Here is a 57,445-nt window from a genome sequence, read left to right on the forward strand (position 1 = left end):
GACTTGCGCTTCGCTCGCTTCGGGTGAAGCGCAAAGGGAAACGCCGCCAGGCCTTCGGGCCGGCGGCGTTTTCTTTTTTTGCGGCCCTATGCATTTCACGGCCACGCGCTCATAGAGCGGCGGTTGATGTGACCGGTTGCGCTGCAATGCCACTACTCATCATGGGAGATTACTAGACGACCGGTCTAATCGCTCTGTAACATCCCACCTCATGAATGCAGCGGCAGCCGTTGAAGTGCGGCAACATATCCTCGATACCGCCATGCCCATTCTGCTGGGCAAGGGCTTTTCCGCGGTCGGTCTCAATGAGATCCTCGCGGCCGCGGGTGTGCCCAAAGGGTCGTTCTATCACTATTTCGGCTCGAAGGAAGCGTTCGGCGAAGCCTTGCTCACGTCGTATTTCGCTGCGTATGCGGAGCGCCTCGACGACATGCTGCTGCGTGCGCCGGGCACCGCGGCCGAGAAGCTGATGCGCTACTGGGACGACTGGCGCCTGATCCAGTGCGCCGACGACCCCGTAGGCAAGTGTCTCGCGGTGAAGCTGGGCGCGGAGGTGAGCGACCTTTCCGAGGCCATGCGCGAGGCGCTGCGTCTCGGTACCGACGCGACGATCTCGCGCATTGCCGCGTGTCTCGAGGCAGGGCGCGCGGACGGCTCGCTCGCGGGCGTGAACGACGCCGCGACGATGGCGGTGACGCTCTACGAACTGTGGCTCGGCGCGACGCTGCTCGAAAAGATCCACCGCGACCGCAAGCCGCTCGACGCGGCCATGGCGACCACGCGAATTCTGCTAAACCTGCCTGCGGGCAATCCATTGCACGCGAAGTAGCGGCAGCGCGTGAACGGTGCGCGTGCCGCGCATTGCGCTGAAAAACTAGACGACCGGTCTAATAGCGTATGAAGAGTCCGGTTTCCGAAGGGCGTGCGAGCGCCCGAACCCAACTCAAAAAAGGAACGCCGATGAAGGTACTGATCGTTTTGACCTCGCACGAGGACCTCGGCAACACGGGCAAGAAGACGGGCTTCTGGCTCGAGGAATTCGCCGCGCCGTACTACGCGCTGCGCGATGCCGGCGCCGAGCTCACGCTCGCCTCGCCCAGGGGTGGCCAGCCGCCGCTCGATCCGAAGAGCAGCGATCCCGCCGCGCAGACCGATGCGACGCGGCGTTTCGCATCCGACACCGCGGCGCAAACGGCGCTTGCCAATACGCAACGTCTCGCCGATATCGACGCGGGCGCGTTCGACGCCGTGTTCTACCCGGGCGGCCACGGCCCGCTCTGGGACCTGGCCGAAGATCCGGTTTCGATCGCCCTGATCGAAAAGACGATTGCCGCGGGCAAGCCTGTCGCTGCTGTCTGCCACGCGCCGGGTGTGCTGCGCCACGTGAAGGGGGCGGACGGCAAGCCGCTCGTGGCCGGCAAGTCGGTCACCGGTTTTTCGAACGACGAAGAAGCGGCCGTGCAGTTGACGGACGTCGTGCCGTTCCTCGTCGAAGACATGCTGAAGGCGGCCGGCGGCCAATACTCCAAGGCCGCCGACTGGCAAGCGCATGTCGCAACCGACGGCCTGCTCATCACGGGCCAGAACCCGGCTTCGTCGGAGCCGGTTGCCGAAGCCTTGCTCGCGGCGCTGCGCCGCGCTTGATGCTGCGCGAACGCGCCCGTTATCTGCGAACGCGTTTGCTTCCCTCTATTTTCTTTCGGCAGCGCTGCGAGCTGTCCTCGCCGTGCGTGTCCGGCTGCGCGCCGCCGCAAGGAAATCCCGTTTTTGCCAACCGGCGCAGATGCCGCGCGACGCGCGACCTGCGCCAAGAAAGGAGCTGTAGATGTCAGCATTGTTCGAGCCGTTCAAGCTCAAGGGCGTGTCCCTGCGCAACCGCATCGCCGTGCCGCCGATGTGCCAGTACATGGCCGTCGATGGCGTGATCAACGACTGGCACCACGTCCACTACGCGCAGATCGCGCGCGGCGGCGCGGGCCTCGTGATCGTCGAGGCGACGGCGGTTTCGCCCGAAGGCCGCATCACGCCGGGTTGCACGGGCCTGTGGAACGACGCGCAGATGGAGGCGTTCAAGCCGACCGTCGCCGCAATCAAGGCGGCGGGCGCCGTGCCCGGCATCCAGATTGCACACGCGGGCCGCAAGGCGAGCGCGAATCGCCCGTGGGAAGGCGACGACCACATTGCCGAAGGCAATGCGCGCGGCTGGCAGACCATCGCGCCCTCGGCAACGGCGTTCGGCGCGCATTTGCCGAAGGTGCCGAAGGCGATGACGCTCGACGACATCGCGCGCGTGCGCGAGGACTTCGTGGCCGCGGCGCAGCGCGCGCTCGCAGCCGGCTTCGAATGGCTCGAACTGCACTTTGCTCACGGCTATCTCGGCCAGAGCTTTTTCTCGACGCATTCGAATCACCGCGACGACGCCTACGGCGGCAGCCTCGAAAACCGCAGCCGTTTCCTGCTGGAGACGTTGGCTGCGGTGCGCAAGGTCTGGCCGGAGCATCTGCCGCTGACGGCGCGCTTTGGCGTGATCGAGTACGATGGCCGCGACGAGGAAACGCTCGCCGAGTCGATTGAACTGGCCAAGGGCTTCAAGCGCGAAGGCCTCGACATGCTGGGCGTGAGCGTCGGGTTCTCCACGCCCGCCGCACAGATTCCATGGGCGCCCGCGTTCCTCGCGCCGATCGCACAAAAGGTGCGTCGCGCAACCGGTCTGCCGGTGTCGTCGGCGTGGGGGATCGGCACGCCGGAACTGGCCGAGCGCTCGGTGGCGAAGGAGCAGCTCGACCTCGTGATGGTCGGGCGCGCGCATCTCGCCAATCCGCACTGGCCGTACTTCGCGGCCCAGCAGCTGGGCGTCGAACGCGCCGCCTGGACCTTGCCCGCGCCGTACGCGCACTGGCTCGAGCGCTACAAGGCCGGCTGAAACTTGCCGAAGTTTGCCGATCCGCAAAACCGTTGATGATGAGGAAATTCCGATGACTGTCTATCTAATCGCGAGCATTACACCCAAGCCCGAGCATGTCGCCGAAGTGGAGGCATTGACGCGCGACATGGTCACGCAGACGCGCAAGGAACCGGGCAATCTGCGCTACGACCTGCTGCGCCGCGCGGACGGCGCGCCAGGTTTTTACCTCTACGAGGCTTACGTCGATGAAGCCGCGGTGCAGGCGCATCGCGACAGCGCCCACTATGCTGCTTACCGCGCGAAGATCGGTGCGTGGGTGGCACAGCCGCCCGAGGTACAGACATTGACGGGCGTGGACGTAGCGGACTGACGCCGCATTCGTTTTCGTGACTGGCACGCGCCGGACATCGCCTTGCGGCGCGGTCCGGCGCGTTTTCCTTGAGCCGCCGCGCGCGGCTTACCCCGCCATATCGAGCACGACGCGGCCTTCGATCGCGCCGCGCTCCATGCGTGCGAACACGTCGTTGATGTTCTCCAGCTTGTCGGTGGAGACGGTCGCCTTGACCTTGCCTTCCTGCGCGAACATCAGCGACTCTTCGAGGTCGAGACGCGTGCCGACGATCGAGCCGCGCACCGTCACGCCGCCTAGCACCATGTCGAAGATCGGCAGCGGAAAGTCGCCGGGCGGCAGCCCGTTTAACGACACCGTGCCGCCCCGGCGCACCATGCCGAGCGCCTGCGAAAACGCAATCGGCGAGACCGCGGTAACGAGCACGCCGTGCGCGCCGCCAATTTCCTTCTTCAGATACGCAGCGGGATCGGTGTTTTTCGCGTTGACCGTCACGGTCGCGCCAAGGCGTTTCGCCAGTTCGAGTTTCGTATCGTCGACATCGACGGCGGCGACGTTGAGTCCCATGGCGCGCGCGTATTGCACGGCCATGTGGCCGAGGCCGCCCACGCCGGAAATCACGACCCAGTTGCCAGGGCGCGTGTCGGTGACTTTCAGGCCCTTGTAGACCGTCACGCCGGCGCACAGCACGGGCGCGATTTCGATGAAATCGATATTTTTCGGCAGCAGGCCCACGTAATTCGCGTCGGCCTTTGCATATTGGGCGAAGCCGCCGTTGACCGAATAGCCGGTGTTCTGCTGCTGCTCGCAAAGCGTTTCCCAACCGCCGAGGCAATGTTCGCAATGGCCGCATGCCGAGTAGAGCCACGGAATGCCCACGCGATCGCCTTCCTTCACGTGCGTGACGCCCGCGCCCACACCCACGACATAACCCACGCCCTCGTGACCGGGAATGAACGGCGGCTGCGGCTTCACGGGCCAGTCACCGTGCGCGGCGTGCAGGTCCGTGTGGCACACGCCGCACGCTTCGATTTTCACGAGTAGCTCGCCGGGTCCCGGCGTGGGGACGGCCACTTCCTCCAGCACGAGGGGTTTGCCAAATGCGCGGACTACCGCGGCTTGCATCGTCTTGCTCATCGTCGGGCTCCTGTTGAGGCTGCGTGGCGGCGCGCGGCCGGATGCGTTGCGCATCGCGGTGTCGCCGCACGTCCGCCTGCCTTTCGAGTTTGAAGGAAAGGATTTTCGCGTGCGATGAACTTGCTCAATAGTTGGTAATAAAGCGGGGTGAGAAGTTTTCGAAAGAAACAGCCGTTAATATTGAATAAGGTTTGGTAACGACTCCGTTGCACGAATTCAGTGAGCCCGATGCAGAACGACTCCCTTTACGAGCGCGCCAGCGAGAGCCATTTCGCCGGTGACCTGCCGCGCGCGCGTCAGCTGTACAGGCAATTGCTCGAAACCGATGCAACGCACGCGGGTGCGATGTTTCGGCTCGGCGTGATCGGTTTGCAGGAAGGCGCGCCGGGTGATGCGATCGGCTGGCTGCAGCGCGCGCTCGCCGTCGAGCCCGGTCAGCGGCGCTACCGCGAAGCGTTGGGACAGGCCTACGCCATGGCCGCACGCCATGCCGAAGCGGCGGAGATCTATCGCGGTCTGCTGACGCAGGACGCGTCGTCCGCCGATCTCTGGTGCGGGTTCGGCTCGGCGCTGCAGGCGCAGGGTGCGCTGGCGCAAGCGGCGCAGGCGTGGCGGGCGGCGCTGGAGCGCGATGCGAACCGGGCCGACGCCTGCAACAACCTCGGCAATTGCCTGCGTCTGCTGGGCGATTCCGGCGAGGCGCAGGCCGCATATCGCCGCGCGCTCGCGTTGCAACCGGGCGATGCCAGCGCATTGACGAACCTTGGCACGCTGCTGCAGGAAGCGGGGCGGGACGAGGAGGCGCTCGAAAGCTTGCGCGCCGCCTTGGCGGCCGCACCGGACACGCCAGTCGCGATGATCAATCTCGGCGTGCTGCTGACGCGCCTCGAGCGCCTCGACGAGGCATTGCCCTTGCTCGAACGCGCGGTGGCAATCGAACCACATATGGCGCATGCGGCCTACAACTATGGCGTGGCGCTGCAGGCGCGCGGCCGTCTGCGCGACGCCGAAGCGCAATATCGCCGCGCGCTCGTGCTCGACCCGGTGCATGCGGAAGCGGCCAACAACCTGGGGAATGTCTGCCGCGATCTGGGCGATTACCCGGCTGCACGCGAAGCGTACAAGGCGGCCCTGCGCGCCCGGCCCGATTTCGTCGATGCGTTCAACAACGCCGCCAACCTGATGCGCACGCTCGGCAGCCTGGACGAGGCGCAAGCGTTGTTGCGCCAGGCCCTCGGCCTGGATCCATCGCGCTCGGCCACGCTCAACAATCTCGGCAACGTGCTCAAGGATTGCGGGGACCTGGACGAAGGCATCGAGTGCTTTCGCCGGGCCGTGGCGAGCGACCCCGGCAACCTCATCGCGCACAGTAATCTCCTGTACGCGTTGTCGTTCCAGGCCGAAGATCCGCAGGTGATTCTCGACGAGGCGAGACGCTGGTCCGCGCAGCACGAAGCGCCGCTCGCCGTGCAACGGATGCAGGTGCCTGTCGAAGCCGCGACCGGACGGCGCTTGCGCATCGGTTACGTATCGGGCGATTTTCGTGAGCATTGCCAGGCATTGTTCATGACGCCGCTGTTCGCCCGCCACGACCGCACGCGCTTCGAGATCCACGCGTATTCGAGCGTGGTCAGGCCCGATGCGACGACCGCACGTCTCGCCGCGCACGTCGACAAGTGGCATGACGTGCGCACGTTGAGCGACGCGGCGCTGGCGGAGCAGATCCGTGCGGACGGCATCGATATCCTCGTCGATCTCACGATGCACATGGCCGACGGCCGGCCTCTCCTCTTCGCACGCAAGCCGGCGCCGGTGCAGGTCGCCTGGCTCGCCTATCCCGGCACGACCGGAATCGGCGCGGTGGACTGGCGGCTCACCGATCCCTGGCTCGATCCGCCGGTGCACGACGGCGACTACAGCGAAAAGTCGTGGCGCTTGCCGCACACGTTCTGGTGTTATGACCCGCTTGCTTTGGAGCCCGAAGTGAATGCGCTGCCGGCATCGAGTGCGGGACACGTCACGTTCGGCAGCCTGAACAACCCGTGCAAGCTCACCGATACGACGCTGAACCTGTGGGCCCGCGTATTCGCCCGCCTGCCTGCCGCGCGCCTCGTGCTCATGGCGGCCGAGGGCGAAGCGAGGCGCCGTCTCACACAGCGGCTCGCACAGGCCGGCATCGACCCGGCGCGCGTGCGCTGCCTGCCGTTCAGGCCGCGCGCCGATTATCTGCGCAGCTATCAGGAGATCGACCTTGGGCTCGATACCTTGCCGTATAACGGCCATACCACGTCGCTCGACGCGCTGTGGATGGGCGTGCCCGTCGTCACGCGGATCGGGCCGACGGTGGCGGGGCGCGCGGGCTTGAGCCAGCTGGCGAACCTCGGCCTCGCCGAACTGGCCGCCGATTCCGACGACGCGTTCGTAGAGACGGCGGTGAGTCTCGCGGATGACCTGCCGCGCCTCGCGAATCTGCGCGCGACGCTGCGTGAACGCATGGTGCACTCGCCGCTCATGGACGGCGAACGCTTCGCGCGTGGCGTCGAGGCGGCGTACGAAGGCATGTGGCGCGACGCGGCGCAATAGGCGATCCGGCGCGCAAATACGGGGCAACCGGCGGCGCAGACTCAGCCGAATGGCCATTCAGCGTGCTGTATAAATATACAGTAGAATCCTAGCCTGACAGCCAGGGCCGCGCGCCGATCTCCCGCGCGCGCCGCGCTGCAAGTTGCCGGGCCGCGCCGCGTATTTGCCCCATTTCGCGCGCCGTCCGGCCCCAAGCGTGTGATCCAGCCGGAATGCCAGCGCAAGTGAGCGAAAACCGATCCATCCGAATCCGTGGTGCCCGCCAGCACAACCTCAAGAACCTCGACCTCGACCTGCACACGGGTGAAATGACGGTCGTCACCGGGCCTTCGGGCTCGGGCAAGTCGAGCCTCGTCTTCGACACGCTTTACGCCGAAGGCCAGCGCCGCTACGTCGAAACCTTCAGCGCCTACGCGCGCCAGTTCCTCGACCGCATGGACCGGCCGCAGGTCGATCGCGTGGACGGCGTGCCGCCAGCCATCGCCATCGACCAGACCAACCCCGTGCGCAGTTCGCGTTCCACGGTCGGCACGATGACGGAGCTGAACGACCACCTGAAGCTGCTCTACGCGCGCGCCGCGAATCTGTTCGACCGCGTCACGGCGCAGCCCGTGCGGCACGACACGCCCGAGACGATTTACGCCGAACTGATGGCGCGCACGGCCGCGGGCGACCCGCGTCTCGTGGTGACGTTTCCGGTCGAGTTGCCCGATACGACCACCGAGGAAGAAGTCGCGCAGTGGCTCTCCGCGAGCGGCTATACGCGCGTGCAGGCACAGCGCGAGGTGAAGGCCGCCGAAGGCACGCGCAAGCTGCTCGACGTGGTCGCCGACCGTTTCCGCATGCAGAACGTGGAGAAGAGCCGCGCGATCGAGGCGATCGAGGCCTCGCTCAGGCGCGGCAGCGGGCGCGTGAACATTTACGTGCTCGGGAGCGGCGACGCCGAAGCCGCGGCCGAGCCGCAGATCTGGCGCTTCTCGACGGGGCTGCATTGCCCGGACAGCGATCTGCGCTACGCCGATCCGCAGCCCGCGCTGTTCTCGTTCAACTCGGCCTACGGCGCCTGCGACGCGTGCCGCGGTTTTGGCCGCGTGATCGGCGTGGATTGGGGGCTCGTGATCCCCGACGAGCGCAAGACGCTGCGCGGCGGCGCGATCAAGCCGCTGCAAACGCCGGCGTGGAAGGAATGCCAGGACGACCTGATGCGCTATGCCGCGAAAGCCGGCATTGCGCGCGATACGGCATGGTCGGAGCTGACGCAGGCGCAGCGCGACTGGGTCATCAACGGCGCACCGGACTGGAAGGGCAGCTGGCAGACGCAGTGGTACGGCGTGAAGCGCTTCTTCCAGTACCTGGAGTCGAAGGCCTACAAGATGCACATTCGCGTGCTGCTGTCGAAGTACCGCAGCTACACGCCGTGCGAAACCTGCGGCGGCGCGCGCCTGAAGACCGAGGCCTTGCAATGGCGCCTCGGCACGCGGCAGAACGCGGACGAAGTGCTCGCGCCTTCGGGGCGCTTCCTGCCGCACGGCGTGGACTGGACGCGCGCGCAGCTCGAAGCGCTGCCGGGCCTCACCGTGCACGACGTGATGCTGCTGCCGATCGAGCGCATTCGCCGCTTCTTCGACAATCTTTCGCTATCCTCAGCATTGCTCGACGACGCGCTGAAGCTGCTGCTCGAGGAAGTGCGCACGCGCCTGAAGTACCTTTGCGACGTGGGCCTCGGCTATCTCACGCTCGACCGCCAGAGCCGCACGCTGTCGGGCGGCGAAGTGCAGCGCATCAACCTGACCACGGCGCTCGGCACGTCGCTCACGAAAACGCTGTTCGTGCTCGACGAGCCGAGTATCGGCCTGCATCCGCGCGACCTCAACCGTATCGTCGAAGCGATGCAGCGCTTGCGCGACGCGGGCAATACGCTCGTCGTGGTCGAGCACGACCCTTCTGTGATGCTTGCGGCCGACCGCCTCATCGACATGGGCCCCGGACCCGGCGAACGCGGCGGCACCATCGTCTACGACGGCACGCCGAACGATATCCGCTCCTCGGGCACCCTGACGGGCGAGTACCTGGGCGGCCACCGCGCCGTGGCCGACGCTTCGCACTGGGAGCGGCGCCCGGTCGACGCGTCCACACCGAATCTTCTGCTCGACGGCGCGAGCGAGCACAACCTGCGCGACGTGACCGTGCAGATTCCGCTGCAGCGGCTCGTTTGCGTGACGGGCGTCTCGGGCTCGGGCAAATCCACGCTCGTGCAGGACGTGCTCTATCCCGCGCTCGCGCGGCATCTCGGCAAGGCGACGGAAGCGCCGGGCACGTTCCGCAAGCTGAGCGGCGCGGAGCAGATCAGCGACGCCGTGTTCGTCGACCAGTCGCCGATCGGCAAGACGGCGCGCTCGAATCCGGCCAGCTATGTCGGCGCGTTCGACGAGATCCGCAAGCTGTTCGCCAAGGCGACGCTCGCGAAGCAGCGCGGCTATACGGCGGGCATGTTCAGCTTCAACTCGGGCGAAGGTCGCTGCCCCACGTGCGGCGGCTCGGGCTTCGAGCATATCGAAATGCAGTTCCTGAGCGATGTGTACCTGCGATGCCCCGATTGCGACGGCAGCCGCTATCGCCCTGAAGTGCTGGAGGTGAAGATCGAGCGCGCCGGCCGTGCACTGTCGGTCGCGGACGTGCTCGACCTCACGGTGAGCGAAGCGGTGCAATGTTTCGCTGAGGATGCCGAAGTATTGCGCGTGCTGCAGCCTATCGTCGACGTGGGGCTCGAATACGTGAAGCTCGGCCAGCCGGTGCCGACGCTCTCGGGCGGTGAGGCGCAGCGCCTGAAGCTCGCGGGCTATCTCGCGGAAACCGCGCAGTCGCGCGGCAAGGAGGCGGGCGGCCGCCTCTTCATGTTCGACGAGCCGACCACGGGTCTGCATTTCGACGACATCGCGAAGCTGATGCGCGCCTTCGGCAAGCTGCTCGCTGGCGGTCACTCGCTGCTCGTGATCGAGCACAATCTCGACGTGATCCGCGCCGCCGACTGGCTGATCGATCTCGGCCCCGAAGGCGGCGACGCGGGCGGCGAAGTGGTGTGCGTCGGCACGCCGGAGGACGTGATCGCGTGTCCGCGCTCGCATACGGGCGCGGCGCTCGAACGCTACGAAGCCGCGCTTGGCAGCGGCGCCGAACTGCTCGCAGAAGAAGAGGGCGTGGCGCTGCAAACCGCGTTGCGTGCCGCGCAGGCGCGCCGCGACGTGCAGGGCGAGGATGTGGTGCGCATCGTGAACGCGCGCGAGCACAATCTCAAGGCGCTCGACGTCGATATTCCGCACGGCCGCTTCAACGTCATCACGGGCGTGTCGGGCTCGGGCAAGTCCACGCTCGCGTTCGACATCCTCTTTCACGAAGGCCAGCGGCGCTACCTCGAATCGCTCAACGCGTATGCGCGTTCGATCGTGCAGCCCGCGGGCCGCCCCGAAGTCGATGCCGTGTACGGCATTCCGCCGACCGTCGCGATCGAGCAGCGCCTTTCGCGCGGCGGCCGCAAGAGTACGGTCGCCACGACCTCCGAGGTGTGGCACTTCCTGCGTCTGCTTTACGTGAAGCTCGGCGTGCAGCACTGCGTGCATGACGGCACGCCCGTTACATCGCAGAGCGTCGATGCGATCGTCGCGCAACTGCTGCGCGAACATCGCGGCCAGCATGTCGGTTTGCTCGCGCCGCTCGTCGTCAATCGCAAGGGCGTCTATACCGATCTCGCGAAGTGGGCGAAGGCGCGCGGCAATACGCATCTGCGCGTGGATGGCGAATTCGTGCCCGTCGCGCCGTGGCCCAAGCTCGACCGCTTCCGCGAGCATACGATCGAGCTGCCCGTGGGCGACCTCGTGATCGAGCCCGAAAACGAGGCCCAATTGCGCACGATGCTCGGCGCGACGCTCGAAGCGGGCAAGGGCATCGTGCACTTGCTCGCGCCGCTCGACGGCCTCGATCACGTGATTGGCAATGGCGGTTCGACGGCGGGCATCGGCGAGGTGAAGGTGCTGTCCACGCGGCGCGCCTGCCCGGTGTGCGGCACGAGCTATCCGGAACTCGATCCGCGCATGTTCTCGTACAACAGCAAGCACGGCTGGTGCACGACCTGCGTGGGCACGGGCCTCGCGCTCACGCGCGAGCAGCGCGCCGCCTACGACGACACGATCGTTGCCGAAGACGGCCGTGGCCGCGAGCAAACCTTGCCTTCGGAAGAGCAGGAGCCCGACGGCATGGTCGACGAGCCGTGCCACGATTGCGGCGGCACGCGCCTGAATCCGGCGGCACGCGCCGTGACGTTCGACGCGCATGCCATCGTCGAGGTCGCGCAGTGGACCGTGGCGGACACGCGCCGCTGGATCGATACACTGAAGCTCAACGGCCGCGACGCGCAGATCGCGCGCGACGTGGTGAGCGAGATCCGCAGCCGGCTCCAGTTCCTGGAGGAGGTGGGGCTCGGCTATCTGAGCCTCGATCGCGCCGCGCCGAGCCTCTCGGGTGGCGAGGCGCAGCGCATTCGTCTTGCGGCGCAACTGGGCAGCAACTTGCAGGGCGTGTGCTACGTGCTCGACGAACCGACCATCGGCCTGCATCCGCGCGACAACCAGATCCTGCTGGACGCGCTGCGCAGCCTCGGCGAGAAGGGCAACACGCTCGTCGTGGTCGAGCACGACGAAGACACCATCCGGCGCGCCGATCACATCATCGACATCGGTCCGAGCGCGGGCAAGCGCGGCGGCCGCGTGGTCGCGCAGGGCAGTGTCGCCGACCTCGCGGCGCAGGCCGATTCGCTCACGGGCCGCTATCTCGCGCAGCCGATCCAGCACCCGCTGCAGCCGCGCCGCGAAGTGCGTCCGGCGCGCGCGGGACGCGAGGCGGTGCCGGGCCACTGGCTCACCGTGCACGGCGGCAAGCTGCACAACCTGCGCAACGTCACCGCGCAGATTCCGCTCGGGCGCCTCGTGGCGATTACGGGCGTGAGCGGCTCCGGCAAGTCCACGCTCGCGCGCGACGTGCTGCTTTCCAATCTGCTCGACGCCGTGGGGCGTTCGGTGCTGTCTTCGCCTGCCGAGCGCCGCGCGCGCAAGGCCGTGAAGGAGAAAGCGCCGGGCGCGGCCGAACGCCGTTCGAGCGTGCTCGCGCGCACGAGCGCGAAGCCGAAGCTCGAGGTTTCGCATACGTGGCAGGGCTGCGATTCGATTAGCGGATGGGAAAGCATCGACCGCGTGCTCGAAGTCGACCAGACGCCGATCGGCAAAACGCCGCGCTCGTGTCCCGCGACCTATATCGGCGTGTGGGATGCGATCCGCCGCCTTTTCGCCGATACGCTCGAGGCGCGTGCCCGCGGCTATAGCGCGTCGCGTTTCTCCTTCAATACCGGCGACGGACGCTGTCCCGCGTGCGAAGGCCAGGGCGTGCGCACCATCGGCATGAGCTTCCTGCCCGACGTGAAGGTGCCGTGCGACGTGTGCCACGGCCAGCGCTTCAATCCTGAGACGCTGGCTGTCACGTGGCGCGGCCGGAACATCGGCGAAGTGCTGACGATGGAAATCGACGAGGCGGTGGCGTTCTTCGGCTCGATCACGAGTATTTCGCACCCGCTGCAGCTCATGAAGGACGTGGGTCTAGGCTACCTCACGCTCGGCCAGCCTTCGCCCACGCTCTCGGGCGGCGAGGCGCAGCGCATCAAGCTCGTGACCGAGCTCTCGAAGGTGCGCGACGACATCACGCGCCGCGGCCAGAAGGCGCCGCACACGCTCTATGTGCTCGACGAGCCTACGGTGGGCCTGCACATGGCCGACGTCGCGCGCCTCATCAGCGTGCTGCACCGGCTTGCGGATGCGGGGCATAGCGTCGTCGTGATCGAGCACGACCTCGACGTGATCGCCGAAGCCGACTGGATCATCGATCTCGGGCCCGAAGGCGGCGTGGGCGGCGGCACGATCGTCGCCGCAGCCGATCCCGAAGCGCTCGCGAAAGTGCGGGCGAGCCATACCGGTGCGGCGCTCGCACCCGTGCTGGCGCGCGGCCTGGGCGAGGTGAACGTTGCCGAAAGCAAACCTGCACCAGAGCGGCGCGCAACCGGCGCGGCGGCCTCGCGCTAAAGCAGCGGAGCGGGCCGCAGAGGCCCGCTCCGCCTTGAAACCGCTTGATCTGTGCCGCGCGCGCAAGGTATCATGGGTTCCGCTTGCAGCAAACGTTCGCTCACCTGTAGCGGCGTCACCTGAGAGCGGAGCAGCGGACTGCAGATCCCCTCCGAACCGGTCGCGGGCTCCACACCCAGACCCCCTCATCAGTGCAGCAAGGCTTCGCAGTTCGTTCGCGAAGCCTTTGTCTTTTCAGGGAAGACGATTCTCTGCCGATCGTTGTATCGGTGCCTTGCCCTTGACGAAGCGAGAGGAATTAATCGATGTTCGACCTCGATGGAGAGGCGCGCGAACGGCTCATCGTGTGGATTCGGCGCCGCATGGAAGAGTACGGCATTACGTTCGAAGAGCTTGAAGCGTCTATTGCCGAAAGCGAAAAACTACCCAAGTACCGCGACGCATACGGGAATACGTGGAATGGCGAGGGCGATATGCCGTCCTGGCTGTTGCGCTATAAGCACGCGGGACAGGATATCGAGCATTTTCGCTGCTAGCCATGACGGTGCGCGAATGCGCGCCGGTGCTGCCGTACGATTGCCAGACCGTTCGCAGCACAAGCCGCAAAGCCCGCGCATTGGCGCGGCGCCCAGTTTTATTCAGCATGGTTTTAAAATGCCCTTCGGCGCGAGCCGGGTTTAATTGCGCCTCCTGAAATGCCGTGCCGGTTTAGGTGCGCATTGATTTATGCATTGTCCTTGTCGGCATTTGCGCGTGCGTAATTAGTCAGCTTTTTTGAAAACACCGGTTGGCCACGCGATCAAGCTGCGCGACAATCTCGCCCATTGCGTTCTTGCTGCGGCAGGGAGGTTGTGATGGCGATACTTGTGCTGGGCCTCGCGATTTTCATTGGTGTCCATTCGATCCGCATCGTGGCAGGGCCGTGGCGCGCCGCGCAGATCGAGCGCGTGGGTCCGCGTGCCTGGCGAGGCGCGTTCGCGTTGCTCTCCATTCTGGGCTTCGTCCTGATCGTCTATGGCTACGGACTTTCACGCCGCTATCCCGTGCCGATCTGGCTGCCGCCGTTCTGGACGGCGCATGTCACGGCGCTCTTCACCGCCATCGCCTTCATCATGATCGTCGCGGCCTATGTGCCGGGCAATCACTTCAAGCGTGCGCTCGGCCAGCCGTTCGTGAGCGGCGTCGCGCTTTGGGCGTTCGCGCATCTGCTCGCGAACGGCACGCTCAACGACATCGTTCTCTTCGGGGTTTTCCTCGTCTGGGCGTTGTTCGAGTTGCGGGGCGAGAACCGGCGCGATCGCGAAGCCGGGGTGGTCTATCCGGCAGGACAGGTTTCGCGCGACGCGATCGTCGTCGTGGTCGGGCTCGTGGTCTGGGCCGTGTTCGCCTTCTGGCTGCATGGCGTGCTGATCGGCGTGCGGCCGCTCGGCTGAGCGTGCAGCAGGCCGCAAGCGCGCGGCAAAAAAAGAAGCCTGCGCATGGCAGGCTTCACAAGGTACAGCTCGGAGTTCCGCGATCAGATCGCAGCGGCACGATCATAGGGCCAATTCATGAAAGCCACGTGAAAGTCCGCGCGATCCGGCTCGCGTATCCGCTATTGCATTAAAGATCGAAGAACACCGTTTCCTGTTCGCCCTGCATGCGGATGTCGAACGTGTAGACGATGCTGCCGGCCTGCTCGCTACGGCGCGCGATGAGCGTGCCGCGGCGCGCGGCGGGCACGGCTGAGAGCACAGGGTCCGCGGCGTTGGCGGCGGCTTCGTCTTCGAAGTAGATGCGCGTGAAGGTGTGCGTGAGCATCCCGCGCATCATCACGATCACGTTCAGATGCGGCGCTTCGCCTGCGTTCTCGACGCCCGGCTTAACGGTGTGCACGATGAAGCGCTGCTGCGCATCCGTACCTGTGCCCACGCGTGCAAAACCGCGGAAGCCGTCCTTGGCGATTTGCTCGCGCGAAGCCGGATAGCGGCCGTTTGCGTCGACCTGCGAAAACTCGAGCATCGCGTCGAACACGGCGTTGCCGTCGCCGTCGATCACGCGGCCGATCAGCGTGATGTGCTCGCCCGGCGTTTCAGGCCCGGCCACGTTGGCCGTGAAGAGGCTCTTGAAGTCGAAATCATATTGCTGCGGACACAGGCCGTAGGCGAAGTACGGGCCGACCGTTTGCGAAGGCGTTTCCTTGAGTGCCATGGTTCAACGCTCCGTAGGGGTTTGGTTAGGGCCGCGCAGCACGATGTCGAATTCGTAGCCGAGTGCGTAGCCTTCTTCGGTGGTGTCGAGCGAGAAGCGCGAAATCAAGCGCTCGCGTGCGTCTTCGGGCGTGCCCTGGTAGATCGGGTCGAACGCGAGCAGCGGGTCGCCGGGGAAATACATCTGCGTGACGAGACGCGAGCCGAAGTAGTCGCCGAACAACGAGAAGTGGATGTGATTCGGACGCCACGCGTTCGGGTGATTGCCCCAGGGATACGCGCCCGGCTTGATCGTGAGGAAACGATAGCGGCCGTCGTTATCGGTGATCGCGCGGCCGGCGCCGAGGAAGTTGGGATCGAGCGGCGCGTCGTGCTGGTCCTGCTTGTGCACATAGCGGCCGGCGGCGTTGGCCTGCCAGATTTCGACGAGCGTGTTGCGCACCGGCTTGCCGCCTTCGTCGAGCACGCGGCCCGTCACGATGATGCGCTCGCCGAGCGGCGCGCCATTCCTGGCCGCATTGCGCGTGAGGTCGTGATCGAGCGCGCCGAGGTCGTCGGTGCCGTACACGGGCGCGTGCTGGTTGCGCAGCTTTTCCTTCAGGGGGATGAGCGGGAGCGTGGGGCCGCGTTTGACCGACGAACGGTACGGCGGATAAACGTACGCGGGGTGCGAGTCGAAGTCGCGCGGCGACAGGATGGACTCGTCCATGGGGTGTCTCCTGGGTGGATTATTGGAGGAAGGGCTCGTTTGCTGCAGCGATTTGCCGCTGCGGGCCGATGGAGTCACTTTATCCAAAGCGAAAAGTTATGCAAAATGATGTTTTTTCGCATCTCGTATAACGAATCGTTATGCAAAACCGGCTCGCGGACGGACGCGTCAAATTCCGCCATCTACAGTGTTTCCTTGCCGTGGCGCAGATGGGCAGCGTGCAGCAGGCCGCCGAAAGTCTGTCGGTCACGCAGCCCGCCGTGTCGAAGACGATCGCCGAGCTGGAGCTGGTGCTGGGCGTGAAGCTGTTCGAACGCGGGCGGCACGGTGCGGTGCCTACGCGCGAGGGGCAGCTTTTCATGCCGCACGCAAGCGCCTGCGTGAGCGCGCTGCGCCAGGGCGTGGCGTTGCTCGCGCGAGACGAAGGCGCGGTGGCCGCAACGCTCGATATCGGCGTGCTGCCTACGGTGGCGACGGCGTTGCTGCCCAGCGCGTTGCGCCACTTCGGCGAGGAATGGCCGCGCGTGAGCGTGCGTCTGGTTACGGGATCCAACACCGAACTGCTCGAGCGGCTGAAGACAGGGGCGATCAGCTTTGCGGTGGGCCGTCTCGCCGACCCCGAGCGCATGGTGGGCCTGAGCTTCGAGCAGTTGTACAACGAGCCGCTCGCCGTGGTGGTGCGCGCGGGGCATCCACTCGCGCAGGGGGCGGGGCTGCCGGCCCAGCTCGCATCGTTCCCGCTGGTGCTGCCGCCGTTCGGCACGTTGATCCGCCAGGCGGCAGACAGTCTGTTCGCCGCCTGGGGCGCGCCGCCGCTGTCGGCGTTCGTCGAGTTGCTTTCGGTTTCGGTGGGGCGCGCGCTCGCGCTCCAGAATGACGCGGTGTGGTTCGTGCCCGACGGTGCCGTCGAGTACGACCTCCGGCGCGGGACGCTGGTGCGGCTGCCGTTGCCTTCCGCGGGCGGCGAAGAGCCGGTGGGGGTGATTCAGCGTACCGATACCCAGCCCACACCTGCCGGTCGCGCACTGATCGAAGCCGTGCGGCGCGCGGCGCGCGAGCGCGAAGTGCGGCTGGATGGCTCGGCTGCGCCCCGGACGCGGCGAGCGCGCGCCGCCAACCCTTCTGGCGGCAAGCGCTCGCCCGGCGCCAAGGGTTAAAGCTTCACGGCTCCCGAGGGCCCAAAGCTGCGCGCCAGATTCAGTTGGCCGCGAGCTACGCCCTGGGGCGTGACTTCGACGTTGCCGGCGTTTCCGGCGCGATGCCGGGCAGGCGCGCGCTCGTGGCCATCCACAGCACTTCGGCGTCTTCCTCGCTCGTCGAAATGGCCGCGTGACCCGTGCGGCTGTCGAAGTAGAGGCTGTCGCCCGCGTCCAGACAGGTGGGCGCATACAGCTCCGAATACAGGCACACGCTGCCGCTGATCACGTAGAGAAACTCTTCGCCTTCGTGGCGGCCCCAGTCGTCGAACGCGTCGAGCGAATGCGCCGTGATACGGATGCGAAACGGCAGCATTGCCTTGTGCGCGAGATCGGTGGCGAGCAACTCCATTTGATAGCCGCGATAGGCGTGACGCTGGCCCGTGCCGCTGCGCGTGAGCGCGCGGCGGCCGCCCGCATTGAGCCTGGGCGGGGTGCCGAACAGTTCGGCCAGGTCGATTCGGAGCCCGCCGACGATCTTTTGCAGCACGTCGAAGGTGGGCGACATGAGCCCGTTTTCGACTTTCGACAGGGTCGAGCGCGAGACGCCGCACAGGCGGCTGGCCGTATCGAGCGTCAGGTCCTGGGCGACGCGTGCGGCGCGCACGCGGCGGCCGAGGTCGGTGGTCGCCGTGCTGGCGGATGGGGTGAGCGTGGAGTCCATGGGCTACGTTCGAAGACTGACGAAAAGCCCTGTTGGGCCGCGCGATGTCTTGCCGATCATATCAAACGGTTGCCCGCACGAAACCCAGGCCACGCCTGGCCGGGCTGGGCCGGGCTGGGCCGGGCCGCGACGCCGGCTCGGCGCCATGGGCAGCCTTCATGCGTCGAGACCCTATTTAATTGTGGATTAAAATAATCCGATTTAACGATTTTAAAAATTACTCCATCGATGATTTAACAATATTTAAAGATTTTCTGGGTTTGATATTAGAGCAGTACCTCAAAATGCGTCCATGCGCCGCGGCTCGCACGGGTTTTGATATTTATCATTGTAATCAGATGATTTGGATCAAGTGGAGAGCGCAAGATGCATGACGAACGACTCGAATTATTGCTGGCAATCTCGCGAAGAACGCTCGGGATCGAGAGCTTCGAACTGACCGGGAAGCCGACCGCCGACGTGCACCTCGCGAGCGCAGAGGATATTGGCCGCGCGCTGGAGTCGGCATACGACGCCGGGCTGATCGTCGGCTACCGCATGGGCCGCGCGGAGTGCGAGCAGAACGCCTGAATTCCGCGTAACGCGATTCAGTGGCGGCGCCCTTTAAAGGGGCGCCGTTTTTATTTTGGCTTTTATTGGAACGATAATAAACGTTGCCAGATTCATTGGTGCTGTCGCGCCTGATCAGGCCCGGCGTTTACCCGGCGTGCCGGCGCCTGTTACCAGGCAAGCCTGATGGATCAGACGAGCCGACGCAGCGGCGCGAGCGACCAGTCGTGCGGCACGCCATGCACGGCGAAAAACCATGCGGCAACCCACGACGCGGCGACGACGATCAGGTCGCAGCGACCGCTGCGCCACCAGTTCAGCGAGTGCCGCTGAAAGATCCACGGCACTCCGAGCGGATTGGGCCAGTCGGCGAGCAGATGGATCATGCCTCCGCAAGCGAAGCCGAACGTGGGCGCCGCGAGCGGCAGGTGTCCGAGTGTGCGATACGACCAGACGAGCAACGCGATCCAGCCGATGCCCCAGTGCGTGAACGTGCGATGCGTGATCCAGAGTCGCCGCTTCTTGCTCCACCATGCGACCTCCAGCCAGTCGGGCGCCGATCCGCCCGCTACACCCGCCGCGAACGCGAGCGCGGCGTAGAGATGCCATGCGCTATCGGCGCCCTGATGTGTGACGATTGCGGCGGCGATGACGCCGGCGGCCCAGCCCGTGGCGTGATGTGCGGTGCCTGATGCCATGAAGCGGTGTGTTGCGAAGTCGAAGGGGGCGCAATCTTCGCAGATGTGTCGCCGTTATGACAGGGGGAGATGCGGGCGACATGCGGTCCGTCACGTGGCGCGTGCAGTGCTGGCGCCAGGCGTTCGCGCGTCAGGTCGTGCAGCGCGCCACGTCGAAGCGCAGTTCTTCTTCAGGCGGATCATTCGACGCCGAAGCGCCGTGCGTGACGCGAATGACCGAGCCGTGGCCGTTCGGTGTGAGCGTGACGAAGTACGACGCGTCCGAGCGCGAGCCGACGCTCAGCTCGGTCGTATTGCCGTCACGCGAAGTGTGCGTGCGCGGCAGGCGGCCTTCGAGGCAACTGGCGACCGACGACGCCGAACGCGCCGACGAAGCGTAGATCATCGGCTCGCCGTTCGAAGCGGTGCCGGAGGGCGGTGTCGATCCGCAAGCGGCGATGAGCGCGAGCGGAGTTGCGGCGAGGAGTCGTTGCGTGAGTGTTTTCATAGGCGGCGTGACAATATCGAAAATATCGAAGCAGCGGTTGATGCCAATGAGTATACGCACCTTGATCTGGATCAAGGTCCACGCAGACGTAAAAAGATGCAACAACTCACAAGAAAAAACGCACATGCGCTTGTGGCGCATGTGCGTTTCGCACAGGCAAGGCAGCGTGGCGGGTCGCGCCGGGTTTGCCGAACCCCGCGCGATCAGAAGCGGTGACGCAGACCGACTGTCGCAGCCACCTGGTTGTTCGTCGAAGAAGGCGAGAGCGTATTGATCGCAGCGGCGTTCGCGATGCCCGAGCCGTCGGCGTTATAGCCGAGCGAGCCCGACGCGTGCTGGTAGACGCCGGCGAGATAGACGTCCGTGCGCTTGCTCAACGAGTAGTCGGTGCCAAGCAACACGGTGTGCCACTTCGGGCTGTTGTTGCTGCCATTGCCCGTGACTGTGCCGTCAGTGAACGTGTAGGAGCCGATGAACGCGAGGGCTGGCGTCAGATGGTAAGCGCCGTTGAGCTCATAGTTGTCGACGTGCAGGTTCAGGCCCGAGAGGCCCGGCAGCGGCGCGCTGCCGCCACTCGAGAGACTCTGCATGCCGTCGATCTGCGAGTGCGTCCATACGAAGCCAACCTGTGCCGGGCCGTAGGTGTAGTTCACGCCTGCGCCGAACGAGCGCTGCAGCCGCGCCGAGATGTTCTGGTCGGCCGAAGCTGCGCTGTTCGCGGCGCCGAGGCCGCCGGAGTTGTTCTGTTGCGAGTAGGCGGCTGCGAAGTTCAGCGGGCCGTTGCCGTACGATGCGCCCACGCTCCACGCGCGGCCATTCGCGAAGCCGTTCACGTCGTTGCTGAAGCCGTACAGACCGCCGAACTGGAAGCCCTCGTAGTTCGCGCTGGCGTACTTGACCGAGTTCTTGATCGAATAGCTTTGCGCGAGATTGTCGTTGTCGAACGGGTGGCCCGCGAGATTGTTGCCGAAGCCCGCGCCGGCTTCCGAGAGCGGCGAGAGGTAATCGACCATCGAGTCATACTGCCGGCCGAGCGTGAGCGTGCCGAACTGATCGCTCTTCAGGCCGACCCAGGCCTGGCGGTTGAAGCCGTTATCGCCGTTCTTGTAGCCGCCGTTGTTGAGATTGAAGCCGCTCTCGAGGGTGAAGATCGCCTTCAGGCCGCCGCCCAGGTCTTCGGCGCCGCGAAAGCCGAAGTAGTTGTTCGAGAGCGCGCCGCTGCCCTGAGCCCACAGGCTGTGGCCGTTGACGTTGTTCGCGTAGACGATGCCGGCGTCGAGCGAGCCGTAAAGCGTGACGCTGCTTTGCGCATGGGCGCTTATCGCAAATGCACTGAGGACGCCTGCAGCAATGAGTGCTTTTTTCATGTTTTTCTCCGGTCAGAACTTGGGGAATTTCAGGCCGAATATTCTGGAAATCGATATCGTGCCCGGATGATTCGCCACGAAGTGTAGTCCGAGATTCGGCGTATTTACGCAAATCGAAGCAACAATGCGCCCACTTCATTTCGAGATTGGCATTAGTCGCCGTAAGTGATTGCATATAAAGAGATTTTCTGTTTGATTATTGGGTGCGACAAAATGGTCAGTATGGATAATCCGTTGTGCGCCCGCGACGGTGCGGCAAACCCGCGCAGGGTCTGGCCTAGCGCGAATGCGACGCTTTTTCAAGCATGATTCTTGTCGTTTGGTGAAAGGTACTGTTCCAGATCATGGACTGAACACATGCAAGGCGCGGCGGTACAATTTCTTCAGCCCTCGACCAAGGGTGGTCTTTTTTCATCTGTTTTTACGCGGCTCTCGGGCCGCGTTTTTTTTTGCCCGCGAAAAATCATTTTAAATTGATGCATGCGATGGAGTGGTGCGTTGCGGAAAATGCAATGATTGAAGTTGCCGGCCGATATTCCGCTTCGATGACGGGGTAATCCGAACCGGCTGGATGGAAAGACATGGCGCCCGGCGCGCGCCGCGATCCGGGTAGAATCCTGCCCTTGCCCCGCGACGGGCAAGTCCCGCGCAGAACCCGATGAAAACCCCGCCATGACCGATTCCTCGCTCGCAACCCCTCCCGATTTCCCCGCCGACGACCTCGCAGCCGAAGCCGAGGTGATCCAGGAGGCGCGCCTGTGGCGCAAGGACGGCTGGACCGCGCGCGTGATCAAGAACGAGGACGACGACGGCTGGGCTGTCGAAATGATCAAGGACGGCGAGCCGGAACCTGCACTCGTCGGCCCGTGGACCATGGGCCGCGACAAGAAGAATCCCAAGCCGCTCGATACGTCGGCGTTCAACACGCTCGTGAAGACTGCCTCGGAGGTGCTGCGCCGGCACGAGCAGCAATTGCGCGCGCTGCTGCACAAGCGCGTGAGCGTGCAGACCGCCGAAGGCGATGTGGACGTGACACTCGACATCGTTCCCGACGAGTACGAGCCCTACGCGCTCATCAGCGCGATCGACGCGTTTGGCGAGCCGCTCGCTCAGGCGCGTGTCGCGCCGAACTTCAAGCTTACGAAAGCGCGCGCCGAGGCCTGGGCCGAAGGCGGTTTCGGGCGCATCGAGTAGCGCTCAAAGCCTGCCCGCTTACTCCTGCTTGCAGAAGATCGCAGTCAATAGCGGCCCCGCATGGTGGACGATGGCGTTATTGCCTGCCGCCGTGAGAGCCGCCTGCACCCTGGCCTGGGTGCCGACCACGACAGCCCCGTAGGCGGAAGGGGCGATGGGCGCGCCGTCGCCGGTTTTGAAGAGCGGGTCGTCCTTTTGGAAACCCACGATGGCGAACACGCTGAAGCCATATGCGGTCATGTGCCGGTCGTGCGCGGGCCAGAACGCGTTGATCGAATTGCTTTCGACCTTCATGGGCTTCGGTTCGATCAGGTTTTGCGTGACGAGCCCCGAGATGAAGTCGTGCGCGGACTCGCTGCAGGTCAGCGAGTCGTCGATGGCGGCGGCGCGGGCGTTGCCCGCGAGAAGCATCAGGAAAGCGAGAAAAAGGGCGGCAGAGGTAAAACGTTTCATTACATGAATGGCGAAAGTGCGTGCGCCGGGGCCGGATGGCGATGGGGCTCACAAGCCCGGGCTGGCGCGAAGGGTTGCACTCTACGCGTGTTCGGACAACTTCGCTTGCGGCGCTGCGGGAGCCGACCGGGCGCTCTTGCTTACAAACCACAAGTGAAAAGTGGGGCGAACGTTGGAAGATCTGCAAGTTTTCTGGAAGGCGTATATATTGCGCGGTTATGACAGAAAAAGACAAATCTGGAAAAACGGCCCCGCGAGCGGTGCCGCTACCGCGCACCTGGGACGCTCGCGCGGCGCGCTGGCTCGTCACTCCGCTTGTGTCTACGCGCGTCACCCCGAATCATCTGACCACGCTGCGGCTTCTGATCGGTCTTGCCGGCGGCCTTTATCTGGCGTACGGCGACTTTCTGCACGTCAATATTGGCGCGTTTCTGATCGTACTGTCGAATTTTGTTGATCATACCGACGGCGAACTGGCGCGTATCAGCGGCAAAACCAGCCGGATCGGGCATTTCTACGATCTCGCGGCGGACGCGCTCGTCACTGTTTTGCTGTTCCTCGGCATGGGCTATGGCCTCGGCGTCGTGGCGGCCCACTCCGGCGCCGAATGGCGTGTCCCGCCGGCGGTGCTCGGCGGCATCGCGGGCGTCGCGGTCGCCGTGATTTTTTTCCTGCGCATGCGCATCGAGGAAATGGCCGGCAAGGCGGGTACCCAGCAGGCGTTCGCCGGCGGGTTCGAGACGGAGGACGTGCTGTATCTGCTACCCCTTGTCACGCTGACGGGCATCGTGTCGCCATTCATTATCGCGGCTTCGATCGGGGCGCCGTTGTTCGCCGTCTGGGTGGTGCTCGACTATGTGCGCGCGACGCGCCGCCTGCGCCCCGCCAAGGAAACCCGTCAGGTGTGGAGCAGCAGATGAGCTTGCAAGCAGAACAAGAACAAGTCGTAGTGCCTCACGTTCCCGCGCCAGATCGCGCCGCCCGCGCGACGGCCGGCGAGCCGGACGGCGCGATCGGCCGCGCGCTGCAACCGCTGAATCCCGCACGCCTGCGCGACGACTATCAGCGCCAGGGCTCGTTCCTGTATCTCGCCGATTTTCTGCCTGCCGACGCCACGCAGCAGTTGATCGACGCGGCCAACGCGCTGCTTCCCGAAGTCAACCGCAACTATCTGCCTGGCCACAAGGCGGGCGGCAGCGTGAGCCGTCACACCATCGACCGCCTCGCGCCGTACATCGCCGGGCTCTACCGCTCGCCGCAACTCATTGCGTGGCTCGAAAAGATCACGGGCGACAGCCTGCAGCTATCGCCCGAAGACGACCCGCACGCTTACGCCCTCTATTACTACACACGCGCCGGCGATCATATCGGCTGGCATTACGACACGTCGTATTACGACGGCCGCCGCTACACCGTGTTGCTCGGCGTGATCGACGAGTCGTCCTGCAAGCTCGACTACGAGCTGCACACGAAAGACCCGAACAAGACGGACGAACCGGGCTCGGTGCAGTACCCGCCGGGCGCGCTCATCGTGTTCGACGGCGACAAGCTTCGCCATCGCGTCACGCCGAGCCTCGAAGGCGAAGTGCGCGTGTCGCTCACGCTCGAATACGTGACGGACCCGAACATGCGCCCGTGGCGCCGTTTCATCTCGAACATGAAGGACGCGATTGCGTACTTCGGTTTCCGCCAGGTGTTCCGCAAGGCGTTGGGAGGCAAGGCGTGAGCCGTGCTGCCATCCTGCTGCTGTCGGTCGGCACGGCGCTCTTTATTGCGCTGCTCGCCTGGCAGGGGCTCGGGTCGGTCACGGGCGCGCTCGCGGCCGCCGGCTGGGGGCTTGTCCTCGTCGCGGCGTTCCACGCCGTGCCGCTCGCGCTCGACGCGGGTGCGATCGCCGTGCTCTTCGGCAACGACGCGCGCTTCGGCCAGCGTGATGCACTGCTCGCGCGGTGGAGCGGCGAATCGGTCAACAGCCTGTTGCCCGCGGGCCAGATCGGCGGCCCCGTGGCGATGGTGCGCCAGCTCGGGCAGCGCGGCATGCCGATGCGCGACGCGGCTGCGGCCATCACCGTGAGCACGACGCTGCAAGCCGTCGCGCAGATCGTCTTCGCCGTATTCGGCATCGCGCTTTTTTCGGCGTACGCGGCGAATGGCGCGCCGCGCGATCTCGGCGTCGCCGCGGTGGTCGCGACCGCCGTGCTCGGCGGCCTGATCGCGCTGTTCTACGTCGCGCAGCGCCGCGGTCTGTTCGGCCGCCTGCTGCGTCTCGCATCGCGAGTGTTCGGCAAGCGCGACTGGTCGGCGCTTGCCACGCGTGCCGACGCCATCGACGAAGCCGTGAAGTCGCTTTATGCCCGGCGTGGGCGCGTGGCGGCCAGCTTCGCGCTGAGCCTCGCGGGCTGGCTCGTGGGCACGGTGGAAGTGTGGCTCGCGCTGCGCTTTCTCGGCCATCCCGCAGGCTGGATCGATGCGCTGCTGCTCGAGAGCATCGGCCAGGCGATTCGCGGTGCGGCCTTCGCCATTCCCGGCTCGCTGGGCGTGCAAGAGGGCGGATATCTGCTGCTTGCGCCACTCGTCGGCCTGCCGCCCGAGACGGCGCTCGCGCTCTCGCTTGCCAAGCGCGCGAGAGAAGTCCTGCTCGGCTTGCCGGGCCTTCTGTATCTGCATTTCAGCGAACGTAGCTGGCAACGCCGGCGCGCCTTGCGCGTGCCCGCTGTCGAAGTCGCGGATTGACCTTTTTTCTTCCAAGGAACGTTTGCGCATGCGCGCCATCATTCTCGCGGCAGGCCTTGGCCTGCGCCTTCAGCAACCCGCTGGAGAACAGTTTCCGAAATGTCTGCTGCAGTTCGAGGGCGTGACGCTGCTCGAACGCCATTTGCAATTGCTGGACGAGGCGGGCGTCACGGAAGTCGTGCTCGCGCTCGGTTTCCAGCCTGAGCTGGTCGAGGCCGAACTCAAGCGCATCGGCTGGCCGCACAAGGTCGAGGTCGTGATGAATCCGCGCTTCGACCTGGGCAGCGTGCTCACCGTGCATCGCACGGCCGAGGCGCTCACGCGCGGCGACGACGTGCTGCTCATGGACGCCGACGTGCTCTACGACGAGCGCGTGTTCGCGCCGCTCGTGGCGGGCGAGGCGCCGGCCAACCGCCTGCTGATCGACCGCGACTTCGAAGCCGGCGACGAGCCCGTGAAGCTGTGCCTGCGCAACGGCGTGCCCGTCGAACTGCGCAAGCAGCTGGCGGTCGGTCTGCAATACGACACGATCGGCGAGTCGGTGGGCTTCTTCCGCCTGAACGAAGCGACGGCGCGCCGCTTTGCGCAGATCGTCGAAGGCTACGTCGATACGGGCCGCGCGAACCTGCCGCACGAAGAGGCGCTGCGCGACCTGCTGCTCGAACGCGGCAGCGAGTTCGAGATCGCGGACGTGACCGGCGCGCCGTGGATCGAAATCGACTTCCCCAATGACGTGACGCGTGCCGCGCAGCAGGTGCTGCCGCAACTGCGTCCCGTGGTGAGCCGCGTGAAGCAGACGGCTCTCTGAAGCGCATCCGCGCGGATTGCTCGACGCTGATCGCTTGAATCAGGCCGCGAGGCCTGTCGCCGCTCGAACGTGGCGGCGGGCTTCGCGGCTTTTGCCTGTGCGCGCGCTTTCCGCATGCTTTCGCCTCGTGCCGCACACCCAAGGCGCACCGCTTCATCTGTTGCCGGGTTCCCGTTTTCCGCAACAAGGGCCATAATGGCAGCTTTACGCCATCAGCCGCGCTGATCGTCGTTCCCGCCCATGCCATTAGCCCTCGGCACCTTCATCGTTCCGCTCATTGTCGCGTGCTCGATGTTCATGGAGAACGTGGACGGGACGGTCATCGTCACCTCGCTTCCCGCACTGGCCCGCGATCTCGGCCAGGACCCCATCACACTCAAGCTGGCCGTCACGAGCTACGTGATCGGCCTCGGCGTGTTCATCCCGATCTGCGGCTGGGTGGCCGATCGCTTCGGCTCGCGCAATGTGTTTCGCACGGCGATCGGCGTCTTCATGACGGGGTCGCTGTTGTGCGCGGCTTCGCGCTCGCTCGAGATGTTCGTGGCCGCCCGCTTCGTGCAGGGCATCGGCGGCGCGATGATGGTGCCGGTGGGCCGCATCATCATCTTCCGCTCGCTGCCCAAATCGGAATTCATTCGCGCGGTCAACTATCTCACGGTGCCTGCGCTGCTCGGGCCGGTCGTGGGGCCGCCGCTCGGCGGCTTCATCACCACCTATCTGCACTGGCGGCTGATTTTCTTCATCAACATTCCGATCGGCGTGCTCGGCATCTGGCTCGCGAACCGGCATATCGCGAACATGCACGAGGAGCATCCCGGGCGGCTCGACTGGGTCGGCTTCGTGCTTTCCGCGGGTGGGGCGTCGCTGTTCATGCTCGGCCTGTCGCTCGTGGGCGGCGAGCTCGTCGCCACCGGCACAGCAGTGACGATGTGCGTGATCGGCGCATTGTTGCTGGGCGCCTACTGGTTGTATGCGCAACGTGTCGAGCGGCCCGTGCTCGATCTGAAATTCCTGCGCATCCCCACGTTCAATGCGAGTGTGGCGGGTGGGTCGCTGTTTCGCATCGGGCTTGGCGCCGTGCCATTTTTGTTACCGCTCACGCTGCAGGAAGGGCTCGGCATGACGGCGTTCGCTTCAGGCGCCATCACCTGCGCTTCGGCGTTCGGCTCGATCTTCATGAAGGCGATCGTCTCGCGCGTGCTCGGGCGCTTTGGCTTTCGCCGCACGCTGATGGTCAACGCGGTGCTCGCGGGCACGGCCATCGCGATATGCGGCTCGTTTTCGCCCGGCACGCCGGTGTGGCTTATCTGGGTCATCGTGCTTGCGGGCGGCATCTTTCCTTCGCTGCAATTCACCGGGCTCAATTCGCTCGCGTATGCCGATATTCCGACACGCGACATCGGCCGCGCCACCAGCGTGGCAAGCGTGATCCAGCAGGTGTCGCTCGGCCTCGGCGTGACGATCGCGGGCCTCGTGCTGCAGGTTTCGCATCGGCTGCAAGGACATTCGGCCATCGTCTGGTCCGATTTCTGGCCCGCGTTTCTCGTAGTCGGGCTCTTTTCGGTGGCCTCCATTCCGGTGACGATGCGTTTGCCGGCGAATGCGGGGGAGGAAATTGCGCGCGGCCGGCGCGGCAAGGCCTGATCCAGTCGATGAGGGCGCCCCCTTGCACGGCAGCGGAATCAGCGGATCGCCGGATCGCAATCGTTTTCCTGGCGTGCTATAAGGCCAAGGCAGGTTTCCGGTAGGCCAACGAACCGAATCATGGGGTGAACTCAATGAAGCTGGTTGAAAAAACGAAAATCTCCGCTGCCGCTCTCGCACTGCTTTCGCTATCCGCCTTGTCCACGGGCTTCCTCGAAGCCACGCCGGCCTTTGCGAAGGATACGCAGCAACGCCCTGCGGTCCTCAATGCATCGGCTGTGGCGGTTGCCGACAAGTACGCGGCCGACGCCGCCGAGCAGATCTTCAAGGAGGGCGGCAACGCCGTCGATGCGGCGGTCGCCATCGCCTTCTCGCTCGCCGTGACATACCCCGAAGCCGGCAACATCGGCGGCGGCGGGTTCATGACGCTCTACGTGAACGGCAAGCCGTACTTCCTCGACTATCGCGAGCGCGCGCCGCTCGCCGCCACGCGCACGATGTACCTCGACGACAAGGGCAACGTGATCCCGGGCAAGAGCCTCTACGGCTACGACGCCGTGGGCGTGCCGGGGACGGTCGAGGGCATGTGGGAAGCGCAGAAGCGCTTCGGCAAGCTGCAATGGAAGCAGGTGCTCGCGCCGGCGATCCAGTACGCGCGCGACGGCTTCGTCGTGGACGAGCAACTCGCGAAGCGCCGTGAGGCCGCAGAAAAGGACTTCGCCGGCAAGACCAATTTCGACGATTACTTCGGCAACCTGAAGGAGGGCGTGACGTTCAGGCAGCCCGATCTCGCCAGCGTGCTCACGCGCATTGCGAACCAGGGCGCCAAGGACTTCTACGACGGCAAGACCGCGGACCTGATCGCCGCCTCGATGAAGGGCCACGGCCTCATCACGAAGCGCGACCTGCAGGAGTACAAGGCGGTGTGGCGCCAGCCCGTGGAGGCGAAGTGGAACGGCTACGAGATCATCACCGCGCCACCCCCGAGTTCGGGTGGCGTGGGCCTCGTGCAGCTGCTCAAGATGAAGGCGATGCTGGCGCCGCAATTCAAGGACGTGCCGCTCAATTCGCCGCAGTACATCCACCTGATCGCGGAGATCGAGAAGCGCGTGTTCGCGGATCGCGCGCAATATCTCGGCGACCCCGACTTCTACAAGGTGCCGGTCGCCCAGCTCACCGACGACCCGTACCTCGCAAAACGCGCCGCCGAAGTCGACCCCGACAAGCCTTCCGACACGAAGAGCGTGCAGCCGGGCCTCGGCACCTCGATGCCCGAGAAGGCGGAAACGACGCACTTCTCGGTGGTCGACAAGTGGGGCAATGCCGTTTCGAACACGTACACGATCAATGGCTACTTCGGTTCGGGCGTGGTCGTGCCGGGCGCCGGCATCGTGCTCAACGACGAGATGGACGACTTCGCGGCCAAGCCCGGCGTGCCGAACATGTTCGGCGTGGTGGGCAGCGACGCGAACGCGATTGCGCCGAAGAAGCGGCCGCTTTCGTCGATGACGCCGACTATCCTCACGAAGGACGGCAAGGTGGCGCTCGTGATCGGCACGCCGGGCGGTTCGCGCATCTTCACGTCGGTGTTCCAGGTCATCACCAACAACTACGACTTCGACATGCCGTTGAAGGACTCGGTGGCGGCGATGCGCTTCCACCACCAGCTGCTGCCGCCCAACACGATCTTCTGGGAGCCGTACCAGCCGATCGACGGGGAACTGGCAAAGCAGGTCGAGGCGAAGGGTTACGTGCTGAAGGCGCAGGCCTTCAACGGTGACATTCAGGCGATCCGCATCAACGGCGATACGCCCGACCCGGTTTCCGACCCGCGCGGCCGCGGCGTGTCGCGCCTCATCCAGTAAAACCGCTACGCCGATGCGAAACGATGCGCCGCGCATGAAGGCAAACCCGTTCGCCTCGGCAAGCTGGCATGGGGTGGCAAAAGTTTGCATGACATGAGCGTTTATCCCCAAATTTGGGGATGCCGCTCCTGTATTCATCGCGTACTATGCAACCTCCGGCGGAAGACAGCCCTTTGCCGGCGTGTGTTTTTCTTGGGGCGGCTTTTGCCGCCCCATTTTCTTTTCGGCATTTGCGCTTCACAGCTTCATAGTCGGACCGCATAGTGACTTCGTCGGGCGAGGTTCCCTGGCTCTGACGTTTGCGCCGCCACGCGAGCGAGGCGCGCACCCGCTCCACTACTCATCGCAACCGGGCATGGACCTGACGAGCCGCGAACTCGCGCTGATCGCCGACGTCTTCAAGCTGCTGGCCGACCGCATCTTGCCGGAGGGCGCCTTGCGCCTCGAGGTGGGGAAGCGTCTGCTCGAATTGCTGCGCGCCGACGGCCTGCAAGCGGGCGTAGACCCGTTCGTCTGGTCGGGCGAAGAAAATCTCGATCATCTGCGCATTCGGCGCGGCAAGCGGCGCGAACATTTTTCCGATCGGGAACGGGTGCTGTTCGATCTGGTGCGCCCGGCTTTCATTGCCGCGCTGGCGCGCTCGTGTGCGCAGACGGAACATGTTCAGCCGTCGCCAACAGACACATCCAGCGCGGATAACGAGGCGATCAGCCGCCTGACGCGGCGCGAGCGCGACGTGGTCGCGCTCGTGGTGGAAGGGCTGCTCGACAAGGAGATTGCCGAGCGGCTGGGCATCTCCTATACGACCGTGCGCACCCATCTCGATCGTTCGTTTCAGAAACTCGGTGTCACGAACCGTTCGCGTCTCGCGCGGCTCGTGCAGTCGGCGCAGCGCTGAGGCGCGCTGCGCTTGCCCTTATTGCGGCGCGGCTGCCGAAACGTTCGCGCCCGCGGCGTCGATCAGTCGCCAGCGGCCGAGCACGTGGCGTCCGGGCGCACGAGGTAGAGCGCACCCGGGTGCGTGATTCACATCGGGAACAGGCGTCCCGTTCGATCCCAGCCGCTGCGGGGTGACGTGTCGTCGGGCTGGCGCCCGATCGCCATGGGCGATGCCGCCGTCAAGCCTGCGTCAATGTAAGCAAGGAACGGCACGTTGGGGTAATCTCCACCCTCGGCCGGCGCGCTATTCGCGCCACGTTTGCTTACCTGAACATCCCCCTGCGCGCAGGTTATCTCGAAATGTTGACGCTCCCCACCGCGATTCCACCCGATTTCGGCGCCGGAGCGGTCTTTCTCAGCGTACTCGTGACGCAACTGGGCGTGCCCGTGCCGGCCGCGCCGGTGTTGGTTCTCGCGGGCACGATGGCGGCGAGCGGCGAGACATCGTACGGGAGCCTGCTGGCGGCGGCCGTGATCGCCACGCTGCTCGCCGATTCGCTGTGGTTCGCCGCGGGCCGCAAGCGCGGGCGGCGTCTGCTCAACGGGCTCGTGCGTTTTTCGCTGTCGCTGGACACGACGATCCGCATCGCGCGCAACGTCTTCGAGCGCTACGGCGCGCCCATTCTCGCCGTGGCGAAGTTCGTGCCGGGGCTCGGCCTGATTTCCGCGCCGCTGCTCGGCACGACGACGGTGGCGGTGCACGTCTTCCTGCTGTGGGACACGGTCGGCGCGGCGTTGTGGGCGGCCACCTGGCTGCTCGGCGGCGCGGCGCTGCATGCGGAAATCGTGCAATTCGCGGCGTTCGTGCGCGCGAACGGCATGACGATTTTCGACGTGCTCGCCGTGGCGGGCGGGTTGTTCCTCGCGTGGCGCTGGCTGCGGCGCATGCAGTTCCGCCGCTGGCTGGCGACGCACCGCATTTCGCCGGATCAGCTCGACGAGATGATGAAGTCGAGCGCGCCGCCCATCGTCCTCGACGCGCGGCCGCAAGCCGTGCGCGAGAAGGAGGCCTATCGGATTCCCGGCGCGCGGCCGCTCAATCTCGAATCGAACGAAGCACTGTCGCCCGAGCTGATCGGCCGTCCGATCGTCGTGTACTGCGTGTGCCCGAACGAAGCGACGGCCAAGCGCATCGTCGATCAGTTGCGCAACAAGCACATCTATCACGCGCGCGCGCTCAAGGGCGGCCTCGACGCCTGGGAGCGCCACGGTTATCCGGTCGAACCGCTGTCCAATGAGTTTCACGCGGAGTTTCACGCGGAGTTTCACGCGGCGCACGCCCATGCCGACGAACTCGAAGCGGACGAGGAACCGGAATACACCGTGCGGGCGAGCCTTTCCAAATAGCGGCGGCCGGCGGCGCTGCGCGTCCTGCGCCGTGAGAGCTGCGCGGCAAGCCCGAATCGAAGCGCGTAGACTCGTCCGCTATCGGCATCTCATCGTCAACCGCTTGATCAATGGAGGATCGGAAATGGAATACCGTTTTCTGGGTGCGTCCGGAATGAAGGTGCCGGTGCTGAGCTTCGGCACCGGCACGTTCGGCGGCAAAGGCGAGTTCTTCGAGGCCTGGGGCGCAACCGATGTCGCCGAAGCGCGCAAGCTCATCGACATTTGTCTCGACGCCGGCGTGACGATGTTCGACACGGCCGACATCTATTCGAGCGGCGCGTCGGAGTCGGTGCTGGGCGAAGCGCTCAAGGGGCGCCGCGACAAGGCGATCATCTCGACCAAGGCGACCTTCCGCTTCGACGACGAACCCAACAACGTGGGCTCATCGCGCTTTCACCTGAAGCGTGCGGTCGACGCGGCGCTCAAGCGTCTGCAGACCGACCATATCGATCTGTTCCAGTTGCATGGATTCGATGCGCGCACACCGGCCGAAGAGGTGCTGTCCACGCTCGACGAGCTCGTGCGCGCAGGCAAGATTCTCTACACGGGCGTGTCGAACTTCTCGGGCTGGCACCTGATGAAGTCTCTGGCCGTGGCCGATCGCTACGGCTATCCGCGTTACGTCGCGAACCAGACATACTACTCGCTGATCGGCCGCGACTACGAGTGGGAGCTAATGCCGCTCGGGCTCGACCAGGGCGTGGGCGCGGTGGTGTGGAGCCCGCTGGGCTGGGGGCGTTTGACGGGCAAGATCCGGCGCGGCCAGCCGCTGCCGGAGAAGAGCCGTTTGCACAAGACGGCCGAGCAGGGTCCGCCGGTGCCGGACGAATACCTCTTTCGCGTGCTCGACGCCATCGACGAGATCGCGCAGGAAACCGGCAAGACCGTGCCGCAGATCGCGTTGAACTGGCTGCTGCAGCGGCCGACGGTCGCGACGGTGCTGATCGGCGCGCGCGACGAGGCGCAGCTGCGCCAGAACCTCGGCGCAGTAGGCTGGAACCTCACGCCCGAGCAAGTGGCGAAGCTCGACGCCGCGAGCGCGGTGCGGCCTGTCTACCCCTACTGGCACCAGGAGGGTTTCGCTGAGCGCAACCCGTCACCGGTGTGACGGGTTTGTTCGCCCGGTGAGACTGGATCAAGCCGCTTCGGTCTGGCGCAGGATCTGGGTCGCGCCCAGATGCAGCGCCAGCGCGAAGAACTCGCGCTCCGCGAGATTGAGGGTCTTCGCGGCGGCCATCGCGCGGTAATGGTCTTCCGGGTGCAGGAACAACTTCACTTCGACTTTCGACTGGCGGTTCTGCGCGGACTCCATGGATGCTTCTCCTTCGGTAACCGGGCGCTTGGCCCGTGATGGGTGCGAAGCCCATTACCGGGCGTCCATACGCGCAAGGGCGCGCGCCGTTTGCCGCGACGTGAGGCGGCAGCATGAAAACGGCGATGACGCGGAGTGGGCCTTTCAAGTTCGCCTGCTGCGACGCGTGCGCGACGGCAGGACACGCGCGCTGAACTAGCGAAGCGTGGGACGACGCAATGCGCCGGTAGTGCGGTTGAAGCCGGGACAAGACAGGTGATGCGACAGCGGGGCAACGTGCTGCATAGCGACCAACCTCCGGGATTCTTTTTCTTGTGCGGCAAGGTGCCGCATGTAGTACGGCCGAGAGTGTAGTCCGGTTTTACCCTGGGGTAAACCCCTAATTCAAAAAGAATTATTGCGTAGATTGAGAAAATTGCGTGGCAAGCCCCGAAATGCGCTGCGGACGCACGTCAATTCATGCACAATGCATAAGGAAAGTGTGACGGGGCGGCGTGAACCGCCGCCCCGGCGCTGGCCTGAAGGCCAGCGTGAAGACGCGGGCGCGCCAGCGCCCGGCCGTTATTCCTCGACGCGCTTGCGCAGGCGCGCGCGCGCTTCCCCGAGCGACAGGAACTTGCCGCGTGCTTCGTCGAGCACGGTGACCTCGCCGTGGCCGATGTCATAGACCCAGCCCTGCAGTTCGAGCTGGCCCTGGGCGACGCGCGCCGCCACGGCGGGGTGCGTGCGCAGGTGCGTGAGTTGCAGGCGGACGTTTTCCTCCACGAGCGCCTGAACGACCTGGTCGTCCTCCAGACCGCGGATCTTGACCACGCTGCGTGCGGCTTCCGCGTTGCGCAGCCACGCCTGCACGGTGGGCATGTCGGCCGTCGCTTCCGCGCCCGAGGCGAGTCCCTTCATCGCGCCGCAATCGGTATGGCCGCACAGCACGATCTGCTTCACGTTGAGTTCGAGCACCGCGAACTCCACGACGGCAGAAACGCCGCCGAGCATTTCACCATACGCCGGCACGATATTGCCGATGTTGCGGCAAACGAACAGATCACCGGGCTTGGCCTGCGTGATCATTTCCGGTGAAACGCGCGAGTCGGCGCACGTGATGAAGAGCGTGTGCGGCGCCTGGGTGTGGGCGAGGCTGTGGAACAACTCCTTGTTGCCCGGAAAAACGTGATGAGTGAATTCGTCCACGCCGTCGAGCAGGTGTAACAGATCGCAGCCGCACGAATCGGAGTGACCATCGTGCGGGTGGGTGTTGTCTGGCATGGATGTTTCTCTCTTGATCATGAATCGACACTATCGAATGGCAACAGCAGGAGTTTACGCTGAGCCGACCCCTTGCGGATCGGAAAACTTCGCGTCACGTTGCGCCAGACAGGCGTTTTCCCGGGAGTCGATCGTCGAACCGGCGGGATATGTCGATAAACCGGCCGAAAAGATGGCTAAGTGCGGGAAAGCGGGTTGGTGCGAAGGGCGCTGAGGTGCCGCGCGTTTCCGTTCGAAAAGAGATTTTCTCACGCCGGGCACAATTGGCACATGCGGGGTGTCGCCGATGATGTCGGAGTCGTGAAGAAGGAAGAGGCGCAACCGACCAGTCGGTCGGTGCGTTCACACGCCATGCGTCATTGGCCTGAAGAATGGGCAGCGGTGTCGGGCAACCGCGTGTCGCCGGGGGGTATCGTGGTGTCCGGGAAGTGGATCGCCTCGCGCGAGGACACTGAGCGTCCAGCCAGTCGCGCCAATGGCGACGATGCCGAACAGCACGAGGAACAGCACGAAGAACAGCGCGCCGCTCTCGATCTGTTCTTAAGCGATCCGAATCATATTGCCAGACAGAAGCGCAACGCCGCATCGCGCGCCGGCCGCGGTGCGTGAAAGCGCGTCTTAATGCGTTTCGACCGCGTGTCGCGGCGCAGCGGCGCGCCGCGACGGCATGAAGTACCACACCGCGCAGAGCACTTGCAGACCGACGAGGACGGCCCATACGGTCTGATGCGCGACCGCCGGGTAGTGGCCGTCGAGTGCGGGCCAGTGCGCTAGCGCGGCGCCGATCGCGATCTGCAGAAGAAAGATGCCGATGAAGATGACGAGCGTGAACGTGGTGTTCACACGGCCGATCAGGCGCGGCGGGAAATATTCGGCGAGCACGGCATACGTGAGGATGCCGGTGCCGCCGAACGCGCCGTAAGCCGCCCAAAGCAGGGATGCGGGAAGCGGCACGCGCGCGGCGAGCAGAGCTTGCACGAGCACGAAGACGAGCATCGTGATGCCGGAAAAGAGCTGGACGCTCACGCCGCGCCGCTCGAAGCTGCGTGCGAGCGCGCCAAAGCCGATGTTGCCGACGATGAATGCGCCGCCCAGCACGGAAACGAGCGAGGCCGCACGTGCACCGGCATCGGCGGTGCCGGCCGGCACGACGTCGCGCAGGAACGCGCCGACCCACAACGACTGCATGGCATAGAACACGGCCTGGGTGAGGCCCGAAAACGTCGCGCTCTTCCAGAATGCATGGCTGCACAGGATGTGCGCGGTGCCCTTGAACTGCTCGAGCACGCTCGCCTGGTGGTGGGTGTCGCGCGTGTGCGGACCGCCCGTCCAGATGATGGCGGCCACGAGCACCGTGAGCGCAGCAAGCCCGAGACTCACCGCGCGCCATGGCGCGATCGAGAGCAGCCACGAGAGCGGGGCGCCCACCGCTACGCCGCCGAGGCCGCCTACGGCCATCACCAGCCCGTTCACGAGTGTGAGCTGTGCGACGGGAAAGTGCTGCGCCGTGGCCTTGAACGCGCCGCCGAGGCATACCGACACGCCCACGCCGATCAGCAGCCGGCCCGCCATCATCGCGGCCATGTTGTGTGAGACACCGAAGATCAACGCGCCCGCCGCCGCCACGAGCATGACGCACGCGGTGACGCGGCGCGGACCGTAATGGTCGAGCAGCACGCCGCCCGGAATTTGCGCGCCCGCGAAGCCGAGGAAATAGAGGCTCGTGAGCGTGCCGAGATCGGTCGCCGTGAAGCCCATTTCACGCGAGAGAAACGGCGCGAAGCCGAGATTGACGCCGCGAAACAGGTACGAAATGAAGTAGCCGAGCGCGAATACGGCGAAGACGCGCAGTCTGAGTAAGGTCATGTTGGAGGCGAAAGCGGATTGAATGCCTGGCTGTCGATTATTGGCGATCGCGGGGTGTGAGGCCAGAGAGAGATTTCAAACGGCATTGTGAGTAGAATTTGACGTCATGGTCCGACCGCTTCCCCCTTTGCAGGCGCTGCGCTCCCTCGAGGCCGCCGCACGGCGGCGCAGTTTCAGCCGCGCTGCGGAAGAATTACATTTGACGCACAGCGCCGTGAGCCATCACCTGCGCGCGCTCGAAACGGAACTGGGCGTCGAGCTGTTCCGCCGCGCGGGCAGCCGGATGATCCCCACGGCGGCGGGTGCACAGCTGGCCGAGCGCGTGCGCCGCAGTCTCGACGACCTGCGCGACGCGCTCGACGCCACGCGCCCCGGCGTGAGCGGCGTCACGCGGCTGGAACTGAGCGTGATGTCCGATTTCGCGTCTGTCTGGCTGATTCCGCGTCTTGGCGACTTCTACGACCGCCATCCCATGGTCGATCTCTCGTTGCGCATGCACGCCGACGTGACGCCGCCCGATCCCTATCCCTTCGACATCGGCATCTGGCATCGGCGGGTCGAGGAACCCGGCTTCCAGATCCGCAAGCTGCTGGACGACCAGGTCGTCGCGGTGTGCAGTCCGGCCCTGCTCGCACGCCATGCCGACTTTCGCTTGGAAGATCTCGCGAGCCTGCCGCTCCTGCGTTTTTCGCGCCGTTCGTGGCGCGACTTCTTCGAAGCCGCGGGCGTGGCCGGCGACGAGCCGCAGCGAGGACCGGTGTTCGACGACGCGGGCCTGCTGCTGCAGGCGACGGTGGCCGGTCAGGGGGTGGCGACGGCACGCCTGCAGCTCGCCCGCGGATTCATCGAGCGCGGCGAGCTGGTGCAGTTGGGGCAGGTCCGCATTCCGGCTTCGCTCGATTATTACTTCACATGGCGCGAGGGGCATCCGCGCGAGGCGGCGATCCAGCAGTTCTATCGATGGTTAAAGGCGCAATTGGCCGATTGATGCAGGCCTCGGGTATTGCGCAATGGGTATTCGGGTTAGCCGCCGACCGTATTGTCAACGCTGCTTGTGTGATGCGCGTTGCTGTTTGAATAAAGCGGCTCAATCCCGCTCTGGATTACGCGATTAGTCATTGTATTCATATCGCATGCACCAAAGCGGATCATGGCTGAAGGCGTTGCACCGGACGTTTAAGAACGGCAATGAAATGCCGGTGAATGGACCGTAAAACGGGCTTGTGAAGCTATTCAATTGCCCTCTTGCACGATGGCTTCACGATTTGGACAATCATCTGTATTCGTCTGCGGAAAGCGGCAGAAAGTGTGGCGTGGAATCACGGATTGGGCACGCTTCGTGTCAAGAATGAAATAGTTGCGGTATTGTTACTCCCCATCGCCGCCTGGCGCGTGAATGTTTTGTAGTCAATGGTGTAGTTAACGGCCCATTCCTGGGCCAGCAATAAGACTGACAACAGGAGAAACTGCATGAAGGCTATTCAGATGTTCAAGCTTGCCGCAGCCACGGCACTCGTGGCGGCCTCGTTCCAGGTCTACGCGCAGGACGCGTCGGCCCCGGCGGCCGCAGCCGCCCCGACCAGCGGACCGACGGCCACCGCCCAGCACAATGTCAATCAATCGAAGGCAGCGCTGCGTCAGGCACGCGCAGCGAACCGTGCGCTCGGCCGCAAGGTCCGTGCGGCCCTCGCGCGTGACAAGAACGTGAGCGTCTCCAACATCACCGTGCGCGCGAAAGACGGCGCCGTCACGCTGCAAGGCACCGTGCCCGATTCGTCGCAGATCCAGCGCGCCGGCGATGTCGCCAAGGGCGTTGAAGGCGTGACGTCGGTGCGCAACGCGCTGACCATCCGTCCGGTTGGGACCTGAGCAGCGGCTGGCCGGCGCGCGCCTACCGCCCTTCGAGGTGCGGGCGGCGACGCCGGAGCGGAGGTCTTGCTTCCTGAAGGCCGCACATGCCGTCCCGTTCGTGGGCTGCATGCGCGGCTTTTTTCTTGCCTGGCGAAACTGGGAAGCGTTATGCCGTCAAGCGCATTGCGCTCACGACTCGACGTAATGCATTTCCGGCGATTCGCCCATCAGCAGCGGGCGATTGGCGTCGGCGGCCGCGCGCAGATAATCCCAGAGCGACGTGATGCGCCGCAGCTTGCGCAGGTCCTCGCGGCTGCACAGCCAGAAGCGCCGCGTCACCATGACTTCGTCGGGCAGGATCGGCACGAGACGCGGGTCCGGTTCGGCCATGAAGCAAGGCAGAATCGCGAGCGCGCTGCCCTGCAGCGCAGCATGGTATTGCGCGATCACGCTGGTGCTGCACAGGTTCGCGGTCACGTTCGGCGCCGTGCGTTCGAGGTAGAGCAGCTCGTGGCTGAAAGCCAGATCGGCGACATAGCTGATGAAGGCGTGATTGCGCAAGTCGGCGACCGTGCGTATGCGTGCGTGGCGCTCGAGATACGCCGGCGCGCCGTACAGGCGCAAGCGGTAGTCGCATAGCTTCGTATAGACGTACTGTCCGCGCTCGGGGCGCTCCAGCATGATCGCGAGGTCGGCCTCGCGCTTCGAAAGGCTCACGAAGTGCGGCACCGGCAGGAGGTCGATCGAGATATCGGGATGCTGGCCCGTGAAGCGCGCCAATTGCGGTGCAAGAAAGAAGCAGCCGAAGCCCTCCGTCGAACCCACGCGCACATGGCCCGAGAGGGACTGCGCGCCGATCGCGAACTGCTCGCTCGCCGATTGCACCGTGGTCTCCACGGCATCCGCGTAAGCCAGCAGGCGCTGGCCTTCGGCCGTCAGCACGAAGCCGCCCGAGCGTGATTTGTCGAACAGGACGGTGCCGAGCGCTGCCTCCAGCTCGCGCACCCGGCGCGCAACCGTGGTGTGGTCGACGCCCAGGCGTTTCGCTGCGCCGCTCGCGCGCTGCGTGCGAGCGACTTCGAGGAAGTAGCGCAGATCGTCCCAGTTCAGTGTCTCCATGTTGCTCGTTGTGTTTTTTTGCATATCGGATGGGCTTTTTCATCTCTATGCCGTGGATATTCGAATAACTATACTCGTTCACGAATGCGGCGGAAACAGACACGGCCGCACGACAACAAGGATGGAGACAGACGATGCAAATGCAGTCGTTCCCCGTGCGGGCCCCGGCGCACCCGTATTCAGCAGGACTCTCCTTTACCTCGCCCAGCTCCACTCTCAGCCCGCTCGACATGACTGCACGCGTTGGCAGACAGTGCTCGCGCGCGTGCTGCGACTGAAGTTTTCGCCGACTCCGCAATTTTCGCCATATCCGGCCATGGCCGGCCCGTTCGAATCCATCAGGGAGAGTTCACAATGAACGCAGTGACCCAGGCATCCAACGCGCAAGTTTCGACCGTCCAGCTGCTTATCGACGGCGAGTTCGTCGAATCGAAAACGAAGGAATGGCGCGACATCGTCAATCCGGCCACGCAGGAAGTGCTGGCGCGCGTGCCGTTCGCGACCGTCGAGGAAGTGGACCAGGCCGTGAAGGCCGCGCACGCCGCGTTCGCCACGTGGAAGAACACTTCGCTCGGCACGCGCTTGCGCATCATGCTCAAACTGCAGGCGTTGATTCGGGAGCATATGCCGCGCATCGCGCAAACGCTCACCGCCGAGCAGGGCAAGACGCTGCCGGACGCCGAGGGCGACATCTTCCGCGGCCTCGAAGTGGTCGAGCACGCCTGCTCGATCGGCACGCTGCAGCAAGGCGGTTTCGCCGAGAACGTGGCGGGCGGCGTGGACACCTATACGCTGCAGCAGCCGCTAGGCGTGTGCGCCGGCATCACGCCGTTCAACTTCCCCGCGATGATTCCGCTGTGGATGTTCCCGATGGCGATCGTTTGCGGCAATACGTTCGTGCTCAAGCCTTCGGAGCAGGACCCGCTTTCGACCATGCAGCTCGTGGAACTCGCCATCGAGGCGGGCATTCCGAAAGGCGTGCTCAACGTCGTGCACGGCGGCAAGGAAGTCGTCGATGCGATCTGCACGCACGAACTCGTGAAGGCGATTTCGTTCGTCGGCTCGACAGCCGTGGGCACGCACGTTTATCGTCTGGGCAGCGAGCACGGCAAGCGCGTGCAGTCGATGATGGGCGCGAAGAATCATGCTGTCGTGCTGCCCGACGCGAATCGCGAGCAGGCGCTCAATGCGCTCGTCGGCGCGGCGTTCGGCGCGGCGGGCCAGCGATGCATGGCGACTTCCGTGGCCGTGTTCGTGGGCACCGCGCAGCAATGGGTGGATGAGCTGGTGGAAAAGGCGAAGACGCTCAAGGTCAATGCGGGCCATGAGGCGAAGACCGATGTTGGTCCGGTCGTTTCGCGCGCCGCTAAAACGCGCATTCTCGGCCTGATCGACTCGGGCGTGAAACAGGGCGCCACGCTTGCGCTGGATGGCCGCGACGTGAAGGTGCCGGGCTACGAGAACGGCAACTTCGTCGGCCCCACGGTGTTCACCGACGTGAAGACCGACATGGACATCTATACGCACGAGATCTTCGGGCCGGTGCTCGTCGTGCTCACTGCCGGGACGCTCGATGAAGCGATCGCCATCGTCAACGCGAATCCGTTCGGCAACGGCGTGGGCCTCTTCACGCAGAGCGGCGCGGCGGCGCGCAAGTTCCAGAGCGAGATCGACATTGGCCAGGTCGGCATCAACATTCCGATTCCGGTGCCGGTGCCTTACTTCAGCTTCACGGGTTCGCGCGGTTCGAAGCTCGGCGACCTCGGCCCGTACGGCAAGCAGGTCGTGCAGTTCTACACGCAAACCAAGACGGTTACCGCGCGCTGGTTCGACGATGCGACCGTGAGCGACGGCGTGAACACGACGATCAGCCTGCGCTGATGCACGCCCGACATCAGCACGGAGTACTGAACAACAAGGGAGAAAGGCTCATGAAAATCGGATTTGTCGGGCTGGGCCACATGGGCGCGCCGATGGCGCTCAATCTGCTCAAGGCGGGTCATACGGTGGCGGTGTTCGACTTGAGCGCGAGCGCGATGCAAACGCTTGCCGAGGCCGGCGCGCAGAAGGCCGCATCGGCGAAGGCGGCGGCAAGCGGGGCGGAGTGTGTCATCACGATGCTGCCGGCGGCGGCGCACGTGCGCAGTGTGCTCACCGCGCAAGACGGCGTGCTGGCGGGCATCGCGAAGGGCGTGACGATCATCGATTCGAGCACGATCGACCCCGCGAGCGTCAAGGAGTTCGCGAAGCTGGCCGAGGCGCAGGGGAACGCGTTCGTCGATGCGCCGGTGTCGGGCGGCACGGGCGGCGCGGCGGCGGGCACGCTCACCTTCATGGTGGGCGGCAGCGCTGCGCACTACGAGAGCGTGAAGCCGGTGCTCTCGGGCATGGGCAAGAACATCGTCCATTGCGGCGAGACGGGCACGGGGCAGGTGGCGAAGATCTGCAACAACCTCGTGCTGGGCATCACGATGGCCGGCGTGGCCGAAGCGATGGCGCTGGGCGAGGCGCTCGGCATCGACCCGAAAGTGCTGGGCGGCATCATGAACACGTCCACGGGCCGTTGCTGGAGTTCGGATACGTACAACCCGTATCCGGGCGTGATCGAGACGGCGCCTGCTTCACGCGGCTACACGGGCGGCTTCGGCACGGACCTCATGCTCAAGGATCTGGGGCTCGCGACCGACGCCGCCAAAGGCGTGCATCAGCCCGCGTACATGGGGGCGCTCGCGCAGCAGCTCTATCAGGCGATGAGCAGCCACGGCGACGGCAAGCTCGACTTCTCTGCGATCATCAAGCTGTATCGCGCCGGGAAAGGTTGAGGCGCGTAGTGCCGAGTCGCGAAAGGCGCGCTGTGAAGCGCGCTTTTTTTCGGCCGTATGTTTCAGGCCTTGATACGAGCCTCGACGCGCGCGAAGAGCCGCCTGAACCAGACGCCGAGCAGCGCATCGGAAGGCGCGAGCGCGGTGGAGCAGGCAAGAATGCGATAGACATCGTTGCGCGTGACCTTCGAGGTCTTCGCGGGATCGAGCCAGTCGTCATTGCCGACAAGGCGTTCGAGCGTTTCGAGGCCGATGAGAATGGGCCACAGGCAGGCAAGCCGCAGGCGCACCGAAAGGCGCGGCAGCGCGAACGTATAGTCGATGGCCGCGCGGAAATGATCGAGCGCGACGCGCACGAGTTCGAGCATGATCGGCCGTGCGCGCACCGAGGCGCCGGGCTGCAGCAGGTCCTGCGCGGTGAGCCCCGCCTGGACCAGCATCGAAGCGGGCAGATAGCAGCGGCCAATGCGCAGATCCTTGCCGCAGTCCCGCAGGACGTTCACCATCTGCAAGGCCTTGCCGAAGCGGATGCCGCGCGTGTACATGGTGTGTTCCAGCGAGGGCGCGAGCGTGCCCGGCAAGTGCATGCAGGTCATCTTCGTCCAGAATTCGCCTACGCAGCCCGCCACGAGATACGTGTAGCGGTCGAGTTCGTCCCACGTTTTGAGTGCGGCCACCTGGCCCGAGCGCTCGTCGGGGAACGTGCGTAGATCGAACTCCATGCCTTCGGTGAGCGTCGTGACGATCTCGCGCACGGCCTTGCGGTCGGCGTCGCCGAGTTGCGTGAGCACGTCGAGCGCGCCGCCCAGCGATTCGAGCAGCAGCTTCTCGTCCGATTGCGTTTGCTGGCCCGCAACCTCGCCTGCCAGATCGGCGAGCAGGGAGTCGTGGTTCGTCGCGCCATTCACGCGCTCGCGCAGCGCGAGCAGCAGGGCGAGCCGCCGTCCGGGCGGGATCAGCGCGGTGTCGGCAATGGTGTCGGCGGCGCGCGCGAGCAGATAGGCTTCGCCTACGGGGTCGCGCATGCCGGCGGGCAGCACGCGCATCGTGAGGTAGAACGAACGGGAAACGCCTTTGAGCAACGGGCCCAACAGGAAGGCCCGGGTAGAATTCTGCATGTCGGATAGGGGCAGCGGGGACGGATCGGACGCAGCCGCATTGTATCGTGGACGAGGGAGACGAGGCCCGTTGAGACCCGAACGCGCGTTCTACGACCTCCAGATGCGTTTCGCGCACAGGGCGGCGCGCCTGGCGGAGAGGCCGCTCGCGGTACAGGCGAGCGTCGAGGTGTTTGCCGATAGAAAGCGAACGTAACCGGTACGGTTACCAAACATTATTCAAGGCAACTGGGACATCGTGCAGGTGAGGGGAGATTGAAAGCCGCTGCACGCACTCAGCGTATTGGCCTGGCGCGCAAGTGGATGCGTGCGAAACGACCGAACGCGGCCCCTGCGCAATATTGATGAAAGTAATCCCTGTAATGCGGGGGTAACGCCGCAACGCGCCCGGCGCACTAGACTCCGCCGATGCTTTTGTAACGGAGCGCCGCTCATGCCCTCGTCCCCGGCTCTTGCCATTCATTCCCTGCGTGATTTCGAGCTGACTGCGGACGGCCAGTACCTGATGGTGAACGGCAACCAGCCGGACAGCGTCGCGCTGCATTGTTCCGTGATGCATGAACTGCTCGCCGCGCTTTCCAATGCGATCGGCCGCTCCGAGCGTATCCGCCACAAGACCGCAAGCGTGAAATTCACCATGCCTTGCGAGGCCTGGGAGATCGGCCGCGAGTCGGGCGACGTGCAGCATCTCGTGGTGAGTTTTCGTCTGCCCGGCGGCGCCGAATTGTCGTTCCGCCTGCAGCCTGCGCAAGCCGCGCACATGACCGAGGTGCTCTCGCTCGCAACGGGGCTCGCGAAGATGCGCCTCCCTGGCCGCGCGAGCATGCAATAGGCGTGGCGCGCCGGCCTCGCTTGCGGCACTCGTTGTACACCCTGCATCCGTGGATGCCGGCCGCGCGCGTCTCGCGCCGGTAATGCCGCATTCGGCGCTTTCACGGCTCTATCGTTGGCTTCACATTCGACCTCCCGCATGACGGCATCAACTACCACGGCGCGCTATGCACGCGCACTGACTCTCGCCGGCTTCGGCATTGGCGTGACCGCTGCGGCGCACGCCACCGAGCCCTTCGTGGTCCAGGACATCCGCATCGACGGGCTTACGCGCATCGAGCCGGGCACCGTGTTCGCCTATTTGCCGATCAAGCAGGGCGAGACCTTCACCGACGACAAGGCCTCCGATGCCATTCGCGCGCTCTACGCCACGAGCCTCTTCAGCGACGTGCGCATTTCCACGCAAGGCCGCACAGTGGTCGTGCAGGTGCAGGAGCGGCCCGCCATCGGCACGATCGACTTCGCGGGCATCAAGGAATTCGATAAGGATAACTTGACGAAGGCGCTCAAGTCGGTCGGACTTTCGCCGGGCCAGAGCTACGACAAGGCGCTCGTCGACAAGGCGGAGCAGGAACTCAAGCGCCAGTACCTCACGCGCGGCTACTACGCGGCCGAGGTCACGACTACGGTTACGCCGATCGACCGCAACCGCGTCGGGCTGCTGTTTTCGGTGGTCGAAGGGCCGAGCGCGAAGATCCGCCAGATCAATTTCATCGGCAACCACACCTTTAGCGAGCGCACGCTGCTCGATGAAATGCAGCTATCCACGCCGAACTGGTTCTCGTGGTACACGAAGAACGACCTGTATTCGAAGGAAAAGCTCACCGGCGACCTCGAGAACGTGCGCTCGTACTATCTCGACCGTGGCTATCTGGAGTTCAATATCGATTCGACCCAGGTTTCGTTGTCGCCCGACAAGAAGGACATGTATCTGACGATCGGGATTCACGAGGGCGAGCCCTATACGATCTCGAGCGTGAAGATGGCCGGTAATCTACTCGACCGCGAGACGGAGTTGAAGAAGCTCGTGGGCATCAAGCCGGGGCAGCGCTTCTCGGCGCAAAAGCTCAAGGACACGACCAAGGCGATTGTCGACAAGCTCGGCGAATACGGCTACGCCTTCGCGACCGTGAACGCGTTGCCGGAAATCGACCAGAAGGACCATACGGTCGCGCTCACGCTGCAGGTCGACCCGAGCCGCCGCGTGTACGTGCGCCGCGTGAACGTCACCGGCAACACACGCACCCGCGACGAAGTCGTGCGGCGCGAAATGCGCCAGCTCGAAAGCTCGTGGTTCGATTCGAACCGTCTCGCGCTTTCGAAGGATCGCATCAACCGCCTTGGCTACTTCACCGATGTGGAGGTGACCACGGTGCCGGTGGAAGGTACGCAGGACGAGGTGGACGTGAACGTGAACGTGACCGAGAAACCCACCGGCACGCTATCGCTGGGCCTCGGCTATGGGTCGGGCGAAGGGCCGATCATCTCGGCGGGTATTTCGCAGGACAACGTGTTCGGCTCCGGCAACAGCCTCTCGCTGAACGTGAACACGGCCACGACATACCGCACGCTCTCGGTCACGCAGGTCGATCCGTATTTCACGGTGGACGGCATCAAGCGCATTACCGACGTCTACTACCGGACAACCGAGCCGCTTTACTACTCGAGCACGAACGACACGAGCTTTCGCATCATTTCGTATGGCGCGGACATGAAGTTCGGCATCCCGTTCTCCGAGACCGACATGGTGTATTTCGGCCTCGGCATCGAGCAGGACCGCCTCGACGTCGACTCCAGCACGCCGCAGACCTACATCGACTACGTCAACGAGTTCGGGCGCGTCTCGAACACCGTGCCGCTCACCGTGGGCTGGTCTCGCGACAACCGCGACAGCGCGCTGGTGCCGAGCCGTGGCTACTATGCGCAGGCCAACGCCGAATACGGCACGCCGGCGGGCACGCAGTACTACAAGGGCGATGCGCAAATGCAGTATTACTACTCATTCGCGCGCGGCTTCGTGCTGGGGCTGAACTTTCAGGGCGGATACGGCAACGGTCTGGGCGGCAAGCCGTATCCGATCTTCAAGAACTACTATGCGGGCGGTATCGGTTCGGTGCGCGGCTATGAGTCGGGCTCGCTCGGACCGCGCGACACCACGACGAACGATCCGATTGGCGGCTCGAAGATGGTGGTGGGCAATATCGAGCTGACTTTCCCGTTGCCCGGCACGGGTTACGACCGGACGCTGCGCGTGTTCACGTTCGTGGACGGCGGCAACGTGTGGGGCACGGAAGGCAGCAGCACCGGGGCGAACGGCCTGCGTTACAGCTATGGCGCGGGGCTTGAATGGATCTCGCCGATCGGGCCGCTCAAGCTCGATCTGGGCTTCCCGATCGTGAAGCACGCGGGTGATCAGTATCAGAAGTTCCAGTTCCAGATTGGTACGTCGTTCTAGATTTTTTGTTGTTTGCGCAACCAGTAGAATCTATAGCGTGATGACCGGCAGTGTCAATTACTCGATCATCGCTATCAATGCCGCAAACCTCCACTACCAGATGTACGACTGCAACGTCGGGTTCCACTCAAGCAACGCCGTTGCCGCAGGCGCGATCAATAGCGTGACGGAGAACTACGACACAACGGCGAGCTAGCGACGGAGCGCTTGCCGTGGATACCGCGCAAGCTGGCAGGTGCGCTCACTAGCGCGCTGATTGTCGGCGCTTCGATCGCGGCTTTCAGACAGGCGGAGAAGCTGTTCCCGTCGCTGGCGAGCCGTATCGGGGCCGAGGCGCGCAAACGCGTCACGGGCTCCGAGCCGCCGGATCATCATCACGAGCGCTGACAGCCTGTGGCGCCTCGCGAACGCGCTCACGTGTGCGGCCATCGTCTGGTTCGTCGGCTTTCCGCACGCGCAGCCGGGGCGCCATATCCCGCTACACACAACCTCCTGCACGACGACCTGTTGCAGAGCCTCACCATGCTGGCAGCCAGCCACGCCGATGGGCGGCGGACAGACATCTAGCGGCTGCGCTGCCTGATGCGCTTCGCTGCACGCCCCGACGTAAACGAAACGCGACTCGAGATGCGAGCGCTCCTTGATGAGATCGTCAGTCACCTGGAGGCGCAGAACTGGCTGTTTCCCGCACGCAATCCGCTCGAGCCGCCTGTGTGCCATTAGCCATCTTTGTGCCTATCACGCAATCGCATCTCAAAAAATCAGAGGAATCCGATTTATCTTTATTTGCCAAATTATGTTGGGAATTTAAAACAGATCGGGGCGGTGTAATTGACCGGATGCGGGGTGCGGTCCTAGATTCTTTCGTCGAAGGTTGCCGACGCAACCGTTGTGGCCTGCTCCTTTCAGCCAGAGAAGGAAAGCGCGTAAATGAATGCGGTATCAAAGGATTTCAGGGAGACGCTGGAACGCCCGGGTTCGCGCCTGACCCAGAAGCTCAGGCTGTGGATCGGCCGGAAGAACCACGATCTCGACGTGCTCGATTTCAAGGTGAAAGGCGGGTTCTGCAAGGACTACCAGCTCGACATCACGGTTACGTCGCCGCAACTCGATCTCGACGGCAAGGAGTATGTCGGATGGCGCGCGGGCCTGCAGATTGACGAGAGGGTCGCGGTGCCATCGGCGAGCTGGATCGAGCCCGTCACCCACGCGGCGGCGACCTTCAACGGGGTGGTGACACGCTGGAAGCGTGTGCGCACAAGCCGCGAGGAGTCTGCCTACCGGCTGCGCATCGAGCCGCGTTTTGTGGCGTACTGCAAGCGTATCATCAAGAGTGACGTCTACAGGGACGTGACGTTGCAGGAGCTGATCACCCAGGCGCTGGTCGACCGCAAGAACTTCGACGCCTTCGATGTGGAATTCCAGATCGAAGGGTTGCAGGAGAAGATGGAAGAAGTGGTGATGCACGAGGAGTCCCTCTGGAACTTCATCACGCGTCACTGTCGCCGCCTCGGGGTTTTCTGGTTCTACAAGCAGGGGCGAGGCGAGGACGGCAAGCTCGATACCATCGTATTTGCCAACAATCCGCGCGCCTATATCCGCTCGATCAACGTACCGCTACTTGCCGCCTCCGGCCTGCACAGCAACTTGCACGAGGCGGCGCAGGCGGTCCACGCGCAGCGCACGCTGGTGCCTGCGACGATCGAGCTGTGGGAGCGCAACTACCGCACGCCGGAAGATCCGCTGCGGGCCACGGCGAACGTTTCCGGCGAGACCGAAGACCGTTCGGTGTTCGGACAGATCAGCCGCAGTGCGGAGGGGCATCTGACGCGAGCGCAGGGCGAGGCGTTCGCCCAGACGCGCCGCGACGAGCAGATCGCCCGTCAGGTTACGCTCGCCGGGGAGAGCGATGCGAAAGGTATCGCGACGGGTGTCGTGATCAAGCTCTCCAACACGAAGCTCGCGAGTGCCGAATACGGCTTCGTGGTCACGTCGTTCAGGATGAAGGGCGGCCGCACGAAGCCGGCCTATACGCGCTTCAAGGCGATGCCTGCGCATCTGACCTACCGGCCACGGTTCGACTACCTGCGGGACTGGAAATTTTTGAGTGGTCCCGTCGTTGGCGTCGTCACAACGCTGGACTCGGCCCCTTACGGGTACATGGATGCCCACGGGCGCTATCCCGTTTTGCCTAAGTTCCTGCAGGGCTCGGGCAACACCGACAACAAGCTGCTGAACCTGCGTCTGCTCCGTCCTTCGTCGTCGTACCAAGGCGGCTTCCATTCGCCCCTGCTGCCGGGGACCGAGGTGTTGCTCGACGGCGAAAACCGGGATGTGGATCGCCTCTACATCAGTGGTGCCCTGCACGATTTTTCGCATCAGGATCCGGTACGCGGAAACGATGCGCTGTTCAGCTATGCCACCTGGCGCTCGCCGCTGCTCGGTGCGGAGATCGTTTTCAACGATCTGCAGGGCAAGGAAAGCGCGCGCATCGCGACCGTGTACAGCCAGACGGCCTTCAACCAGGGTTATCTGCTCAACGGTAAAAAGCTCCCTCGGGGAGAAGGTTTCGAGGCCACCACGAAATCGTGGGGCACGATGCGCGCGGCGAAGGGGTTGTTCTTCTCCGCAGACGCCGCAGCCGAGGCCGATACGCCGCACCTTGAAATGGAAGCCGCCATGCGGCAGCTCGAAGCCTCCCAGGCTGAAGTGGCTTCCCTGCGCGAGCAGGCGCAGCAGGCGACGGCGGAGTTGTCCGAACTCAAGGCTCAACAGCAGCAACTCGAAAGCGCGTTCCGCGACCTGAAGCAGGCCGTTATCCTGCTCTCCGCTCCTAAAGGAATTGGCCTGGTTACGCCCGAGTCTATCCAGCTTGGCGGCGGCGGGCACATTGCGGCGACCTCCGGGGGGAATACGGATATTGGTACCGGCCGCAGCTTTACCGTAACGTCGGGCAAGAGCGTCTCGCTGTGCGCGTTGCAGAACGGTATCAAGGCGCTCGCGGCTCACGGAAAGGTCGACGTTCAGGCGCAGCAAGGCGAAATGAGCCTCGTATCGCATGACGGCATGAGTATTTCGAGCGTCAATGGGCGCGTAACGGTGACGGCGAAAGAGGAAATCCTGTTCGTCTGCGGCGGGTCCTATTTGCGCATCACGCCTTCCGGCATCGAGGACGGTACCCAGGGCGACCGGACCATCCATTCGGCCTCGTACGCGAAGCTCGGGCCGCAGAGCGCTTCGGCAGCGCTTCCTGCGTTGCCCGGCAACGGCGGCGCGTTTGATCAGGCGTTCGTCGTGAACTGGAGCGGTACGCAGATTCCCGCGAGCAACGCGAAATACCAGTTGTTCTCCGAGGGAAAGCTGATTGCTGAAGGCGTCACCAACGAAAAGGGTGAGACTTCGCTAGCGCAAAGCCATGTTCCGCAGGACGCGGTGCTCAAACTTCTGGATCACTGAGCCATGGCTGAAAACGACAATACCAATGTTACAGGCGTCTTCCACTCCTTCATGTCGCCGGCAGGCTACACGCAGCGGGCCAGGGCCGACAAAACGGTATGCGACCTCCACGTGCCACCGGCGGCTGATTCAATCGTAGGTACTTGCGAGTACTACTATCGCCCCCTGCATTGTGAGTTCAGGGAAAAAGTCGAGAAGCTACCGAGCTTCAACGAAATTGTCGAATGGGCCAGGAGTTTTGATCCCTGGCCCGACTGGGACACTACGAAACGACTCCTTGGTAAACGGGATCGTCTGATCTCGCCAAAGTGCACCGATTCGGACTGGTCGCGGCACAGCAATTTCATGATGCGGCATATCGGCTGCGGGCATACGCCACCTTCCTATTACCTGAGTTACGGCTATTACTATTGCTCGAACTACGGAGCGTATTTGAAGCCTACGTTGAGTAAAGCTGGGAGCGACTGGCTAGATAACGCTAGGTGGCAGTTGCAAAGCAATATGGAAGACGGGCTACATCTGAACATGATCCAGGACGGAATACAGATGGCCAGCAAGATAGAGGGCAACGGTAGCTTCTCGATTCCGGAGGTAAAGCGGTACCAACTCGAACTAAAGGACAAGATCTTCAAGGACTTTGCCTTCAACACGCATCCGCTCGCGTATCTCGATGCTGGGCTGGCGAATCTGCCGATGTCCGATCTGTTCAAGATTGGTGGTCAACCTAGCGTCGAGGAATGGGGGGATGGCCGCACATGGGACCAGGCAAGAGATAGTGCCAAAGTCGTTCTGCCCAAGAAGGGCGGCGATATGTTGGACGCGATAAGCGACGCGGTAAACAACGCGCTACGACGCCTTATAGCGAAATGAAATGCGGAGATCAATGCTCTGCAAAATGTGCGTCGCCGCCGTTGTGGTGCTGGCCGCGTTGAACTATGGATACCAGAAAATGACGACACCCGCGTGGGAAACCATCTCAAACGTATTCATGAAAAGCCACAAGCCGTATGGCGGCGGCGCTTTTCGGGTTCGTGGCAACGAGGTAATGACACTGAAATTTGCGAGGCCAGAAATTGTGTTCAAGCCACGAGACGAGAGAAAGAATCCAGACGTCGCAGAGCCAATCGAACCATGGATGAACAATTCTGGTGAAAGGTTGAGTCGTGCTACTGCGAGTTTTATCCGCGGCACTCTCGATGGGGGCATGACGCGCTACTTCCAGCAACATGCGCAGGACGGTGCCTGGTGGTATTCGAAGGACTGGTCGGTACAGTACGTCAGTACGGGCTGGACGGATATGACGCGTCCTGTGCCCGAAAACGGGCTTGTTTCGCAGATTGCCAAACTCTGGCGTTCGGTTGACGGTGGTCAGACCTGGACACAGTTGAAGTGGCCGGAAGACCACAACATTAGCTATCTTAAGTTTCTCGACTCGCAGCGCGGCTATGCGATCGGGTGGGGGCCGCATATCTGGCGTACCGCCGACGGCGGTCAGACGTGGCAGGAGATTGAACTTCCGCCGATGGCGACTGACTATCGCAAGCCGCGTAAACAATTCGATGCAGTCAACCTCGGTCCCGATGGAGTGTTGCGTGTTGCCTATTACGTTGGGATGCTTGGCGAGGTGTGTCTTTCCAGCGTCGTATACCGGTTGCGCTGGGACGACGCGCAGTTCGAGCAGGACGTCGTTTTGCCGAACCAGGTCGTGGTGCAGCTCGGTTCGACGAATGAGCCGCCTGGCTATACCTATTCGGTCTATGCATTGTCGCGCCTGGGGTCTCAGGTCAATGGCGACGATCAAAGCGATAATGGCAAGCGAATCGGCGCGATTTCAACGTGGTCGAGTTACAAGAATCCGACCGTCGAGCAGTTGCATACATTCGACGAGCGCTACAACCTGACTGGCCTCGATGTGGGCAAGCGCGGCGTAATGCTGGTATATGCGGGCGACTCAAGCCGAGGCGGGGCGCCACACCAGATTACCTTCTATAGCCAGGAATATGGCAAGTCGTGGAGCGACATTGACGATGGGACGATGCAGGGTGGCTGGTTCGACTCTCAGACCAATACTCAATACGCGCTATACGCCTATACGCTCAAAAAGCGTCAATTCTAGAAAGGCTTGTCAGAATGGATTTTGAGGCTAATCAGGAGCGACGGCTTGAGGCTATATAAACGCATGGCGCTTGGTGCGATCATTTTTGGAGTCATCGGTCCGCTAATTATCGCCTTCTGCTTTGCTACTTTGGCCGCAGTTATTGTCACAGTTCACGATTACGAAGGATTGGGAAAACTTGTCGGCGGCTGGCTATCTATGTTTTTACTGGGCAGCATGCTCGCATTCATTGGCGGATGGGTGCCCGCTACCGTAGTTGGCGTATTCGTTGGTGCCATGGCGACGAGGCTTAGGCGGCGGTACTTGTACCCTATCGCGGTTCTAGGCGCACCTGTCGTAGTGATTTTGTACTTTGCTTTCTGTGTTGATGGCCCATCCGATACTCCAATCCTTTTTGGTGGAGGATTTTCGATACCCGCAACAATCGCTCTGTCGCGACTGCTGCTCGCCATCATCCGTCGATCCCAAGTCCCCAATCCTCAAGGCGAACAGGCATCAGGAGGAAGTACGTGAGTAGAAGGCCCTATATCCGCAACGGCGACGAGACAAACGTCGGCGGTCAGGTCGAAACGCCCGCGCGTAAAGACATGCTCGATGGCCAAATTGCCGCCTATGAGGACGACCCGGTCTGGTGTCCGAAGTGCGGCACCTATGGGCGTATCGGTTGCGCTGGCGAGCGCGCGAACGAGAGAGGTCCCGACGGCAAACGCCCCGCGCTTGCCGACGACCTGTGTCTGTGCCGATGCGATCCGCCGCCCGTACTGATTCCTTCACAGACGACCTCGGTGTCCTGCACGTAGGCACGTATATGGAGAAAGTTCGATACCGCCCGCGCCGGGCGCGCGGATACCTCGCTGTTGCAGCGTTGAGTACAACCGGTAAATAGGAGCCGCAAGTCGATGCCGGTTGACCTGAAACAGGTTAAGCCGCCTAAACCCTATCCGCCGCGAGGTCCCGGGATACGCGTATGGCTCATCGTGTGGATCGCCTGCGTTGTCATTGTAGACGGCGCAATCCTGCTGCTCTGGCCGCATAACCAGCCCGCGCGAGGCGCAATATTCTGGCTGCCGGTTGCGGGCCTCCCCAATGTCCTGTTCCTGACAATCCTCATCGTAGCTCGCTCGGGTTACGAGGCTGCCTATCTTCACGCGCTGTTCTACAACGATCATCGCGAACAACGTCGTCGAAGCCTCATCGAACGGGGGCAGCGGAGCGTACGCCTGCTCGACTATAGTTACCGGCTCGCCGTTCCGGACGGAAAGCTCGCGTCGACGATTGCGGAAGGAACACCGGTACTCAAGGCGCAACCGCTCAGGAACGGCACCGTTACCGCGAGGCATACGAGGCTGCCGGATGATACCGATGCAGCCTCGGCTGATCAGCTGCTTGCCCAGGTACTGCAACAGGTTCCGATCGATCGTACAGGCAGACTCTATGTGCAATTGCTGGCTCCCCTTGTACGCACTATCCAGCCTCTGCTACAGGCCGGGTTGACGCCAGCCGTGCGGCTGGTTGTCGCGGACCCCGCGAACCCGGGCGACGAGCTGACACAGCTACAAACGGTTATCCGCGCAATGAACCTCTATCTGCCCGACTGCAAGGCGGTCGCCGTCGCCGACGGATTGATGCCGGTCGACGCGTGGCTCGATGCGGGAGAAAAGCGTCCGCTGCTCGTCGTTGCGATCCAGTTGCACGACAAACCACCTGAGGATAGCGCGGAGGGCTGCGTAGCGCTGATGTTCCTGCGCCAGGCGGTAGCGTTGCCCGATACGGTAACGCCACGCGCGACGCTTCACCGACCGGTCGCCGTACCGCCGCAGGAACTGGCCGAGGGACTCGCGCTCTCGATGCTATGGGGACGCGTTACGCCCTCGATGCTGAAGCAGGCGTGGCTGACCGGTTTCGATGTCGAGGAACAGACGCGCGTCACCCAGGCATGCCGACGAGCCGCACTGGACCCATTAACAAAATTCGAGACGCGGCGCATGCCCGACACCATCCTCGGGCACGCAGGCCGGGCGGCTAGCTGGCTGGTTGTTGCTGCGACAGCCGAGCATGGGGCAGGCGCCCCCCAACTCATCCTGAACCGTACGCCGACCGCCGTCCAGGCGGCTATCCTGCAAGCCGAGCCACAAACGCCATGAGTACCGAACCCGTCATAACTCCCGAGGGCGTCGTTCCTCCGTCGCCTCCGGCCCGCTCGCTTTTGACCTGGGCGATTCCCGCGTTTGCCGTGCTGATGGCGGCAGTCGCGCTTATCGTCGTATGGGTATTTGGCGAGATCTTCAATGCAACTACGCTCGATACCAAAAAAACGCTCAGCCTGTGGATTCTTGGCCTTCTGCTCCTCGTCTTACTTCTGCATGTTTTTGCAACGCGGGTAGGCGCGTACTACGTTGCAGGCGTCGTATTCCGGCATGACAACGGCAAGGATACCGGCGATACAACGGACGCCGCGCCCGCTGCGAAACGCGATGCCCGGCTGCAACGTATGGCCGAGGAGCTACGCGTTGCGCACGGCTGGTTCTGGCGTAGCCGCCTGCGATGGCTATTGGTGAACGGTACGGACGAGCGAGTTGAGCAAGTTGCGCCCGGCCTCAAACAGGCAGGCGTCATGCACGTCGGCGAGACCGTCCTCGTACATGCGGCCCCGGAGGGTATTGAGGCGCAGAAGTGGCTCGACCAGATCCGGCGGTTGCGCAGTCGGTATCCGGTCGATGGCCTGATACACGTTGCCCGCGCCGACGAGACCGGTACGGAGCTGCCCCGCACGCTTTCAACGCTTGCGACAGCGCTCAGATGGGCCGCTCCTGTTACGTTCCTGCATCCGGTCGAGGCACATGGTAGCCCTTCGGAGCGCTTCGACGTTGTCGGCACCTTCATGCCGAACGATTCGCGCAGACAGGCGCAGGCTGCTGCAGCCAGAGTGCCGGAACTGCTCAGTGAGGTTGAACAGAGATCCGCAGACGCGGGCGTTCACCTCTACACACAAAACAACCGGGTAATCTGGTTGATGGAAGTCTCGAAGTATGTCGGCGACCATTGCAGACGCATCGCTGAGGGCTTGCAGGGGCTAGCCGCATCGAACTGGCTACGTGCGCCGCTGGCGGGCGTCATGTTCGCACCGGTGTTTCCGGGGCCATCTGTCGCTGGAATACCCGTCGTCAACGGAAACGGCACGCCCGATCAGCCTGTGGCCCTGCTACCCATATGGCGGGAGATTGCGTTAGGTTCGCCTCGCTATCGGGGTCGTCGCGCTGGCTTTTACTGGCCCAATGCGCTTGCAGTGTGCATCTTCGGGGCGGTTGTTGTCTGGACAGTCGCGCTGATCGTATCCGGTCTTGGCAACCACGCGCTTGTTCGGGAGGCCGAAACTACAGCTGCTGCCGCGCTGGCGGCTGAACCCGGTAGCCCGCAGGCACTGCGCGAGCAGCTTGCTTTGCAGAACGAGATCGCCACGCTCGAATACCGCCAGCAGCACGGCGCCCCGTGGTATCTGCGTGCAGGCCTGTCGCGCAACGACGACCTGCTCGACGCGCTCTGGCGGCCGTACCAGACGGTCGCCATCCGCAACCTGCGTCAGCCGGTCGTGCGGGCGCTCGAAGCGCAACTGGCCCAGCTCTCGCAGGTGCGCGACGACGAGCAGCAGAGCCACGACGCGCAGCAGCAGGCGTACAACCGCCTCAAGGCGTATCTCATGCTCACTGCCCCGGCGCGCGCCGACGCGCCGTTCCTGAAGGCGCAGATGCTGGCGGTCTGGCCTGCCGTGCCCGGGATGCGCACGGGCGAATGGCTCGATACCTCGCAGCAGCTCGCGGGCTTCTGGTCCGATCACGTGAAGACGCATCCGGAGTGGCGCATCAGCGCGTCGCAGGCCCTCGTCACGCAGATGCGCTCGACGCTTGTGAACCAGATTGGCTTGGCGGCAAGCGACGACGTGCTTTATCAGCGCGTGCTCGACGAAGCGCGCGGCAAGTACGCCGACGTGTCGCTCGCCACGATGCTCGCTGGCGCGGATGCGCATGGCCTGTTCACGACCACGCAGACGGTGCCGGGTATCTTCACGCGCGCTGCGTGGGAAGGCGTCGTCGAGAAGGCTATTGACGACGCCGTGAAAGGGCAGCATGTCGAGGGTGACTGGGTACTGACTGGCGACCAGTCGAGCGCCCGGATCAGCGCCACCACCGTGGAAGGCGCGGTCGGCGCTGCACAGATTGCCGTCGACGCCAGGAAGAGTGCTGATGATCTAAGGAAGCGGCTGCGTGACCGGTATTTCACGGATTACACGGCAGCCTGGGCGACCATGCTCAACAGCTTCCAGTGGATCCCGGCGAACAGTTTCTCGGGGGTCGTCGACCAGCTTACGCGCATCACTGATGCGCAGACTTCGCCGCTGCTGGCGGTCATGAAGTCGGTGCAGTACCAGGGCGAGGCGGGCCGTCCCTCGCAGGCGCTCACTGACACGCTCGTGCGCAAGGCGCAGGGGCTGCTTGGTGGCGGCGACGGCGACCAGACGCAAGCCCCTGTAGCCAATCCGCTGGACCGCACGTTCGGCCCGCTGTTGACGCTGATGGGCGACGCCAGTACGGCCCCGGCCGGCGGCAACACAGGTAACGGCATTCCGGCGAACGCTGCCGCGTTCAGTGGCGTGAGCCTGTCGCGCGTGCTGACGGCGGACACAACCGTGCGCCTCAAGCTGCAGCAGATCCAGGCCAGCCCGGATGCGCAGGCGATGGCGCGATCGCTTGCGCAGGCGATCTTCCAGGGCAAGCTCTCGGACCTGTCGCAAGCGCGTGACGACGCAGCGCTTACTGCTGCGAGCTTGGGTGCGCAGTGGGCAGGGTTCGGCCAGACCCTGTTTGTGCAGCCGCTCGACGCGGCCTGGCAGGCAGTCCTGCAGCCCGCTGCGGCGAGCCTGAATGATGCATGGCGCGCCGCCGTGGTTACCCCCTTTCAGTCGTCGTTCGGCTCGCGCTATCCGTTTTCGCCGACGAGTGCCGATGCGTCCTTTGCAGACTTCGGTCGCTACGTGCGGCCCGACACGGGGCTCATCAGCCGCTTCATCGAGATTGAGCTGGCCGGCGTGCTCAAGCGTCAGGGCGACCAGTGGGTGCCGAACGAACTCGCTCCGCAGTCGCTCCAGTTCGATCCGAAGTTCCTCGCGATGCTGCATCTCATCGGGCCGATGGGCGCACACCTCTACGCACAGGGCGAGGCGGGTTACCACTTCGCGCTTATGCCACAGCCGACGCCGGG

49 protein-coding genes (1 of these 49 running past the window's edge) are annotated in these 57,445 nt (G+C 64.1%); 36 read left to right on the forward strand and 13 right to left on the reverse strand.

What is annotated here, in order from left to right; genetic code table 11:
* Positions 1–211: 211 nt before the first annotated feature.
* From BHE01S_RS10730 to BHE01S_RS10745, 4 genes are all read left to right on the forward strand, one after another.
* Complete coding sequence (locus BHE01S_RS10730) at positions 212–829, forward strand: TetR/AcrR family transcriptional regulator (protein WP_042263569.1); 618 nt, start codon at positions 212–214, stop codon at positions 827–829.
* A gap of 131 nt (positions 830–960) precedes the next feature.
* Entirely contained in the window at positions 961–1,644 is a 684-nt protein-coding gene (locus BHE01S_RS10735; protein ID WP_042263571.1) for a type 1 glutamine amidotransferase domain-containing protein, read from the forward strand.
* A gap of 181 nt (positions 1,645–1,825) precedes the next feature.
* Positions 1,826–2,923 carry an NADH:flavin oxidoreductase/NADH oxidase gene (locus BHE01S_RS10740; RefSeq protein WP_042263573.1) on the forward strand — a complete coding sequence of 366 codons (1,098 nt, stop codon included), beginning with the start codon at positions 1,826–1,828 and terminating at the stop codon, positions 2,921–2,923.
* Positions 2,924–2,975: 52 nt separating this feature from the next.
* Positions 2,976–3,275, forward strand: a complete 300-nt coding sequence (locus tag BHE01S_RS10745; RefSeq protein ID WP_042263575.1) for a putative quinol monooxygenase — start codon at positions 2,976–2,978, stop codon at positions 3,273–3,275.
* Between the two features lie 87 nt (positions 3,276–3,362).
* Here the strand turns inward: BHE01S_RS10745 and adhP are convergent, their stop codons facing one another.
* Positions 3,363–4,391: an alcohol dehydrogenase AdhP gene (gene adhP, locus BHE01S_RS10750; protein WP_042263718.1), complete on the reverse strand. Its 1,029-nt coding sequence runs from the start codon at positions 4,389–4,391 to the stop codon at positions 3,363–3,365.
* 228 nt (positions 4,392–4,619) lie between these two features.
* Here adhP and BHE01S_RS10755 point away from each other — a divergent pair, with 228 nt between their 5' ends.
* The 4 genes from BHE01S_RS10755 (at position 4,620) to BHE01S_RS10770 (ending at position 14,529) form a co-directional block, all read left to right on the forward strand.
* Complete coding sequence (locus BHE01S_RS10755; RefSeq protein WP_042263576.1) at positions 4,620–6,974, forward strand: tetratricopeptide repeat protein; 2,355 nt, start codon at positions 4,620–4,622, stop codon at positions 6,972–6,974.
* A 224-nt stretch (positions 6,975–7,198) separates the two neighbouring features.
* The gene (uvrA, locus tag BHE01S_RS10760; RefSeq protein WP_042263721.1) at positions 7,199–13,096 is read left to right on the forward strand and encodes an excinuclease ABC subunit UvrA; all 5,898 of its coding nucleotides are present in this window, start codon (positions 7,199–7,201) and stop codon (positions 13,094–13,096) included.
* A 305-nt stretch (positions 13,097–13,401) separates the two neighbouring features.
* On the forward strand, positions 13,402–13,632 hold the full coding sequence (locus tag BHE01S_RS10765) for an H-NS histone family protein (RefSeq protein WP_042263577.1): 231 nt from the start codon (positions 13,402–13,404) through the stop codon (positions 13,630–13,632).
* A gap of 318 nt (positions 13,633–13,950) precedes the next feature.
* A complete protein-coding gene (locus BHE01S_RS10770; RefSeq protein ID WP_042263578.1) occupies positions 13,951–14,529 on the forward strand; it encodes an NnrU family protein in 579 nt (192 codons plus the stop codon).
* A gap of 169 nt (positions 14,530–14,698) precedes the next feature.
* On the opposite strand, the gene pcaG is transcribed toward BHE01S_RS10770, so the two are convergent.
* Both pcaG and pcaH read right to left on the reverse strand, forming a co-directional pair.
* Positions 14,699–15,286, reverse strand: coding sequence for a protocatechuate 3,4-dioxygenase subunit alpha (pcaG, locus tag BHE01S_RS10775; RefSeq protein ID WP_042263579.1), 588 nt, complete (start codon positions 15,284–15,286; stop codon positions 14,699–14,701).
* Between the two features lie 3 nt (positions 15,287–15,289).
* Complete coding sequence (pcaH, locus tag BHE01S_RS10780) at positions 15,290–15,994, reverse strand: protocatechuate 3,4-dioxygenase subunit beta (RefSeq protein ID WP_042263580.1); 705 nt, start codon at positions 15,992–15,994, stop codon at positions 15,290–15,292.
* A gap of 140 nt (positions 15,995–16,134) precedes the next feature.
* Here pcaH and pcaQ point away from each other — a divergent pair, with 140 nt between their 5' ends.
* Positions 16,135–17,151: a pca operon transcription factor PcaQ gene (gene pcaQ, locus BHE01S_RS10785; RefSeq protein WP_042263581.1), complete on the forward strand. Its 1,017-nt coding sequence runs from the start codon at positions 16,135–16,137 to the stop codon at positions 17,149–17,151.
* A 55-nt stretch (positions 17,152–17,206) separates the two neighbouring features.
* On the opposite strand, the gene BHE01S_RS10790 is transcribed toward pcaQ, so the two are convergent.
* Complete coding sequence (locus BHE01S_RS10790; RefSeq protein ID WP_042263583.1) at positions 17,207–17,854, reverse strand: helix-turn-helix domain-containing protein; 648 nt, start codon at positions 17,852–17,854, stop codon at positions 17,207–17,209.
* A gap of 366 nt (positions 17,855–18,220) precedes the next feature.
* Between BHE01S_RS10790 and BHE01S_RS10795 the strand changes: the two genes are divergently transcribed.
* Positions 18,221–18,424 carry a DUF6900 domain-containing protein gene (locus BHE01S_RS10795; protein WP_042263585.1) on the forward strand — a complete coding sequence of 68 codons (204 nt, stop codon included), beginning with the start codon at positions 18,221–18,223 and terminating at the stop codon, positions 18,422–18,424.
* 170 nt (positions 18,425–18,594) lie between these two features.
* Here BHE01S_RS10795 and BHE01S_RS10800 read toward each other — a convergent pair whose 3' ends face one another.
* From BHE01S_RS10800 to BHE01S_RS10810, 3 genes are all read right to left on the reverse strand, one after another.
* Positions 18,595–19,101, reverse strand: coding sequence for a metal-dependent hydrolase (locus BHE01S_RS10800; RefSeq protein ID WP_042263586.1), 507 nt, complete (start codon positions 19,099–19,101; stop codon positions 18,595–18,597).
* Positions 19,102–19,231: 130 nt separating this feature from the next.
* Positions 19,232–19,648 carry a sugar ABC transporter ATPase gene (locus BHE01S_RS10805; protein WP_245639700.1) on the reverse strand — a complete coding sequence of 139 codons (417 nt, stop codon included), beginning with the start codon at positions 19,646–19,648 and terminating at the stop codon, positions 19,232–19,234.
* A gap of 143 nt (positions 19,649–19,791) precedes the next feature.
* Entirely contained in the window at positions 19,792–20,955 is a 1,164-nt protein-coding gene (locus tag BHE01S_RS10810) for a porin (RefSeq protein WP_042263588.1), read from the reverse strand.
* A gap of 672 nt (positions 20,956–21,627) precedes the next feature.
* Between BHE01S_RS10810 and BHE01S_RS10815 the strand changes: the two genes are divergently transcribed.
* Positions 21,628–22,149 (forward strand): hypothetical protein, encoded by a 522-nt coding sequence (locus tag BHE01S_RS10815; protein ID WP_042263590.1) that lies wholly within the window; start codon positions 21,628–21,630, stop codon positions 22,147–22,149.
* An 18-nt stretch (positions 22,150–22,167) separates the two neighbouring features.
* On the opposite strand, the gene BHE01S_RS10820 is transcribed toward BHE01S_RS10815, so the two are convergent.
* A complete protein-coding gene (locus BHE01S_RS10820) occupies positions 22,168–22,602 on the reverse strand; it encodes a hypothetical protein (protein WP_042263592.1) in 435 nt (144 codons plus the stop codon).
* Between the two features lie 218 nt (positions 22,603–22,820).
* Here BHE01S_RS10820 and BHE01S_RS10825 point away from each other — a divergent pair, with 218 nt between their 5' ends.
* The 9 genes from BHE01S_RS10825 to BHE01S_RS10865 all read left to right on the forward strand — a co-directional run bounded on the left by BHE01S_RS10825 (position 22,821) and on the right by BHE01S_RS10865 (position 33,088).
* On the forward strand, positions 22,821–23,522 hold the full coding sequence (locus tag BHE01S_RS10825) for a CDP-alcohol phosphatidyltransferase family protein (RefSeq protein WP_042263594.1): 702 nt from the start codon (positions 22,821–22,823) through the stop codon (positions 23,520–23,522).
* Entirely contained in the window at positions 23,519–24,328 is an 810-nt protein-coding gene (locus BHE01S_RS10830) for a 2OG-Fe(II) oxygenase (protein ID WP_042263726.1), read from the forward strand. The genes BHE01S_RS10825 and BHE01S_RS10830 overlap by 4 nt, the downstream gene beginning before the upstream one ends.
* Complete coding sequence (locus BHE01S_RS10835) at positions 24,325–25,335, forward strand: flippase-like domain-containing protein (protein ID WP_042263596.1); 1,011 nt, start codon at positions 24,325–24,327, stop codon at positions 25,333–25,335. The genes BHE01S_RS10830 and BHE01S_RS10835 overlap by 4 nt, the downstream gene beginning before the upstream one ends.
* A 28-nt stretch (positions 25,336–25,363) precedes the next feature.
* Positions 25,364–26,143 carry a phosphocholine cytidylyltransferase family protein gene (locus BHE01S_RS10840; protein ID WP_042263598.1) on the forward strand — a complete coding sequence of 260 codons (780 nt, stop codon included), beginning with the start codon at positions 25,364–25,366 and terminating at the stop codon, positions 26,141–26,143.
* A 240-nt stretch (positions 26,144–26,383) separates the two neighbouring features.
* Positions 26,384–27,787, forward strand: a complete 1,404-nt coding sequence (locus BHE01S_RS10845) for an MFS transporter (RefSeq protein WP_042263600.1) — start codon at positions 26,384–26,386, stop codon at positions 27,785–27,787.
* Between the two features lie 134 nt (positions 27,788–27,921).
* Positions 27,922–29,652 (forward strand): gamma-glutamyltransferase, encoded by a 1,731-nt coding sequence (gene ggt / locus BHE01S_RS10850; RefSeq protein ID WP_042263602.1) that lies wholly within the window; start codon positions 27,922–27,924, stop codon positions 29,650–29,652.
* A 355-nt stretch (positions 29,653–30,007) separates the two neighbouring features.
* Positions 30,008–30,550, forward strand: coding sequence for a helix-turn-helix transcriptional regulator (locus tag BHE01S_RS39525; RefSeq protein ID WP_052405836.1), 543 nt, complete (start codon positions 30,008–30,010; stop codon positions 30,548–30,550).
* A gap of 341 nt (positions 30,551–30,891) precedes the next feature.
* Complete coding sequence (locus BHE01S_RS10860; RefSeq protein ID WP_042263605.1) at positions 30,892–31,938, forward strand: VTT domain-containing protein; 1,047 nt, start codon at positions 30,892–30,894, stop codon at positions 31,936–31,938.
* Positions 31,939–32,062: 124 nt separating this feature from the next.
* On the forward strand, positions 32,063–33,088 hold the full coding sequence (locus BHE01S_RS10865) for an aldo/keto reductase (RefSeq protein ID WP_042263607.1): 1,026 nt from the start codon (positions 32,063–32,065) through the stop codon (positions 33,086–33,088).
* Between the two features lie 27 nt (positions 33,089–33,115).
* On the opposite strand, the gene BHE01S_RS37685 is transcribed toward BHE01S_RS10865, so the two are convergent.
* Together BHE01S_RS37685 and BHE01S_RS10870 are read right to left on the reverse strand one after the other, a co-directional pair.
* Entirely contained in the window at positions 33,116–33,292 is a 177-nt protein-coding gene (locus BHE01S_RS37685; RefSeq protein WP_154677984.1) for a hypothetical protein, read from the reverse strand.
* 561 nt (positions 33,293–33,853) lie between these two features.
* The gene (locus tag BHE01S_RS10870; RefSeq protein ID WP_042263609.1) at positions 33,854–34,555 is read right to left on the reverse strand and encodes a carbonic anhydrase; all 702 of its coding nucleotides are present in this window, start codon (positions 34,553–34,555) and stop codon (positions 33,854–33,856) included.
* Positions 34,556–34,855: 300 nt separating this feature from the next.
* On the opposite strand from BHE01S_RS10870, the gene BHE01S_RS10875 reads away from it, so the two are divergent.
* On the forward strand, positions 34,856–35,164 hold the full coding sequence (locus BHE01S_RS10875) for a hypothetical protein (RefSeq protein ID WP_157025289.1): 309 nt from the start codon (positions 34,856–34,858) through the stop codon (positions 35,162–35,164).
* 9 nt (positions 35,165–35,173) lie between these two features.
* Here BHE01S_RS10875 and BHE01S_RS10880 read toward each other — a convergent pair whose 3' ends face one another.
* A complete protein-coding gene (locus tag BHE01S_RS10880) occupies positions 35,174–36,421 on the reverse strand; it encodes an MFS transporter (RefSeq protein ID WP_042263613.1) in 1,248 nt (415 codons plus the stop codon).
* A gap of 106 nt (positions 36,422–36,527) precedes the next feature.
* On the opposite strand from BHE01S_RS10880, the gene BHE01S_RS10885 reads away from it, so the two are divergent.
* Both BHE01S_RS10885 and BHE01S_RS10890 read left to right on the forward strand, forming a co-directional pair.
* The gene (locus BHE01S_RS10885) at positions 36,528–37,409 is read left to right on the forward strand and encodes a LysR substrate-binding domain-containing protein (RefSeq protein WP_042263615.1); all 882 of its coding nucleotides are present in this window, start codon (positions 36,528–36,530) and stop codon (positions 37,407–37,409) included.
* A 482-nt stretch (positions 37,410–37,891) separates the two neighbouring features.
* Complete coding sequence (locus BHE01S_RS10890; RefSeq protein ID WP_042263617.1) at positions 37,892–38,290, forward strand: BON domain-containing protein; 399 nt, start codon at positions 37,892–37,894, stop codon at positions 38,288–38,290.
* A gap of 171 nt (positions 38,291–38,461) precedes the next feature.
* Here the strand turns inward: BHE01S_RS10890 and BHE01S_RS10895 are convergent, their stop codons facing one another.
* On the reverse strand, positions 38,462–39,415 hold the full coding sequence (locus BHE01S_RS10895) for a LysR family transcriptional regulator (protein WP_042263619.1): 954 nt from the start codon (positions 39,413–39,415) through the stop codon (positions 38,462–38,464).
* A gap of 330 nt (positions 39,416–39,745) precedes the next feature.
* Between BHE01S_RS10895 and BHE01S_RS10900 the strand changes: the two genes are divergently transcribed.
* Together BHE01S_RS10900 and mmsB are read left to right on the forward strand one after the other, a co-directional pair.
* Complete coding sequence (locus BHE01S_RS10900) at positions 39,746–41,272, forward strand: CoA-acylating methylmalonate-semialdehyde dehydrogenase (RefSeq protein ID WP_042263621.1); 1,527 nt, start codon at positions 39,746–39,748, stop codon at positions 41,270–41,272.
* Positions 41,273–41,322: 50 nt separating this feature from the next.
* Positions 41,323–42,213 (forward strand): 3-hydroxyisobutyrate dehydrogenase, encoded by an 891-nt coding sequence (gene mmsB, locus BHE01S_RS10905; protein ID WP_042263623.1) that lies wholly within the window; start codon positions 41,323–41,325, stop codon positions 42,211–42,213.
* A 62-nt stretch (positions 42,214–42,275) separates the two neighbouring features.
* On the opposite strand, the gene BHE01S_RS10910 is transcribed toward mmsB, so the two are convergent.
* Positions 42,276–43,331, reverse strand: a complete 1,056-nt coding sequence (locus tag BHE01S_RS10910) for a phytoene/squalene synthase family protein (protein ID WP_042263625.1) — start codon at positions 43,329–43,331, stop codon at positions 42,276–42,278.
* A gap of 433 nt (positions 43,332–43,764) precedes the next feature.
* Here BHE01S_RS10910 and BHE01S_RS10915 point away from each other — a divergent pair, with 433 nt between their 5' ends.
* From BHE01S_RS10915 to BHE01S_RS10950, 11 genes are all read left to right on the forward strand, one after another.
* The gene (locus tag BHE01S_RS10915) at positions 43,765–44,163 is read left to right on the forward strand and encodes a hypothetical protein (RefSeq protein WP_042263627.1); all 399 of its coding nucleotides are present in this window, start codon (positions 43,765–43,767) and stop codon (positions 44,161–44,163) included.
* A 138-nt stretch (positions 44,164–44,301) separates the two neighbouring features.
* The gene (gene bamA, locus BHE01S_RS10920) at positions 44,302–46,617 is read left to right on the forward strand and encodes an outer membrane protein assembly factor BamA (RefSeq protein ID WP_042263629.1); all 2,316 of its coding nucleotides are present in this window, start codon (positions 44,302–44,304) and stop codon (positions 46,615–46,617) included.
* Between the two features lie 37 nt (positions 46,618–46,654).
* Positions 46,655–46,813: a hypothetical protein gene (locus BHE01S_RS37690; RefSeq protein ID WP_157025291.1), complete on the forward strand. Its 159-nt coding sequence runs from the start codon at positions 46,655–46,657 to the stop codon at positions 46,811–46,813.
* A gap of 11 nt (positions 46,814–46,824) precedes the next feature.
* On the forward strand, positions 46,825–47,004 hold the full coding sequence (locus tag BHE01S_RS37695) for a hypothetical protein (RefSeq protein WP_157025293.1): 180 nt from the start codon (positions 46,825–46,827) through the stop codon (positions 47,002–47,004).
* A 543-nt stretch (positions 47,005–47,547) separates the two neighbouring features.
* Positions 47,548–50,073: a DUF2345 domain-containing protein gene (locus BHE01S_RS10930; protein ID WP_063769082.1), complete on the forward strand. Its 2,526-nt coding sequence runs from the start codon at positions 47,548–47,550 to the stop codon at positions 50,071–50,073.
* A 3-nt stretch (positions 50,074–50,076) separates the two neighbouring features.
* On the forward strand, positions 50,077–50,943 hold the full coding sequence (locus tag BHE01S_RS10935) for a hypothetical protein (RefSeq protein ID WP_042263633.1): 867 nt from the start codon (positions 50,077–50,079) through the stop codon (positions 50,941–50,943).
* Positions 50,944–50,956: 13 nt separating this feature from the next.
* Positions 50,957–52,189 (forward strand): WD40/YVTN/BNR-like repeat-containing protein, encoded by a 1,233-nt coding sequence (locus BHE01S_RS10940; RefSeq protein WP_322787291.1) that lies wholly within the window; start codon positions 50,957–50,959, stop codon positions 52,187–52,189.
* A 45-nt stretch (positions 52,190–52,234) separates the two neighbouring features.
* Positions 52,235–52,702, forward strand: coding sequence for a hypothetical protein (locus BHE01S_RS37700; protein WP_157025295.1), 468 nt, complete (start codon positions 52,235–52,237; stop codon positions 52,700–52,702).
* A complete protein-coding gene (locus BHE01S_RS36620) occupies positions 52,699–52,989 on the forward strand; it encodes a PAAR domain-containing protein (RefSeq protein WP_084068739.1) in 291 nt (96 codons plus the stop codon). Before BHE01S_RS37700 ends, BHE01S_RS36620 begins: the two co-directional genes overlap by 4 nt.
* Before the next feature lie 99 nt (positions 52,990–53,088).
* Positions 53,089–54,333, forward strand: a complete 1,245-nt coding sequence (locus BHE01S_RS10945; RefSeq protein ID WP_157025297.1) for a hypothetical protein — start codon at positions 53,089–53,091, stop codon at positions 54,331–54,333.
* Positions 54,330–57,445: the 5' portion of an ImcF-related family protein gene (locus BHE01S_RS10950; protein ID WP_084068740.1), read on the forward strand. Its footprint extends 514 nt past the window's final position; the window shows 3,116 of its 3,630 coding nt (coding positions 1–3,116); its start codon is at positions 54,330–54,332; its stop codon lies off the right edge, out of view. Before BHE01S_RS10945 ends, BHE01S_RS10950 begins: the two co-directional genes overlap by 4 nt.

It is taken from the genome of Paraburkholderia heleia NBRC 101817, assembly GCF_000739775.1.
Lineage (GTDB): Bacteria > Pseudomonadota > Gammaproteobacteria > Burkholderiales > Burkholderiaceae > Paraburkholderia > Paraburkholderia heleia.

What these genes read in the sequence shown, in the direction of transcription:
- BHE01S_RS10730 (WP_042263569.1), top strand. Translation starts at nt 212, where the DNA reads ATGAATGCAGCGGCAGCCGTTGAAGTGCGGCAACATATCCTCGATACC.
- BHE01S_RS10735 (WP_042263571.1), top strand. Translation starts at nt 961, where the DNA reads ATGAAGGTACTGATCGTTTTGACCTCGCACGAGGACCTCGGCAACACG.
- BHE01S_RS10740 (WP_042263573.1), top strand. Translation starts at nt 1,826, where the DNA reads ATGTCAGCATTGTTCGAGCCGTTCAAGCTCAAGGGCGTGTCCCTGCGC.
- BHE01S_RS10745 (WP_042263575.1), top strand. Translation starts at nt 2,976, where the DNA reads ATGACTGTCTATCTAATCGCGAGCATTACACCCAAGCCCGAGCATGTC.
- adhP (WP_042263718.1), bottom strand. Translation starts at nt 4,391, where the DNA reads ATGAGCAAGACGATGCAAGCCGCGGTAGTCCGCGCATTTGGCAAACCC.
- BHE01S_RS10755 (WP_042263576.1), top strand. Translation starts at nt 4,620, where the DNA reads ATGCAGAACGACTCCCTTTACGAGCGCGCCAGCGAGAGCCATTTCGCC.
- BHE01S_RS10765 (WP_042263577.1), top strand. Translation starts at nt 13,402, where the DNA reads ATGTTCGACCTCGATGGAGAGGCGCGCGAACGGCTCATCGTGTGGATT.
- BHE01S_RS10770 (WP_042263578.1), top strand. Translation starts at nt 13,951, where the DNA reads ATGGCGATACTTGTGCTGGGCCTCGCGATTTTCATTGGTGTCCATTCG.
- pcaG (WP_042263579.1), bottom strand. Translation starts at nt 15,286, where the DNA reads ATGGCACTCAAGGAAACGCCTTCGCAAACGGTCGGCCCGTACTTCGCC.
- pcaH (WP_042263580.1), bottom strand. Translation starts at nt 15,994, where the DNA reads ATGGACGAGTCCATCCTGTCGCCGCGCGACTTCGACTCGCACCCCGCG.
- pcaQ (WP_042263581.1), top strand. Translation starts at nt 16,135, where the DNA reads ATGCAAAACCGGCTCGCGGACGGACGCGTCAAATTCCGCCATCTACAG.
- BHE01S_RS10790 (WP_042263583.1), bottom strand. Translation starts at nt 17,854, where the DNA reads ATGGACTCCACGCTCACCCCATCCGCCAGCACGGCGACCACCGACCTC.
- BHE01S_RS10795 (WP_042263585.1), top strand. Translation starts at nt 18,221, where the DNA reads ATGCATGACGAACGACTCGAATTATTGCTGGCAATCTCGCGAAGAACG.
- BHE01S_RS10800 (WP_042263586.1), bottom strand. Translation starts at nt 19,101, where the DNA reads ATGGCATCAGGCACCGCACATCACGCCACGGGCTGGGCCGCCGGCGTC.
- BHE01S_RS10810 (WP_042263588.1), bottom strand. Translation starts at nt 20,955, where the DNA reads ATGAAAAAAGCACTCATTGCTGCAGGCGTCCTCAGTGCATTTGCGATA.
- BHE01S_RS10815 (WP_042263590.1), top strand. Translation starts at nt 21,628, where the DNA reads ATGACCGATTCCTCGCTCGCAACCCCTCCCGATTTCCCCGCCGACGAC.
- BHE01S_RS10820 (WP_042263592.1), bottom strand. Translation starts at nt 22,602, where the DNA reads ATGAAACGTTTTACCTCTGCCGCCCTTTTTCTCGCTTTCCTGATGCTT.
- BHE01S_RS10825 (WP_042263594.1), top strand. Translation starts at nt 22,821, where the DNA reads ATGACAGAAAAAGACAAATCTGGAAAAACGGCCCCGCGAGCGGTGCCG.
- BHE01S_RS10830 (WP_042263726.1), top strand. Translation starts at nt 23,519, where the DNA reads ATGAGCTTGCAAGCAGAACAAGAACAAGTCGTAGTGCCTCACGTTCCC.
- BHE01S_RS10840 (WP_042263598.1), top strand. Translation starts at nt 25,364, where the DNA reads ATGCGCGCCATCATTCTCGCGGCAGGCCTTGGCCTGCGCCTTCAGCAA.
- BHE01S_RS10845 (WP_042263600.1), top strand. Translation starts at nt 26,384, where the DNA reads ATGCCATTAGCCCTCGGCACCTTCATCGTTCCGCTCATTGTCGCGTGC.
- ggt (WP_042263602.1), top strand. Translation starts at nt 27,922, where the DNA reads ATGAAGCTGGTTGAAAAAACGAAAATCTCCGCTGCCGCTCTCGCACTG.
- BHE01S_RS39525 (WP_052405836.1), top strand. Translation starts at nt 30,008, where the DNA reads ATGGACCTGACGAGCCGCGAACTCGCGCTGATCGCCGACGTCTTCAAG.
- BHE01S_RS10860 (WP_042263605.1), top strand. Translation starts at nt 30,892, where the DNA reads ATGTTGACGCTCCCCACCGCGATTCCACCCGATTTCGGCGCCGGAGCG.
- BHE01S_RS10865 (WP_042263607.1), top strand. Translation starts at nt 32,063, where the DNA reads ATGGAATACCGTTTTCTGGGTGCGTCCGGAATGAAGGTGCCGGTGCTG.
- BHE01S_RS37685 (WP_154677984.1), bottom strand. Translation starts at nt 33,292, where the DNA reads ATGGAGTCCGCGCAGAACCGCCAGTCGAAAGTCGAAGTGAAGTTGTTC.
- BHE01S_RS10870 (WP_042263609.1), bottom strand. Translation starts at nt 34,555, where the DNA reads ATGCCAGACAACACCCACCCGCACGATGGTCACTCCGATTCGTGCGGC.
- BHE01S_RS10880 (WP_042263613.1), bottom strand. Translation starts at nt 36,421, where the DNA reads ATGACCTTACTCAGACTGCGCGTCTTCGCCGTATTCGCGCTCGGCTAC.
- BHE01S_RS10885 (WP_042263615.1), top strand. Translation starts at nt 36,528, where the DNA reads ATGGTCCGACCGCTTCCCCCTTTGCAGGCGCTGCGCTCCCTCGAGGCC.
- BHE01S_RS10890 (WP_042263617.1), top strand. Translation starts at nt 37,892, where the DNA reads ATGAAGGCTATTCAGATGTTCAAGCTTGCCGCAGCCACGGCACTCGTG.
- BHE01S_RS10895 (WP_042263619.1), bottom strand. Translation starts at nt 39,415, where the DNA reads ATGCAAAAAAACACAACGAGCAACATGGAGACACTGAACTGGGACGAT.
- BHE01S_RS10900 (WP_042263621.1), top strand. Translation starts at nt 39,746, where the DNA reads ATGAACGCAGTGACCCAGGCATCCAACGCGCAAGTTTCGACCGTCCAG.
- mmsB (WP_042263623.1), top strand. Translation starts at nt 41,323, where the DNA reads ATGAAAATCGGATTTGTCGGGCTGGGCCACATGGGCGCGCCGATGGCG.
- BHE01S_RS10910 (WP_042263625.1), bottom strand. Translation starts at nt 43,331, where the DNA reads ATGCAGAATTCTACCCGGGCCTTCCTGTTGGGCCCGTTGCTCAAAGGC.
- BHE01S_RS10915 (WP_042263627.1), top strand. Translation starts at nt 43,765, where the DNA reads ATGCCCTCGTCCCCGGCTCTTGCCATTCATTCCCTGCGTGATTTCGAG.
- bamA (WP_042263629.1), top strand. Translation starts at nt 44,302, where the DNA reads ATGACGGCATCAACTACCACGGCGCGCTATGCACGCGCACTGACTCTC.
- BHE01S_RS10930 (WP_063769082.1), top strand. Translation starts at nt 47,548, where the DNA reads ATGAATGCGGTATCAAAGGATTTCAGGGAGACGCTGGAACGCCCGGGT.
- BHE01S_RS10935 (WP_042263633.1), top strand. Translation starts at nt 50,077, where the DNA reads ATGGCTGAAAACGACAATACCAATGTTACAGGCGTCTTCCACTCCTTC.
- BHE01S_RS10940 (WP_322787291.1), top strand. Translation starts at nt 50,957, where the DNA reads ATGCTCTGCAAAATGTGCGTCGCCGCCGTTGTGGTGCTGGCCGCGTTG.
- BHE01S_RS10945 (WP_157025297.1), top strand. Translation starts at nt 53,089, where the DNA reads ATGCCGGTTGACCTGAAACAGGTTAAGCCGCCTAAACCCTATCCGCCG.